The following is a 56,587-nucleotide window of genomic DNA, read 5'->3' as shown; positions in this document are numbered from 1 at the left end:
CCACGTAAAACAGTTAATGAAATGCGCAAGCTCCTTGACGTTGACGATGCTGAAATTGCGGTTTCTGTGAGCGAAACCAAAATTCGTTTTGCCACGCCCGAAATCACGTTGACATCAAAGGTCATCGACGGAACTTTCCCCGATTACACACGCGTCATTCCAACAGGAAACACCCGCAAACTCGAGGTGGACGCGGCTGAATTCGCGAAAGCTGTTGATCGTGTGGCGACCGTGAGTTCTGAGCGTAGTCGTGCTGTGAAACTCTCGCTCGATGAAGATCGTTTGATCCTTTCCGTTAACGCACCAGATAGTGGTGCTGCCGATGAAGAACTGGTTGTCGCTTATGGGGACGAGCGTTTGGAAATTGGTTTTAACGCGAAGTATTTGCTCGAAATTGCCAGCCAAGTGGATCGTGAAAACGCCGTGTTTATGTTCAACTCTTCGGCGGATCCGACCTTGATGCGCGAAGGTAATGACACGTCCGCGATTTACGTCGTTATGCCGATGCGGGTCTAAGGGCTTCGCAGCGGGCAGGTTCTCCCCGTGACAGGCTTGGCCCTCCGAGATATTAAACTCTCGCACTTCCGGTCCCACAAGGCGACCCATTTAGAATTATCTGGGCGCCCCGTGGCCATTCACGGCGCGAACGGCGCTGGAAAAACCAGTCTTCTGGAGGCGATTTCCCTTTTGTCTCCGGGACGGGGGCTTCGGCGCGCAACCACGCAAGAAATGACCCGCAAAACAGAAGCTATCGGGTGGAAAATTTCGGCCGTAATCGCGACGCCCAATGACGTCCACGAAGTGGAAACATGGTCGCAAGCAGGGGCTCCGCGCCAAGTTCGGATAGATGAAAAAGCCGCGCCCCAAATTGCCCTCGGAAAAATTGCACGCGTGCTTTGGCTCGTCCCCGCGATGGATCGTCTGTGGATTGAGGGGGCGGAAGGGCGTAGACGCTTTCTTGATCGCATGACGCTGAGTTTCCTGCCAAGTCACGCGGAGTCCGTTTTGGCTTACGAAAAATCCATGCGGGAGCGCAATCGACTTCTCAAGGATCAAATTCGAGATCCGGCTTGGTATGGCGCTCTGGAAAATCAGATGGCCATTTCTGGCGCACAGATATCGTCAAATCGCGCGACGGTTTTGGCGCATATTGAGGCCGCCCAACACGCCGCTCAAACCCATTTCCCCACAGCGGACTTGGAGCTAATTCAACCCGACGGATCCCCACTGGGGCCGCAATCTGAAGCCGCCCTGCGCGACGCATTTTCGCGGGCGCGGTCACGCGACATCACGGCGGGCCGAACGTTGGTTGGGCCGCATCGCGCTGACCTCGCGGCGCACTATCGTGACAAAAATATTTCCGCACGCGATTGTTCCACGGGGGAGCAAAAGGCGCTGCTCCTTTCCCTTGTTCTCGCAAATTGTCGCGCCCTCGCATCAGACTTTGGCGCTCCGCCGGTGCTCCTTCTCGATGAGGTCGCCGCGCATTTGGATGCGAACCGCCGCGCGGCCCTCTATGACGAAATCTGTACTGTCGGGGCGCAAGCCTTCATGACGGGCACCGGTCCCGAACTTTTCGCCGAAATTGAGTCCCGTTCAGATGTCTATGAAGTCCAAGATATTGACGGAACCTCCAAAGTAGTCGCTGCAACATGACATTGTCTCCTTCAGATCTCGCGCTTTATGCATTCGCTATTTTTATCCTGTTTATGACGCCCGGACCCGTTTGGGTTGCCATCATGGCGCGTGCGATGAGCGGTGGATTTCGTGCTGCGTGGCCACTCGCGCTGGGTGTTGCTGTAGGCGATGCATTTTGGCCTCTTCTTGCGGTGCTTGGCGTTAGTTGGTTGGCTGGGGAGGTTGGGGGGCTGATGATTTGGCTGCGCTACTTTGCGGCTGCGTTCTTTATCTTTTTGGGTATGGGCCTCATACGCAAGCCCATTGGTGTCTTAAAGGCTGATAGTCGTCTGACCAAGCCGGGTGTTTTGGCGGGGTTTTTGGCTGGCGTGGCGGTTATTCTTGGCAATCCAAAAGCAATTTTGTTTTACATGGGCATGCTACCCGGGTTTTTTGATCTCACCTCTGTAACTCGCCAAGACATTGCCGCAATTGTCCTGATTTCTATTATTGTTCCCTTTTTTGGCAACCTCGCTTTTGCAGCTTTGATTGCCCACGCGCGGACGTTTTTGAAGTCGCCAGAGGCGATCAGGCTCCTGAATGTTGTGGCCGGAGTGTTGCTCGTTTTTGTTGGGGCGTTTTTAGGGGCAACTGCGCTCGTTTAATTGCCTCAATCGCGTGACATCCCTTGCAAATAAACGTATAAATATCAAAAATACGAAGGATGCCTCAAATGGCCGATAACGCGCAGACTCCCGAAGAATATGGTGCCGATTCTATTAAAGTTCTCAGGGGCTTAGAAGCTGTTCGAAAACGGCCTGGAATGTACATTGGTGACACTGACGATGGTTCGGGTTTGCACCATATGGTGTACGAAGTCGTCGATAACGGCATCGACGAAGCGCTTGCGGGCCACGCGGACGCCGTGAACGTCACAATTCACGCGGATGACTCGGTTTCAGTCAGCGATAACGGTCGTGGAATTCCCGTTGGGATACACGACGAAGAAGGCGTTTCGGCCGCCGAAGTTATCATGACCCAGCTACACGCTGGCGGTAAATTTGACAGCAACTCATACAAGGTTTCTGGCGGCCTTCATGGCGTAGGCGTTTCCGTGGTGAACGCGCTGTCCAACTACCTGGAATTGCGGATTTGGCGCGACGGAAAAGAACATTATGCGCGCTTTGAGCATGGCGACACTGTTGAGCATCTACGTGTCGTTGGCGATGCGAATGGCCGTAAAGGGACGGAAGTGCGCTTCCTCGCTTCATTGGATACGTTCTCAAACCGCGATTTCATTTTTGAGACGCTTGAGAAGCGTTTGCGCGAACTAGCGTTTTTGAATTCGGGTGTTCGGATTATTCTGACAGATGAGAGACCAGTCGAACATCTACGCACCGAGCTTTATTACGATGGTGGCGTCCGCGAGTTTGTTAAATATTTGGATCGCAGCAAGTCGTCCATTATGCCGGAACCTATTTTTATGGTCGGCGAAAGAGACGATATCGGCGTTGAAGTGGCAATGTGGTGGAATGATAGCTACCACGAAAACGTTTTGCCCTTTACCAACAACATTCCCCAGCGCGACGGCGGAACCCATTTGGCGGGTTTTCGCGGCGCTCTGACTCGTACGATCAACAATTACGCTCAAACCAGCGGGATTGCGAAAAAGGAAAAAATCTCCTTCACGGGTGACGATGCCCGCGAAGGTTTGACCTGTGTGTTGTCGATCAAAGTGCCTGATCCTAAGTTCTCTAGTCAGACCAAAGATAAGCTTGTGTCTTCCGAAGTTCGCCCCGCAGTTGAAGGCCTCGTGAACGAGAAACTCGCGGAGTGGTTTGAAGAAAATCCGACTCAGGCCAAGATTGTCGTTGGGAAAATCGTTGAGGCCGCTGTGGCGCGCGAAGCCGCACGCAAGGCGCGTGATCTTACCCGCCGCAAAACGGCGCTGGATGTGAATTTCTTGGCTGGAAAGCTCAAAGATTGCTCCGAAAAGGACCCCTCAAAAACCGAAATCTTCATCGTGGAAGGGGACTCTGCGGGCGGGTCGGCGCAAACGGGCCGCGATCGGATGACACAAGCCATTTTGCCGCTAAAGGGTAAGATTTTGAATGTAGAGCGGGCGCGTTTTGACCGGATGCTCGCCAGTCAAGAAATCGGAAACCTTGTGATGGCTTTGGGCACGGGCATTGGCCGTGACGAATTCAATATTTCCAAACTGCGCTATCATAAAATCGTTATTATGACGGATGCGGACGTTGACGGCGCACATATTCGCACTTTGTTGCTGACGTTTTTCTATCGGCAAATGCCAGAGCTTATCGAGGGTGGCTATCTTTATATTGCTCAGCCTCCCCTCTATAAAGTGTCACGCGGCAAGTCCGAGGTTTACCTCAAGGACCAAGCCTCGTTGGATGATTATTTAATCGAAATGGGCGTTGAAGGTACCATCCTGCGCCTTGCCTCCGGAGAAGAGATTTCCGGTGCTGACCTTCGGCGTGTGATCGAAGAAGCTCGTCAGGTGCGTCGGATTTTACAAGCATTCCCAACGCATTACCCACAGCATATCTTGGAGCAAGCCGCGATTGCAGCTGCTTTTGTTCCGGGGGCAGTCGATCAAAATCTGCAGGGTGTTGCAGACGCTATTGCATCGCGTCTGGACAGTATCGCAGTAGAATATGAGCGTGGCTGGAAAGGCCGCCCGACCCAGGACAAAGGTATCCGTTTAGCGCGTCTTTTGCGCGGTGTTGAGGAAGTTCGCACGCTGGATGGTGGCGTGATGCGCTCTGGGGAGGCCCGTAAACTAGGGACCTTCACGGAGTCCCTTTTGGAGCTTTACGACAAGCCCTCCCGTTTGGTGCGCAAAGACAAAGAAGTGCTTATTCACGGGCCAAGTGAACTGCTAAAAGCTATCCTTTCAGAAGGCGAAAAAGGTCTATCACTTCAACGCTATAAAGGCCTTGGCGAGATGAACCCCGGTCAACTTTGGGAAACCACTTTGGACCCAGATGCACGTATATTGCTGCAAGTGAAGGTCGACGACATGGCAGAGGCGGATGACCTATTCACCAAGTTGATGGGCGACGTTGTTGAGCCACGACGTGAGTTCATTCAGCAAAATGCGTTGAATGTGGAGAACCTTGATTTTTAACCCGGTTGTAGGGGTGCGCGTAGTATGGCACGCACCCCATACTTTGGCATGAATTGCCCATAATTTGGCATACGTTTGCGAAATTTCTGTTTTTCGGCGGTGTTTTTCAACTTTATGCAGAACTTCGTGGGAGTGAAAACTTCTGCTCAATTAGCTGATGCTTTCGAACCAGGACCCGATGTTCAAGTGCAGCATTTGTCACAAAGGGCGGAAAGGAGCCGTTAGCTGCGCCTTGCTCCGAGGTCCGCTTGCTGGATTAAGTAGGGCTCGCCGGTAATGGATTTAACTGCCGCCAATGGCCCATAGAAGGTGCACATGCATTTATTTCGATGAATATATGGTTGTTCCTTCTTTGATCGTCTCAACGATACCAATGTCGCGGATGGCCATTGGATCGACCGCAGTCGGATCAGCGGTAAGAACAACAAGATCCGCTAATTTGCCAGACGCAAGCGATCCCTTATTGTCGTCTTCTCCATATTGCTCGGCATCCCAAATGGTCATCGCCTTTAAGCCTTCAATTGGCGTTACGCGTTGGTCTTCACCGATGACTTCCCCGGATCGAGACACACGATTAACCGCCGACCAGAGCATGAACATCTGGTCCAGCGGCGCGACGACAAAATCTGTGTGGTTGGTTGGTCGCAGACCTGCGTCAATCGCGTCACGCATTGGACTGATGTAGGCTGTCTGCGCAACTCCGCGGTTCGCAACGTGGGCATCCGCAAAATAGTAAGTGTGCAGCGTGTAGAATGACGGGCGTATCTTGTAGTCCACAAATTTTGCGATCTGGTCAGGGCGAGTGAACTTGCATGGATCATTGTAACATCACGATCCTTACCTAAATCGTCGGCAGCTGCTGTTTCATGCGCCTCAAAGAACGCATCTATAGCACCATCGCCGTCTGCATGCAGGTTGAGCGGTACACCCATTTCGTAAACTTTAGCGACCATGTCGTTTACCATCTCTTGTGGGAAGGTAAGCTCGCCGAACCAGTTCTCTTCGCCGCCCGGTCCACCGGTCAAGTAGGGCGTGCTGAACTTAGCAGTCCGTCCTTGTGGTGAGCCGTCAATCGTGACCTTCACGCCGCCGATCTTAAAGCCGTCGCGGTACTTACCCCATGTTTCAAGCGGAAACTCTTCGAGGATTGCGTCAACATCAGTAATAAACGGGTATGCAATCACATCTATTATGTCGGCACCTGCTTCGGTTGCGCGGTTTATTGTCTTCATCCGCTCTAGATGAGTTGCACCTTCATGTGCTGTTGTCACACCAGCTTCGGCATAAAGCAGTTGCCCAGCCGCGGTCGCAGCCAGCTCGGCTTGCGGAGACATTGTCGGCGTCGCCGCAACAATGGATAAGAAGGCGGTTTCCATGATCAGACCGTAGGGTTCGTTAGTGCCTTCCTTTCGGACGATGCACCTCCTGGCGGTGTCACAGTTGCCTCGTCGATATTTGGGCGTTCTAACACCGTTTTTTCGGCTATTTTTGGCCTTGCGCATCACCGGACTAACGTTTTGCAGATTAAGTCAATGATAGTAGCTTAATTTGGGGTTGAGTTAGTCGGCAATTCTAACAAAATAGGTAACATTGAGACGAGACGAAAAATCCGAACTTCCTCCTGCGACGGGCATGGATTCCATGGCGTCCGATTTCAACATGGAACGCATTGGAACAGGGTAATTCTCACCATTAGCTTCATTTACGGACTGGATGCCGATGATTTCAAGGCCAAGAGCTTCTGTATATAGGCGCGCTTGTGAAATGGCATCCCCAGCGGCCTCGGTGCGGAGTTTATCCATATCCACCGTTCCTTTTTGCGGCACCATTTGCACAGAGTCGATGCGGTTCACGCCCGCATTTGTCGCGGCAGTCATCACATCCCCCAAGATTTTGATGTCACTAACATAAATATGAACACTATTGTTCATTTCATATCCAGTCGGCGCGCCGGTCTCTTGGTTTGCTGTCTGACGTAGAGAAATGTTGTCGGTTTCGAAGTCCGAGATATCTATCCCAAGGCTTTGAACCCTGGCAAAGACGGTGGCCAAAAGCTCCGTGTTGGCCTGAACGACTTCTGAGGAGGTCACCCCATTGGTTTGTAGACCAAATGTAACCTGCGCCGCCGTGTTTTCGACAGCTTGGATCGCTTCTCCGGTGACGGTAAGCGTTCCGGCATCAATGTTGGGTTCCTCAGAAGCATGGGCTGCAAGGGGTATTGCGAGTGCAAAAATCGTTGCGCCAATCATAAATGGCTTCTTCATATTTTTTCCTTTGTTGATGTGCCTTTATAAAGAGATAGTGTTGAAGGATGCTGCTGAAAAGGTCGAGGACCATTTTGCATATCCGGCACCGCTTTTTGGCCAACAAAAGTTAACGCCCGATGTAAGATAGGAATAGCCCCGCGACGCACATGCGGCAATACATTATGCAGCGCGTTGTCTGTGACACACTGCCTGACGTCAGCGCCTATGGGTCAAAATAGGATAATTTGATAAGACAGGGTTTTTGTCTCATCGTAACCACCAAGGAGTGGAAGATGAGACAAACAACTGGTGCACGGAAAAGTCCTGGCGAGAAGATCGTCAAGGATATTAAGCGGGCCACCCGCAAACAGTAGTCTTCTGAGGAGAAGATCAGGATCGTTTTGGACGGGCTACGCGGCGCAGACACTATTTTCTGCCAGGCTATCTCGAGGCCCAAATCGAAGCCTTCGTCAATCATAACAACCATCAGCGCTATCACGACAGCCTAAACAACGTCGCGCCCGCCGACGCCTACTTCGGGCGCGACAAAGCCATTCTACGACAACGAGAAAGGATCAAACGCAAGACACTGGAAACGCGCCGCTTGCATCATAGACAACGCGCCGCGAACACCCCCCAGACTAAAACCCAATGACGCACAAATGTCAGAGATATTGAGCTATTCTCCAGGGCATTTGCGACACGCTTGAATATCCTATCGCATCTGGGCGAAGGCTTGGGACGTCAAGCTCTGAAGCTTGGTCATTTGGCTTTCCTTCCTTTATGCGAGCATACTCATATAATATATTATTTGTTGACAGATAGATTATCGAGCTGTACCTAAGGTCAATGGATCGGGAGGCAAAACATGAAATTCTTTGTTTACTTAGATAACGGCACCGACGGACTCGCGGTTGAAACAGATTTTGGCTTTAGCGGGTTGCTGAAAACGGATGCAGGATATCCAGGCGATTTACTGACGCTGATCCGCAAGGGACCTTCCGCGATGAAGAGTGCTGCAGAAGCTTTGAGCAAGGGTCAGATTGTCGATGTGGCCGCAGTAACTGCGCTGCCGCCGGTTGCACACCCCGAAAAGATTGTCTGCGTGGGGTTGAACTATGCAGATCACTCGGCTGAAAGCGGCTTCGAACAACCGAAGTATCCTACTCTATTTAGCCGGTTCAATTCCTCATTGATCGGCCACGGTGCCCCGATCGTCCGGCCGCAGTGTTCCGAACAGTTGGATTACGAGGGGGAGTTGGTGGCGATCATCGGCAAGAGAGCACGCCATGTGTCCGAGGCAGATGCGCTGAATTATGTCGCGGGATATTCAATCTTCAATGATGCGTCGATCCGCGACTATCAGTTCAAATCACCGCAGTGGACAGCAGGCAAGAATTTCGACGACAGCGGCGCATTCGGACCCTATTTCGTGACCGCCGATGCGTTACCAAAGGGCTGTCTTGGTCTGAAACTAAAAACGCTCCTGAACGGCGTAGTCGTTCAGGAGGCCATGATCGACGATATGGTGTTCTCGACCGCGCAAATCGTTTCAATTTGCAGCGAGTTTATGACGCTTGAGCCGGGCGATGTCATCGTCACAGGAACGCCCTCGGGCGTCGGTCTGGCGCGCAAACCACAGTTATTCATGAAGGATGGTGATGTCTGCGAAGTGATGATTGATCAACTTGGTACATTGTCCAACCCGATCAAGGATGCGCAAGCCGCATAGACGTCCGAATGGTGCTGAAAACTTGAAACCCAAATGAGGAGGACAAGAGAATGACAGCGATAACTGGCACAGCGGGCATTACTATGCGTCCTGGAGAGCTTGGGATCCATTTTATGGATAGGTTCAATATGGTCGCGCCGGACTTCTATTCCTCCTTCGGGCTCGATGTGCACGAGGAAAGTCAGGGGCTGGGTCTCTTCACATTTGGTTCGGACCATCGCTGGGCATCTCTGAGCGATGACAAGCGCAAGAAGTTGAACAACCTCAGCTTGGCGGTCTTCGAAGAGGATTTCGAGCCCATCAAGAATAGGATCGAAGACGCTGGGATCAAACTATTCGATGCTCCACACGGTTCGGACAGCAATGGTATATGGTTCTATGATCCGCTTGGCGTGTTGAACGAAGTCAAAGCTGCGCAAAAGACGTCGCCTGATGAGAAAACAGAGTTCACACTGAAATCCGTGCCTGGCAGCGAGATGGGATTCATACAGCGATCAAAAGCGTCCTCGGTAAGGCCGCACCGATTGGCCCACTTGTTCGTGTTCACACGTTCGGTTCCGGAGGCAATTTCATTCTATTCCCGGACCCAGGGCCTGCGTATCTCGGATCGTTCTGGTGATGGCATTTCTTTCATGCACGACATCCACGGGTCCGACCATCCTTTGATCGCTTTTGCCAAATCTTCTGCCCGGGTCTGCACCATTGCCGTTGGAACGTGGGCGGCATGTCTTGGGGGCGCACTATTTCCACCACGTCAAAAAACTGTGGGGCAGCTATTCCGAGTATTCCGCCGATTTCGACTGGGATGGAGGAGACTAACCGCCCGAAGATTCCATTTATCTTTGGGGGCCGGATATGCCGGAGGACATCGTCCGCAACTACGAGTTCGATCATGAGGGGGCTGTGACACCGGGCAAAGCTTCGGATGCCGCCTGAATATCATCGAAAGCTGCAATCAAAAAAATGTTGCAAAATAAAAACAATATATTTTCTGGGAGGAAATAATGAAAAATCTTCTACTGACATTGTCTACGCTGGCCCTGATAGCGCCAACTACACCCGCATTTGCCGAAGATGTAAGCGCCACTATCGTTGTCGGTCATGCACCCGTCATCCGGTGGGCTCGGATGTTCCCCGAAGCGTTTATTCCGGCGGTCAACAAGCGGCTTGAGGGGGGTGAAAACAATGTGACGTTCATTGAGCAGTATGGCGGCACAATCGCCGGACCGGGCGAGGAACTAGAGACCATCGAATCCGGGCTTGCCGAAATGGGTGTCTGCAACGCTGTTGTCGAACCTGACAAGCTCAGCCTGCAAAGCGTGTCCTATTATGCCCCTTTCGTCAGTGACAATGCTCGTCTTATCAACGAAACGCTGGACGAGATGAACAAGGCAGATCCGGAACTCACCAAATCCTTCACCGAACACGGCGTCGTCTATCTGGGCGGACCCATCGGCATCGAAGACTATATGCTTATGACGAAGACACCGGTGAATACTATTCAAGATCTTGCGGGGCTCAAGATCGCTGCGCCGGGTGCCGCTGTGAACTGGCTTTCCGGGACTGGTGCCGTGGGCGTTTCGGGCAACATGACCACCTACTACAACGAGTTGAAGACCGGCGTTTATGACGGCGTGATCGTGTTTGCTGGCGGCGCATGGGCCGGAAAGCTCTTTGAGGTCGCGCCAAACATCAATTTGGTCGGCCTTGGGGCGCAATATGCTGGCGGCATCTGCGCGAACAAGGACTGGTTCGAGGGATTGCCCGAAGATGTCCAGCAGGCGATGCGCGACGCGGCGGACGAAACAAAAACATGGTATCTCGCCGATCTGGAAAACGCCGTGAAGACAGCCTACGCGAAGATGGAAGAGGCAGGTGCCACGATCACGACCGCCTCCGACGAGATGCGTCAGGACTGGGCGGCCAAGATGGAAAATTCTGCTGTGGTCTGGGCGGCGCAACTTGACGGGCAGGGCAAGCCTGCATCTGCGACACTGTCTCGCTACATGGACGCCATGCGCGCTGCCGGTGCCACGCCGCTTCGTAACTGGGATCAGGAATAATGTTGCCTGCCGACGCAGTGGACCCCGGCGGGGAAGGGGGCAGCCCCCTTCCTCTGCGGCTGCTTGATGGTGCGACACAGGGGATGAACGTCGCCGGCACAGTTCTGATCCTGTGCTTGATGTTGCTGATCGGTGCTGATGTGACGGGCCGAAATCTTTTCAACAGTCCAATCAACGGTGTGCCCGAACTGGTAACATTGTCCATTGTGGCCATCGTTTTTCTACAGGCACCACAGGCCCTCAGATCGGGTCGATTTCCCCGTTCTGATGCGTTGCAGCCGATATTTGAACGTCTGGCCCCACGGTGTGCCAAATTGCTTTTGGATATTTTCGACCTTGCGGGTGCCATCGTGACAGGTGTGATCGTTTTCGCAACATGGCCAATTCTTAAGAAGGCGTTTGAGCGCGGCGAATTCATTGGTGCTCTTGGAGATTTCACCGCTCCCGTTTGGCCGGTCAAGCTGATCGTGCTGACCGGCAGCCTTGTTCTGGCTTTGCAGTTTATCGCGTCAATTGTGCGGCGTCACAGCGGGGAACTGATAACATGACGCCTTTCGATATTGGTATGATCTCCCTTGGGGTGATGATTTTTTTCGTGTTGCTGGGTCTGTACGTCCCGATCGCGCTGATCGGCTGTTCGTTTGTTGGCGTCTGGGCAATCAAGGGCTCTCCAGTCTTGGCCGCGAAACTGTTGGCTATGTCTGCGAACGATACAATCGCAAGCTACTTCTTTGGGGTGGTGCCGCTGTTCGTCCTGATGGGATTTGTCGTATCGCAATCCGGCATGGGCCGTGACGCGTTTGATGTTGCGAACCAGGCATTCCGGCGTCTGCGTGGAGGGTTGGGTGTCGGGACAGTAGGAGCAAATGCCATATTTGCCGCGATTACCGGCGTTTCGATTGCTTCAGCCGCGGTGTTCACAAAAATCGCCGTTCCACAGATGATCCGCCATGGATATGCGCCGCGCTTTGCCGTGGGCGTTGTGGCGGGGAGTTCGGTTCTTGGAATGTTGATACCGCCAAGTCTGCTGCTGATCCTCTATGGTATCCTGACGGAGCAATCCATCGGTGATCTCTTTATCGCCGGGATCGGTCCCGGTATCCTGCTCGCCGTTTTCTTCGGCGCCGTTATCATCGCGATGGCAACTTTCTTTCCTGGGTTCGTGGGTCAGCCCGACGATGCCCTTGAAGAGGGCCTGACCTCTCGGCAAATGCTGGAAAAGGGACTGCCGATCGTTCTTTTGATCCTTCTGGTTCTCGGTGGCATCTATGCAGGGTTTTTCACACCGGTCGAGGCAGGTGCGATGGGCGCTATCGGTGCATTTGCTCTGGCCTTGATCAAGCGACGACTTTCACTTCGTGATACCTGGACCGTGCTTGTCGATACTGGACTGGTGACGGCTTCGATCTGTTTTCTGATCGTCGCGGCCCAGATGTATTCACGGATGCTGGCATTTTCGGGTCTGCCTGCGGGCTTCGGGCAACTGATTACCACTGCTGAACTAGGGTTCTGGGCTTTGATCGGAATCTATGTGCTGGTCGTGATTGCGTTCGGCATGATCTTGGACAGTTCGTCGATCATGTTGATCCTCGTACCGCTGATGTTACCAGTGATTACCGCCATGAACATCGATCTGGTCTGGTTTGGCATCGTCACAGTATTGGCTGTTGAAATCGGATTGCTAACGCCCCCGTTCGGTATTTCCGTTTACGTGATCAAGGCGACGCTTGACGACAAATCCATCACGCTTGGCGACATCTTCATAGGCGCCGCTCCCTTCGCGCTGATGATGCTTCTGGTGCTGATCCTCGTCATCGTCTTTCCGTTTATTGCGACCGGGTTATTGCCCGGCGTCCACTGATCAAAAAGGAGACTCTAATAATGACCAATCCGACCAAACCCCAAATCAAGGCAGCGTCCACAGGCATGCTCCACAAGGATCTCTATGTGGTCATGACGACGCCCACGAACGGGATCGGGCCAGTGATGGAAAATCTCGGCCCGCACCTCGAGCATCAAGTCGAGATGGAGAAATCAGGACGTATGTTTGCGGCAGGCCCGCTCTGGGATGACGATGAGACGACATGGCACGGTGAAGGAATGTTTGTGATCCGTGCCAAGTCGCTGGCCCACGCACGAGAGATCGCCGAAAGTGATCCGATGCATAAAAGTGGTGCGCGCAGCTTCACGGTACGGCCGTGGATGCTCAACGAAGGCAGCGTATCTGTCAGGCTCGATTACTCGACGGGAAAATTTCGACTGGATTAAGCTATAATCCCAGAAAGATGCAGAGGAAGAGCCGGATCGCCCTTCCTCTGTAAAGGCATTCCTTACTGCAATTTCCAGCGAGGATGCGGTGTGTAACGTACCAGGTGAATACAATCGTTCTATACTCGGCGTTTTGAAGAACGCGATTGACGGGGGACCAAAACTACCCAAGGACAACATTTGACGTGACAAGGTCGTTGCAATGACCGCACCTCGCTGGGCGCTATCGGGATCGCAGTCGCACAACAGCATCTGCGACAGATACTTGCCATTCTGGGCGTGCATGTGTTTCCGAGAGAAGCCTATATTTCCTTTAAGGCGCCGGAAATGATCGACGAAGCAGGTAACATCGTAGATGAAAGCGTTAAAGAATTCATCGCGTATTACCAAACTTGTCGAAGAATGCAGGGCCAGCCTGAGCTCCATGGATAAACTATCGGAAGTTTAGTAGGGCAAAATATAAATGGTCGTGTCCCGATTGCGTTTCGGGCCTTTTCGAACAATTTGAGATATGGCCAAAAGTCGGTGATGGCCCTTGAGGGACGTCATACAATGGGATTTTCACACGCCGCAGTTCTCGGCTGAGCAAAAGAGGCGACGCATGATAGCTTTGTCTGGTTGTTATGTCGTGACCAAGCCCCCCGCGCCGTTCAGCCAGCCATTTTGGCCGCATAGTTGTTCTACAGGCTGAACGCGTCAGCCCGAGATTGGCGGTAGGATGCAGCGCTAAGGCGGGCACGCTTTGGGCAGAAGATGGTGGCGGTCTGATCGTGGACGGATAGAAATCTTTGCGCCTAGCGTGGGGATTTGAAACGCCCCATGATCTTTTCTCTTCGTTGCGTGTGTCGATGCGACGCCTCGGATAGGTTGTTCCACCCCTTGTGGGAACGATGATCGACGCTTGGGCAAAGGTCACGGGCGGCCACGCCATAGCTTCATCAACTTCATCAGGAAACGCTTGGCAGCATGAGCATTTCTACGGCTTTGCATCAGGATTTCCTGTACGTTGCCATGGGTGTCGACCGCTCACCAAAGCCAATGTTTTCGCCCTCGAATTGAAATCACGACCTCGTCGAGGTGCCATTTGTGGGCAGGAACCTGGCGATCCCGACAGATCTTGCCCGCTATCTGCGTTCCGAACCGCTGGCAGCAGGTGCGGAAGCTTTCATACGAGACGATTATGCCCAGTTTAGCCAACAAATCTTCAACATCGTGCTGGCTCAGGATAAGCCGATGGTTCGCCCAGATGGCATGGGAGATGATGGATCGAGGGAAACGGAAGCCCTTTAGGCGAGGTTGTGAAGCGTAGCTGATCATGAGGGATTGCTCTGGTTGCAGACGAGGCGCGTCAAAAACATGACAAAGCTTTTGATCTTTGTACTCTGGGTGCCGCACATTTGTCTGCAATGCGGTGAGGTTCAATTGGTCGCCGAATTACGATTCTTCCCGAGCGAGCCGCAATTTTATGCACAGACGCTGCCAAAAGCAAAACGCCTAAATATTTTTGATCCAAATTTCCGTTGCCGCAGCCCGCCCAAATAATCTTTAGGTAGATGCAGTCACTCACCGCTGGAGCATGATTTATCTGTATTAGTCCCCAGTTGCCGAGCGGCGGCGATATTACGAATCTTGGGGATGGTCAAATTCTGCGTGATACATAAACGTTCGCTTTGGGGGCGTTGTGATGCGGTGTCAGACTATCAGGTCAATGCGAGGTTTGCCCGGTGAATGCGGCAAGTGGCTACTTCTTGACCGCATTGAGCGGCCTAATCGCTGGTTAACCTCGGAAGGTGTGGGGATGAATGGGAAACAAATTTCCCCTGTGGGGTTAAAGATGGGGCTGCTGCGAACGAGACGCGCATAACTCAATGGAATTAATAGACACTGTCTGCAATAATGGTGCCCAGGAGAGGACTCGAACCTCCACGTCCATACAGACACCAGCACCTGAAGCTGGCGCGTCTACCATTCCGCCACCTGGGCAGGTGTCGTAGCCGTGGGGATTAACGGGGCGAGGGCAGGCTGTCAACGGAAATCGTGGGGATTTACGCTGCATTCATCCTGCGACGCGATACCCGCTTGTTCCGGTGCGTCTGGGAATGTATTGAGGCAATAGAACTGTTTTGTTGGAGGCCAACCATGTCTAAACTTGTCACTATTTACGGCGGATCCGGATTCGTTGGCCGCTACATTGCGCGCCGGATGGCCAAAGCTGGTTGGCGTGTGCGCGTTGCCGTACGACGTCCCAACGAGGCGTTGTTTGTAAAGTCTTTTGGGGCCGTTGGTCAGGTTGAGCCTGTTTTGTGTAACGTGCGCGACGATGCTTCTGTTGCAGCGGTTATGCTTGGTGCTGATGCTGTTGTGAATTGCGTTGGCATCCTTGCAGAAACGAGCCGCAATAAGTTTGGCACGATTCACGCACAATCCGCCGGTCGAGTGGCGCGTATAGCAACCGAGCAAGGGATTGCATCTCTTGTGCATCTTTCTAGCATCGGTGCCGATTTGGAAGCCGCCTCCGAATACTCGCAGACCAAAGGGCAGGGCGAGGTTGAGGTGCTGGAGCATTTCCCGACAGCCACTATTTTGCGCCCTTCGGTTATTTTCGGTGCCGAGGATGGTTTCCTCAATAAATTCGCCTTCATGTCGCGGCTTGGACCGATCTTGCCACTCGTTGGCGCGACGACAAAGTTTCAGCCTGTTTTCGTGGATGACGTCGCGACCGCTGCGGAAGTGGCTATTCTGCAAGGAAAATCAGGTGTCTACGAACTTGGTGGACCGGACATTATGACCTTGCGCCTGATCGTCGAGAAGGTTCTCGCGGTTGTGCATCGTCGCCGTTTGATCGTGAACAAACCCTTCTTTGCGGGCAGTATCATTGCTGGTCTTTTGGATTTCACCCAAGCGGTGTCCCTTGGGCTTGTGCGCAACGGTATCCTGACGCGCGATCAAGTCAAAAGCTTGCGATCAGATAACATCGTTGAAGAGGGTGCGAAGGGTTTTTCCGACCTGAACATCACCCCGACAAATATGGATGCGATTATGCCGAGCTACCTGTGGCGCTTTCGTCCTGATGGTCAGTTCGACGATATCCGCGATTCAGCGAAAAACCTCAAAGCTTAAGTGTAGGCAATCCAGAGGAGGCCAAGGCCCAGCCCTATGCGGTAAATCACGTAGGGTGTGAAGCTTGTGCTGCGCAAAAGGCGCATCATCAGGGTCAGTGCCAAAAGGGCTGTTACGAAGGAAAGCACCACGACAATCGCTCCGTCTAAGGCAACGGATGCGTCCGCGGTTTTTATAACTTCGAGGCCAGCGAGAGTGCCCGACGCAATGATCGTTGGGATTGACATGAGCATCGACAGTTTGGCGCCATCTTGGCGGTTATACCCAAGCGCACGCGCGCCTGTTATTGTCGCGCCTGAACGCGATGTTCCGGGGATCAGGGCAACCGCTTGCCAGAGGCCCATGATGATCGCATCGCGCAAATTCCAATCGCCATCTGCCTTAGTGGTCGCCCCGCGTTGATCGGCAACATAAAGGACGATGCCAAAAACGAGCATGGTCCATCCAATGACCGTAAGGCTACGCATCGCGTCATCGAGGCCTGTGAGCTTTAGGATCAGTCCAATGATCACGACAGGAACAGTGGCCACCGCGAGCAGGAAGCAGAGTTTCGCACCGGGTGCGTTGAGACGACCCATTAGCATGGGTATGAATCCGCGAAAGGCCAGCGCTACATCAGTTCGAAAATAGAGGATCACAGCAAAGAGCGTGCCGATATGTGCGGCCACATCTATGGCTTGGCCTTGGTCGGGAAGATTTAGAAGATTCGGTAAAAGAATCAGGTGACCCGAGGACGAAACCGGCAAAAACTCGGTGATACCTTGGATTATCGCCACAAGTACAAGATGATAGAAGCTCATGGTCTGTTTTCCCATTGAATCACGAGGGCAGTCTAAGCGCTGGAAAATAAAAGGAAAGTCGTATTTTAGGTAACTGATATTGACCTAAAATACGAATTGGTAGTGCTGAAAATGTTGCGCGACGACTAGAAAACGGAATAAAGGTCAGCACGGCTGCCTTTTCATTTGAATCCCTTTTGCTTAAAAAAGGCGCTCGTGTCATTTCTTGGAGGCCTCGCCATGGCAAAACAGCCAATGCTAAAATTCATATCGCTTGAGCGGTCCATGCCCACGAAACGGGATGCCGACCAGCGCAGTCAAGATTTTCACGAAATCTATGCGGAATTTGCCAAAACAAAAGCGGCAGAGCAAAGTAGCCGGTGTAGCCAATGTGGTGTGCCGTTTTGCCAAAACCACTGTCCGTTGCACAACAATATTCCCGACTGGCTAAAGTTGACCGCCGAGGGGCGTTTGCAAGAGGCCTACGAGTTGTCGCAAGCCACCAATACTTTCCCCGAAATCTGTGGTCGCATTTGCCCGCAGGACCGTCTGTGTGAAGGTAACTGTGTGATTGAACAGTCTGGACACGGTACTGTTACTATTGGGGCCGTTGAGAAATATCTAACAGACACCGCTTGGGAAAATGGTTGGGTTCTGCCGATCCAGCCCAAAGCCGAGCGCGAAGAAAGTGTTGGAATTATAGGAGCTGGTCCGGGCGGTTTGGCCGCAGCGGATGTGCTCCGCCGTCAAGGCATCCAAGTCACTATCTATGATCGTTATGACCGCGCCGGAGGCCTAATGACCTACGGCATCCCCGGATTCAAACTCGAAAAAGACGTTGTTGCAAAGCGCATTGCCCAGCTTGAAAACGCGGGCGTTCAATTTGTTTTGAACTGCAACGTGGGTGAAGACATCACGTTCCAAGCGATCCAAGGCCAACATGACTCAGTTTTGATTGCCACGGGCGTCTACAATTCCCGCGACTTCCAAGCCCCCGGTTCTGGAGCGGAAGGCGTTGTGCGCGCGATTGACTATTTGACCGCGTCTAACCGTAAAAGCTTCGGCGATATTGTGCCTGAATACGAAAGCGGCGAGTTGAATGCCTCGGGCAAACGCGTCGTTGTTGTTGGCGGTGGCGACACCGCGATGGACTGTGTGCGCACAGCCATTCGCCAAGGCGCAATGAGCGTGAAATGCCTGTATCGTCGTGACAAAGCCAACATGCCTGGAAGCCAACGCGAAGTTCAAAACGCCGAAGAAGAAGGTGTGGAATTTGTGTGGTTGTCGGCCCCCAAAGCCTTTGTTGGCGATTGCGTAGAAAGCGTTCTCGTTCAGAAAATGCGCCTTGGGAAACCCGATGCATCTGGACGTCAATCGCCTGAGTTGATCGAAGGTGCGGACTATGCCGAGCAAGCCGATCTTGTGGTCGCGGCGCTGGGCTTTACACCGGAAGACCTGCCAACCCTCTGGGGAGAAGAGGCGCTTGAAGTAACTCGGTGGGGCACCATCAAAGCCGATTTCCGCACCCATGAAACCAGCATCCCTGGGGTCTATGCCGTTGGGGATATTGTGCGGGGTGCGAGCCTTGTTGTTTGGGCGATTAAGGATGGTCGCGACGCGGCCGAAAACATCCTTGAAACCTTTAATAGCGCCGCCGTTCTGGCCGCGGAGTAAGGCACTGTTGGGGCTGGTAGACAGAAACTGCCCTGCGCAGCTTCGGCTTTCTGACCTAAGTAATTTATCAATGGAGGCATTGTTGTGACCCGTGGAAATTCGAATTTGACGACGACTAAATGTGCCAATCCTTGCCAAAAGAACGCGCCCAACGGGGCAAATTATGGAGAGAGAACATGACCAAGTTTGACCAAAACTGGAAAGCCGCCGAGGAGGCGAAACGCCAATGGATGGCTGAAAATGGCATGTACTCCGAGGAAGACGAACATTCCTCCTGCGGGGTTGGCCTTGTGGTGTCCATTGACGGCAAGCCCTCGCGGTCTGTCGTTGATAATGGCATCAAAGCGTTGCGTGCGATTTGGCACCGTGGCGCTGTGGATGCGGACGGGAAAACTGGCGATGGCGCGGGTATTCACGTGCAAATCCCCACTACATTCTTTGAGGATCAAATCCGCCGCACAGGACACGAACCCAAAGCTGGGCAACAGATCGCTGTGGGCATGGTGTTCTTGCCGCGCACCAACTTCGGGGCCCAAGAAACCTGCCGCACAATCGTTGAAAGCGAAGTTCTGCGGATGGGCTACTACATCTATGGTTGGCGCCATGTTCCCGTGAATATCTCGTGTTTGGGTGAAAAAGCCAACACAACCCGCCCTGAGATTGAGCAGATTTTGATCAGCAACTCTAAGGGCGTTGATGAGGAAACCTTTGAGCGCGAGCTTTATGTTATCCGTCGTCGGATCGAGAAAGCGGCCCTCGCGGCGCAGGTTCCATCGCTCTATATTTGCTCGCTGTCCTGTCGGTCTGTGATCTACAAAGGCATGATGTTGGCGGAGCAAGTCAGCGTGTTTTACCCCGATCTTGAAGACACCCGTTTTGAGAGTGCCTTCGCGATTTACCATCAACGGTATTCGACCAATACATTCCCCCAATGGTGGTTGGCACAGCCGTTCCGCATGCTTGCGCACAATGGCGAAATCAACACGCTTCGGGGCAACGTCAACTGGATGAAAAGCCACGAAATACGCATGGCTTCGAGTGCCTTTGGCGATATGGCCGAGGATATCAAGCCGATCATTCCCGCTGGATCGTCGGATTCCGCCGCCCTTGATTCCGTGTTTGAGGTTATGGTCCGTGCAGGGCGCAATGCGCCGATGGCCAAAACAATGTTGATTCCAGAAAGCTGGAGCCAGCAAGCGATTGAGCTGCCCGACGCGTGGCGCGATATGTATTCCTATTGCAACTCAGTTATGGAGCCATGGGACGGCCCCGCCGCGCTTGCAATGACCGATGGCCGCTGGGTTTGCGCTGGTTTGGATCGCAACGGTTTGCGGCCCATGCGCTATGTGGTGACAGGAGATGGCCTTTTGATTGCCGGCTCCGAGGCTGGTATGATTCCGATTGACGAGGCAAGTGTTGTCGAAAAAGGCGCTTTGGGTCCGGGTCAAATTATTGCCGTCGATATGCAAGACGGGCTTTTGTACCACGATACAGCCATCAAAGATCAGCTCGCCGCAAGCCAGCCTTTCGGCGAATGGGTGCAAAAAATTACCAACATGGAAGACGAACTTGCGCACAAAACCGAGGTGGCTGTTTTTGCGGGTGCAGACCTGCGCAAGCGTCAAATCGCGGCGGGCTATACCATTGAGGAGTTGGAGCAAATTCTTCAACCTATGGCCGAAGATGCCAAAGAAGCGATTGCCTCAATGGGCGATGACACCCCGAGTGCCGTTCTGTCCGAGAAATACCGTCCGTTAAGCCATTTCTTCCGTCAAAACTTCTCGCAAGTGACAAACCCGCCGATTGATTCCCTGCGCGAGTATCGCGTAATGAGCCTCAAAACGCGGTTTGGAAATCTCAAAAATGTGTTGGACGAAGACTCTAGCCAGACCGAGATTCTGGTGCTCGACAGCCCGTTCTTGGGCAATGCGCAATTCGATGGATTGATTGAACATCTGGGCAAAGACGTCGTGGTGATCGATTGTACTTTCCCTGTGAATGCTGGGGCAAACGCGTTGAGTGCAGGCCTGACTCGGATTCGCGCCGAAGCCGAAGACGCTGTGCGGTCAGGTGGCGCGCATATCGTTCTTTCGGATATGGCCCAAGGCGAAGCCCGCGTGGCAATGCCGATGATCCTCGCAACATCTGCGGTCCATTCTGGTTTGACCCGCAAAGGTCTTCGGACGTTCTGTTCGATCTCGGTGCGGTCGGCAGAGTGTATCGACCCACATTATTTTGCCGTACTTATCGGCTGCGGTGCCACGGTTGTGAACGCGTATTTGGCGGAAGATTCCCTTGCGGATCGTATTGAGCGCGGTCTGATTGATTGCACGCTTTCCGAGGCGGTTGCACGCTATCGCGGTGCAATTGATGCGGGTCTTCTCAAGATTATGGCCAAGATGGGGATCTCTGTGATTTCCTCCTATCGCGGCGGATTGAATTTTGAAGCTGTGGGCCTTTCACGCGCTATGGTTGCCGAGTTTTTCCCCGGTCTGACAAGCCGGATCTCTGGAATTGGTGTGTCGGGCATTCAGCATAAATCTGAAAAGGTCCATGCTTTAGGCTGGCTTGGTGGCAGCGACATCTTGCCAATTGGTGGTTTTTACAAAGCCCGTGCAAGCGGTGAAACCCACGCATGGGAAGCGCAAAGCATGCATATGCTTCAGGCCGCTTGTGCGCGGGCGTCCTATGAAATTTGGCAGCAATATTCGGCCAAAATGCGGTCTAACCCACCAATCCACTTGCGCGATCTACTGGCAATTCAGCCGATGGGCGCAGCGATTCCGATTGAGGAAGTTGAAAGCATTACGGCCATTCGCAAACGCTTTGTCACACCGGGCATGTCCCTTGGCGCACTAAGCCCTGAGGCCCACAAAACCCTCAATGTCGCGATGAACCGTATCGGAGCTAAATCGGATTCGGGCGAGGGTGGCGAAGATCCAGCGCACTTTGTACCTGAGGCAAATGGCGACAATCCGTCTGCGAAGATCAAACAGGTGGCTTCGGGTCGTTTTGGCGTAACCGCAGAATATTTGAACCAATGCGAAGAGCTTGAAATCAAAGTTGCGCAGGGTGCAAAACCGGGCGAGGGCGGCCAATTGCCGGGCATGAAAGTGACCGACCTTATTGCGCGCTTGCGTCACTCGACAAAAGGCGTGACCCTGATTTCGCCGCCGCCACACCACGATATCTATTCCATCGAGGATTTGGCACAACTGATCTACGACCTCAAGCAAATCAACCCACGCTGCAAAGTAACTGTGAAACTGGTTGCGGCATCGGGTGTTGGGACAATTGCGGCAGGTGTTGCTAAAGCCAAAGCCGATATCATCCTGATTTCGGGTCACAATGGCGGCACGGGCGCTTCACCTGCGACCTCGATCAAATATGCGGGTTTGCCGTGGGAAATGGGCCTTACTGAGGCGCACCAAGTTCTTGCGATGAACAACCTGCGCGAGCGGGTAACTTTGCGCACCGATGGCGGACTTCGCACCGGGCGTGACGTGGTTATGGCCGCGATGATGGGTGCCGAAGAATACGGTATCGGCACCGCGGCCTTGATTGCGATGGGCTGTATTATGGTGCGTCAATGCCAGTCGAATACCTGTCCTGTTGGTGTCTGTACCCAAGACGAAGACCTGCGTAAGAAATTCGATGGAACGGCGGATAAGGTCGTGAACCTCATCACATTCTACGCCCAAGAAGTGCGCGAAATCCTCGCGAGCATCGGGGCGCGCAGCATGGATGAAGTGATTGGTCGCGCGGATTTGCTCTCGCAGGTTTCTCGTGGGTCCGCGCATCTTGATGATCTCGATCTTAACCCCCTGTTGATCACGGTCGATGGGGCGTCGCAGATTGTCTATGATCGCAACAAACCGCGCAACTTCGTACCTGATACGTTGGACGCTGAAATCGTAAAAGATGCCGCGCGCTTCTTGAACGATGGCGAAAAAATGCAGCTTCAATATGCGGTTCAAAACACTGACCGTACCATTGGGACACGCACGTCGAGCCACATTGTCCAAAACTTTGGTATGCGGAATTCGCTGCAAGAGGATCACCTGACGATCAAACTCAACGGCTCCGCTGGGCAATCCCTAGGCGCCTTTGCGGCACCTGGCCTCAAAATCGAGGTGTCCGGCGATGCAAACGATTATGTTGGAAAGGGCCTGTCGGGCGGGATCATCATCGTACGTCCGCCAATGAACAGCCCGCTTGAAGCGTCGCAAAATACCATCATCGGCAACACCGTCCTTTACGGTGCCACCGCCGGATATCTCTTTGCTGCGGGTCGTGCGGGTGAGCGTTTTGCGGTGCGTAACTCAGGCGCCAAGGTCGTTGTCGAAGGCTGTGGGGCGTCCGGTTGCGAATATATGACCGGTGGCGTTGCCGTCATTCTGGGCAAGATCGGCGCGAACTTTGGCGCGGGGATGTCTGGCGGAATGGCCTATGTTTACGATCCCAACGGCATTGCGGATTCGCTGATGAATATGGAGACGCTCGTGACTTGTCCTGTGACCGTTGAGTATTGGCAGGATCAACTCAAGGCGCTGATCGAACGCCATGTTAAGGAAACGGGCAGCCAAAAAGGTGCGGATATTTTGCAGCATTGGGAGCTTGAGAAAACGAGATTCCTGCAGATTTGTCCCAAAGAAATGTTGGTCCATATACCGCATCCTTTGAGTGATGAATCGAGCGCGGCAATCGCCTAAACGCGACACTAGAATAAAAAAAGCCGGGCCATCATGCTCGGCTTTTTTGTGCGTATGACTTGACCATTTTGATTGTGCATGCTCAGTGTCTTTTGTGGTCAGAAAAGCAAAAAAGAAACCAGTCAAACGGGCAGCAAACAAGCCCGAGACCCGTGAGAAGCAGGTGGAAAAAGCCATGCGCGAATCGGGGCCACGGTTTCAACCAGTTCAATTTGTCCGTCGGTGGATACGTCGCGCTGTATTTGCGGCTCTTGGCTTCTTGGCCTTTGGGGTGATTGTCTATTCCGTCATTAGCCCGCCGACGACACCGTATATTTTGTCCGAAGCGCGACGGCTTGGTGGCATTGATCGGGCATGGATTGCTATCGAAAATGTCTCCCCGCATATGGCGCGCAGTGTCGTCGCGGCCGAAGACGCAAACTTCTGTAACCACTGGGGTTTTGATATGACAGCCATCCGCGCGGCACTAGATTCAGGCAGCACGCGGGGCGCGTCGACGATTTCACAACAAGTGGTGAAAAATGTTTATCTTTGGCACGGGAGAAGCTGGGTTCGCAAAGTTCTCGAAGCGGGCTTGACCCCCGCAGTTGAGGCCGTGTGGACTAAGAAACGCATCGTCGAAGTTTACTTGAATATAGCCGAGTTTGACGAAGGTGTTTTTGGCGTGGACGCCGCCGCCCATCACTACTTCGGGAAAACGCCTTCGGAGTTGACGGCAACTCAGGCGAGCCTCCTTGCGGCTGTCCTTCCCAACCCTAAAGGGCGTTCGGCAAGCAAGCCGACAACTTGGCTGAGCAAACATGCGCGCAGTATCGCCGACGGAGCCGCGACAATCAAAGCAGACGGTCGCTCTGCGTGTTTCGAAGGTTGAATTTTGGACAGATTCACGGCAGTTAAGGGGGAAACTATCTTGAGTGACCTATTATGATCCGACTATTCCATTCCCCGCTCTCGCCTTTTTGCCGCAAGGTACGCCTAAGCTTGGCCGAAAAAAAACTTGAAGTAGAGTTGGTCGAGGAACGGTACTGGGAAAAGGACGGCGAGTTCTTGCGTCGCAACCCCGCAGCCAAGGTGCCGGTTCTAAAAATGGACGGGATGATGATGGCCGAGAGTTCGGCGATTTGCGAGTATATTGAAGAGACCCACCCAACGCCGAGCCTTTTACCAAAAGGTGCCGTGGAGCGGTTTGAAGTGCGCCGGATGGTGAGTTGGTTTGATGATAAATTCCATCATGAAGTCACCTCAAAGTTGCTGTACGAGCGGGTCAATAAAAAGGTCATGGCGCAAGGATATCCGGACAGTGCAAACGTAAAGGCAGGCGCGCGCAATATTAAGTATCACCTCGACTACATGGGGTGGATATTGGACCAAAGGCGCTGGCTTGCAGGGGATGCCATGTCCCTCGCAGACTTCGCGGCGGCGGCACATTTGTCTGCATTAGACTATATTTCGGACGTCGACTGGAATCGGAATGACAACGTAAAAACGTGGTATGCAAAAATTAAGTCGCGCCCCGCATTTCGCAGTATTCTCGCCGACCAAGTGCCAGGTTTCCCGCCACCCGCACATTACACGGACCTTGATTTTTGAGCGCCCTGCTCAAAGAAAAACTCACCGCGCAAACCAAGATCGAAGGGTTCGCCCAAATGGGCGTTTGCCGCCCGGATTCGATCCCTGAAATCGCCGCGCGATTGGAAGCATTCGTCAGCAAGGAACGCCATGGGCAAATGAGCTGGATGGCGGAGCGCATGCATTGGCGGGGCGCCCCCGATGCCCTCTGGCCTGAGGCGAAAAGCGTCATTATGTTGGCGGAACCCTATACCCAAACGCATGATCCGCGCGACGTTTTGAGCAAGCGTGATTGCGGTGCGATTAGTGTCTATGCGCAAAATCGCGACTACCATGATATTGTTAAAAAGCGGCTCAAACGTGTGGGAAGATGGCTTATGGAGCAGGATCCCGACGCCCAAATCAAGGTGTTTGTCGATACGGCCCCTGTTATGGAAAAGCCGCTCGCTGCCTCTGCGGGGCTGGGTTGGCAAGGGAAACACACCAATCTTCTGTCCCGTGATCTTGGGAGTTGGTTTTTTCTAGGCGCTATCTTTACAACGATTGAGCTACCTGTGGATTCCCCCGTGCGTGAAAACTGTGGCTCTTGCACGTCTTGTCTTGATGCTTGCCCGACCAAGGCCTTTCCTGCGCCTTTCCAACTGGATGCGCGGCGCTGCATTTCCTATCTGACCATTGAACATCACGGACCCGTGGACGAAGAACTTCGCGCCCTCATGGGTAACCATATCTATGGTTGTGATGATTGCCTTGCGGCTTGCCCCTGGAATAAATTTGCAGTCGAGGCGCAGGAACTACGTTACGCCGCCAAGGACGACCTGATTGCCCCTCCATTGGACGTACTCGTGACGCTCACCGACACGCAATTTCGGGAAAAATTTTCCGGCTCACCTATTAAGCGGATAGGGCGTAATAGGTTCATTCGCAATGTTCTCTATGCCATCGGGAATAGCGGAGAAACACGCTTTAGGCCCGCAATAGAGCCACTTTTATCGGACGATGACGCGGTAGTTCGGGATGCTGCAATCTGGGCCAAAGCGCGGCTTTCCATGGTCAGCTAATTCCCGTATCTATAAATCATGGAGCACTTCTCAGGAATATTTTTTAAGATAGCGTCGGTCACAATGTTCGTGGCTATGGCTTCGTGTTTAAAGGCGACCAATGGGACGGTCCCCTCAGGGGAACTCGTGTTCTTTCGCTCCTTTTTCGCTCTACCCGTTATTCTTGTATGGTTAATCTGGCAAAAGAAATTATCGACCGGTCTGACCGTCAAAAGCCCGATGGGGCATGTTTGGCGCGGTCTTGTTGGTACGACAGCGATGGGGTTGAGTTTCGCGGGGCTTACCCTGCTTCCCCTCCCTGAATTTACTGCGATCGGGTATACGGCCCCCCTTTTGGTGGTCATTTTTGCGGCAATGTTTTTGGGCGAACAGGTCGGCGTCTTTCGTTTGTCGGCGGTGTTCGTCGGGATGGTCGGCGTTATGATCGTCCTGTCGCCACGTTTTTCCACCTTGGGGAATGGCCTTGCAGAGAAGGAGGCGCTCGGTGCGCTTCTGGTTCTCATGGGGGCGTGTTTTGCGGCTCTAGCACAGGTGTTTATTCGGAAATTGGTTCGGACCGAGCGCACGAGTGCAGTGGTCTTTTGGTTCTCGATTACCGCCACAATTCTGTCGCTTTTTACGATTCCGTTTGGGTGGGTTTGGCCCAGTGCATGGAGCCTCGTCTTCCTTGTTCTCGCGGGTATTCTTGGCGGGTTCGGTCAGATATTCCTCACCTCCAGTTACCGCTTGTCTGATGCATCTCTTGTGGCTCCCTTTGAGTATTCATCGATGATAATGGCGCTGCTTGTCGGGTATTTTTTGTTTGACGAAGTGCCAACGACCATCATGCTCTCTGGTGCTGGCTTGGTTATGGCGGCGGGGGTCGCGATTATCCTTCGAGAGCGGCATCTTGGTTTGAAACGTGCCCAGCAGCGCAAAGTTACGGGCCCGCTTTAATCCTCAGGACAATTGACAGAGTATCCGGCATGACTTACTCGGCACCCAAGGGTGAGGCCCCTGCCGCTCGCTGATTCGTCATTGGTGAAGTCCTCTTTAATCCCGCCGTTTCTTTCATCAGATGGGAATGTGGCAATGCGAGCGCCCCGATTTTCCCGTGATCTGAATGAAAAGGACCGCGAAATGTCCCCCGAACTTCCCTATCTAGCTGACTTGAAAAAGCAGGCCAAAGCAATGCGTACGACGCGGGAAATATCTCATAGCCGTGCTCTCGAAGAAATTGCCAAACGATGTGGATATCGCGATTGGAATACACTGGTCGCGTTCGCCGGCCCCCAGCCCCCCGTTCAGGTTGGGCAGCGCGTATCAGGGCTTTATCTTCAGGTGCCTTTTTCGGGGAAAGTACTGTCGCTAAAATCAGAAAATGCGGGTCTATTCCGCGTGAATATTGAGTTTGATGCCCTGATTGACGTGGTTACTTTTGACAGTTTCTCCAATTGGAAGAACCGCGCGAATAAAATTATTAACACGAATGGTGTTTCTGTCGATAGAACTACGAATGGCCATCCGCACATGGTCGTGTCCCTGTAACTGGGTCGAAACAGGAGTATTTATGACGTCCACCATTCATGTAAAGAACCCGTTTTTGACTGACCCATTGGGAGTTGTTTTTGCCCGAACTGCATTTCCAATTATCCTCGTGATGGTCATCAACGGATCCTTTGCCACGATTGATGCGTATTTTCTCGGGCGATATGTTGGGGCCGAAGCTCTAACGGCTGTCACGTTGATGTTTCCGATTTTCATGTTTGTTGTTGCTCTTTCAACTCTTGTGGCAGCAGGTTTTTCCAGCGTTCTAGCGCGCCAATTGGGCGCCGGTGACACGTTCGAAGCTGGTCGCAGTTACGTGCAGGCCTCGCTCCTCACAACGTTGTTTTGCGCTTTATTAGTGACTGTTTTTCAAGTGTTCGGTCTGAATTTGGTCGCTTGGGCTGCGAATGGTTCTGCGGAGCTAGCACGCCATGGGTACACGTATATTTCCCTCTCGATCTATTGGTCACCCTTGGTGTTTTTCCTGTCTATTAATACGGATTCCTTACGGGCGGAGGGGCGTATGGCGGCGATGGCGTTAATTTCTGTCCTGTCCGCATTGCTCAATATTCTGTTCGATTACATCTTTGTTGCAGAGCTTGAGATGGGCGTCGCGGGGTCTGCATGGGGATCAATTGTGGCTCAAATGCTGGCGATTGCCGCGATTTTCGCCTATCGAGCGAAGGTCGGCTGGAGTTTTGAAGTTTCGCGCCAAAGCTTTACTCCCTCCCCCCAATTATGGCGCACGTTTCTGGCTTTGGGTGCGCCAGCAAGCCTCGGTTATATCGGCTTTGCGCTTAGTGCCGGAATCACGATTCTCCTGCTGCAAATTTGGTCCGTCGATTACCAAGCCATCGCGGGTGCGTATGGTATTTCGACACGGGTCATGACGTTTGTGTTTATGCCAATCTTGGGATTGTCGTTTGCGACCCAGACAATTGTAGGAAATAATTTCGGGGCCGGAAAGCCGGAACGCGCGCGGGCCGCTCTGCGTGTGGCGATGATCTGTGCGGGAGTCTATTGCGCAGGGTTTCAGGCGTGTTTGTATCTGTTTCGCTCAGAAATCGGTGGAATATTCGTGACTGATTCTGCAACAGTTCACGAGTTTGCACGCATTCTGCCTTTCGCAACGCTCACGCTTTTTCTTTTCGGGCCACAGATGATGGTGGGAATGTATTTTCAAGCCATCGGGGACGCGCGGCGTGCCGCACTGCTCAACCTTTCGCGCACGTATATTTTCGGAATTCCGCTATTGGTTCTCATGCCGAGCTTGGTTGGGGAAATTGGGATTTGGATATCTGGCGCTGTTGCCGAGGTTTTTGTCCTTCTGTTGACGCTTGTGGTTTTAAAGCGAACAGGGGTGTTAAAAGGCTCTAATACGGCGAAATTCGCATAAAAAAATGGCGCCCGATCAGTCGGACGCCAAATTCTTATTGTCACACAGTTTAGCTTAAACGCGGACGAGTTTTTCGTAGCTTTCCGAAATATCACGTGCAAGTGCACCGACTTCGAAATTGTAGGCGCCAATTTGCCCCACGGGCGTTACTTCCGCCGCAGTACCTGTGAGCCAGCATTGCTCAAAGCCTTCGAGCTCTTCCACAGTGATGTGACGCTCATGAACCTTGATGCCTTTTTCGCCCAGCATTGTGATGACTGTTTGGCGGGTCAATCCGTTGAGGAAGCAATCAGGCAAGGGTGTGTGAACTTCGCCGTCTTTGACAAAGAAAAGATTGGCGCCGGTCGCTTCGGCAACATAGCCGCGGTAATCGAACATCATCGCATCGGAGCAGCCTTTGGCTTCGGCGGCGTGTTTTGACATTGTGCAGATCATATAAAGGCCGGCTGCTTTTGCGAAGCAAGGGATTGTTTCCGGGCTTGGACGCTTCCATTTGGAGATGTCCAGTTTCGCACCTTTATATTTTGCGTCACCGTAGTAGTTGCCCCATTCCCACGCCGCGATTGCTAGGCGCACAGGATTGCGCGCGGAGGCGACACCCATATCCGGACCTGCGCCGCGCCAAGCGATCGCGCGCACATATGCGTCAGTGAGGCCGTTGGCTTTCATCGTTTCGTATTTTGCGGTTTCGATTTCTTCAACGGTGAAGGGAATTTCGAAATCGATATATTCAGCGGATTTGCGCAGGCGAACCGAGTGATCCATGCTGCGGAAAATCTTGCCGTTATAGGCACGCTCGCCCTCGAATACGGAGGACGCATAATGCAAACCATGGGTCAAAAGGTGGACTTTTGCGTCGCGCCATTCGACAAGTTTTCCGTCCATCCAGATTTTTCCGTCGCGGTCATCATATCCAGTGGTCATTTGGTCTCTCCTCGAATTTTGCCGTGCTGCGCGGCTGATTTTTCATAAGTTGCGCAAGTAATGACCGTTTCGGACATATTATTGCGTAAAAACTGATCTTTGCTACTATTTGATTCTTGGAAAGTCAACAAGGCTGACATAAAATCGAACTGAATAGCATTCGCAAGGAGATCGATATGGCCGATGGTTCGACAGCTCAAGGCGGAGAAAGCCTTTTGTTTCTGACAGATGAGCATTTGCGCAAAGGGATTGAAGCGATGTTCTTTGCCTATCGTGGATTTACGGCCGATCCAGATCGGATTTTGGCGAACTACGCGTACGGTCGCGCGCACCATCGTGCGGTTCATTTCATTCATCGAAGTCCGGGAACCACAGTAAATAATCTATTATTGGTTCTTGGGGTCACGAAACAGTCTCTAAATCGTGTCTTGCGGACTTTGATCGAAGACGGTTTGGTTGAAAGCCGTATAGGAAAGAAAGATAAGCGGGAACGGCATTTGTTTCTGACCGAAAGCGGTGAGGTCCTCGAGGCCGATCTTTCTGATGCACAGCGTGCCCGTATGCGGACGGCGTTTCGCGCAGCGGGGCCCGAGGCCGTATCGGGGTTTAGGCAAGTTTTGGAAGCAATGATGGACCCGGACCAACGGCGCCAGTATAAGAATTTCAAGGAGAGCGGTTCATGAGCGATGCAAACGAAGCCCACCTATTAATTGTCGATGACGATGAGCGCATCCGTGGTCTGCTTCAAAAGTTTCTCATTCGGAACGGTTTTTGGGTGACGGCTGCGCGGGACGCCGTGCATGCGCGTCGCATCTTATCCGGGCTTGAGTTTGATTTAATCGTGTTGGATGTCATGATGCCGGGCGAGGACGGGATCAGCCTGACGCGTAGTTTGCGCGAAACGATTACCACACCGATCTTACTCCTGACCGCTAAAGGCGAGACAGAAGACCGGATTGCAGGGCTTGAGGCCGGAGCGGATGATTATCTTGCCAAACCGTTTGAGCCCAAAGAGTTACTCTTGCGGATTAACGCGATTTTGCGGCGGATTCCTGCGGCGATTGATGCGCAAAATGGGCCGAAGATAATCACCTTGGGTGCGCTGCGATACGACGTGAGTCGTGCGGAATTGGCGCGAGGCGATGCCCCAATCCGGCTAACGGCAACTGAGAGTGCATTGATGAAAATTTTCACCGCCAACATGGGCGAGGCGCTTACGCGGGGGCAGCTTGTCGAGGATCTTGGGCGCGACAAAGGACAGGCACAGGAACGTGCCGTGGATGTGCAAATCACCCGCCTGCGTCGCAAAATTGAGGCCGATCCCAAGCAGCCGCGCTATCTTCAAACCGTTCGGGGCGCAGGCTATATGCTGGGAAGCGATTGACCCTCTAAAACAGGAGTTCGTTTTGACGACTGCTCTTCTCACCCATGCCGATTGCCTTCTGCACGAAACGCCCCAGGGCCACCCCGAACAAATCGCACGTTTGGAGCGGGTCCTTGAGGCGCTTTCGGATGCAAAATTCGACCCTATTCTGCGCAAAAAGGCCCCTTTGGTGGCGGATGATGATTTGCTCAGGGTGCATCCGAAGTCCCATATCATGGATATTCGGGACTCTGCCCCCGATGCTGGGATCGCTCAAATTGAGGGCGATACATATATGTCGGCGGGTTCAGTTGCCGCCGCGTATCGCGCGGCGGGGGCCTGTGTGCGGGCCGTTGATTTGGTGCTGTCGGGCGAGGTTCAAAATGCTTTCGCCGCCGTGCGTCCGCCCGGTCATCACGCGGAACGCGAAACGCCAATGGGTTTTTGCCTGTTTGGTTCAGTTGCCGTTGCAGCCAAATATGCGGTGGAAGTTCATGGGCTCAAGCGTGTCGCGATCATCGATTTCGATGTGCACCACGGCAATGGAACCCAAGACCTCATAGAGGGGGATTCGCGCATTGCCTTTGCCTCGTCCCATCAGATGCCATTATTCCCCGGAACAGGGTCGGCCGATGAAACGGGTTCCGCGAACAATGTGATGAATGTCCCCCTTGCGGAAGGGTCTGGCGGGGTCGAAATGCGCAGAGTTTATTCCGAGCAGATACTCCCCCATGTGGCTCTATTTTGGCCAGAATTGATCCTTATCTCCGCAGGGTTCGACGCGCATCGCGCCGATCCATTGGCAGGGCTCAATTGGGAAACCGACGATTTTAGATGGCTCACGGAAAAGATTTGTGATTTGGCGGACCAAACCTGTGCGGGACGGGTGGTCTCGTCTCTCGAAGGCGGGTATGATTTGGAGGCGTTGGCCGAAGCGACGGCCGCGCATGTGGAAATTTTGATGGAGCGCGGCGCATGAGCGACACCCCAGTGAGCGAAATGAGTTTTGAACAGGCGATGGCCGAGCTTGAAGCAGTGGTTGGACAATTGGACAACGGCCAAGTGGCGTTGGACGAGTCGATCAAGCTGTATGAACGCGGTGCCAAACTCAAAGAACACTGTGACGCTAAGCTTAAAGAAGCTGAAGAAAAAGTCGCCGCCATTAAGTTGGGCGAGGGCGGTGTCCCGATTGGTACGACGCCGGTTGAAGGTCTCTAACACATGTTTGAAAACGCTTTGGCGCAGGCCGCAGACGAGGTTTCGGCCTGTCTTACCCAAACGCTTGCGCGATACCCCAACGTCCCGTTGACCGACGCAATGCGTTACGCGGTGACGGGTGGAAAGCGGCTTCGGGCGTTTTTGGTGATCGAAGGTGCACGGTTATACGGTGTCTATCCACGGCAATCTATTTGGGCCGCCGCGGCAGTGGAGTCACTGCACGCATACTCGCTGGTGCACGATGATTTGCCTTGCATGGACAACGATGATTTGCGCCGTGGCCTGCCCACCGTCCACGTGAAATGGGACGAGGCGACCGCCGTTTTGGTCGGCGATGCCTTACAGACCCTCGCGTTTGACCTGCTTGCCCGCAAGGAATGCGCGCCCAAGGCTTCGACACGTATTGAGCTTATCCAAACAATGGCGTGGGCCTCTGGTGGGCAAGGGATGGTGCTGGGGCAAATGCAAGACATAGCATCAGAAACGGCTCTAACGCCGCTGAACTTGGACCAAATTACCGAGCTTCAGGCAAATAAAACCGGCGCGCTTATTCAGTGGTCCGCTATGGCGGGGCCGATCCTCGCGGGGCAGGATGTCGGGCCTCTGCGTCACTATGCCAATGCGCTCGGCCTTGCGTTTCAAATCGCAGATGACATCATGGATGTTGAAGGCGACGCGCAAAAAGCTGGGAAACGCCTGAACAAAGACACCGAGGCCGGAAAGGCAACGTTTGTCTCGCTTTTGGGGATGGATGAGGCGAAAAAACGCGCATCTGACCTGATTGATGAGGCCGAATCCGCCCTTGCACCCTTCGGCGACAATGCACAGAACTTGCGCGAAGCCGCGCGTTTCGTTATTGCACGCGAAAGTTAAGCCCGTAGGAGGGCCGCATGAGCCAAAGACCAGTCACGCCTATTCTTGATCGCATTTCGGCCCCCGCCGACATGAAAGCCCTCAGTGACCCTGAGCTGACTCAACTTGCGAACGAGTTGCGCGCAGAGACGATCTCAGCTGTCTCCGTCACAGGAGGCCATCTTGGGGCGGGTCTAGGCGTTGTTGAACTAACAACCGCGATCCATGCCGTTTTCGATACGCCCAAGGACCGTTTGATCTGGGACGTGGGCCACCAGTGTTACCCCCATAAGATTCTCACGGGTCGCCGTGATCGCATTCGGACTTTGCGCCAAAAAGGCGGTCTGTCGGGCTTCACTAAGCGCAGCGAAAGCCCGTACGATCCCTTCGGTGCGGCGCATTCAAGCACGTCGATTTCGGCAGCGTTGGGATTTGCTGTGGCGCGCGATTTGGGCGGCGCCCCTGAGCACGGCATCGGCGACGCAATCGCGGTGATTGGCGATGGGTCCATGAGCGCGGGCATGGCCTATGAGGCCATGAACAATGCGGGTCACTTGAAAAAACGCATGTTCGTCATTTTGAACGATAATGAAATGTCGATTGCGCCCCCCGTTGGTGCGATGTCGAGCTACTTAAGCTCCCTTTACGCGGGCGCACCGTTTCAAGAATTGAAAGCGGCTGCGCGTGGGGCGGTGAGCCTGTTGCCGCATCCCTTCCAAGAAGGGGCCAAACGCGCCAAGGAAATGGTCAAACACATGACCGTAGGCGGCACGCTTTTTGAGGAACTGGGCTTTTCCTATGTCGGTCCGATTGATGGCCATGACATGGACGCGCTATTGGCGGTTTTACGGACAGTGAAATCCCGTGCGACGGGGCCGATGCTCATTCACGTTCTGACGAAAAAAGGCAAGGGATACGCCCCTGCTGAAAGTGCCCGCGACAAGGGCCATGCGACTGCGAAATTCGACGTTTTGACGGGCGAGCAGAAAAAAGCGCCGTCGAATGCCCCAAGTTATACCAACGTTTTTGCGAAGGCATTGCTCGCCGAGGCGGCAAAAGACGACAAGATCGCAGCAGTGACGGCCGCGATGCCGGACGGTACGGGCCTAAACCTGTTCGCCGAACGCTATCCTAGCCGTTGTTTTGACGTCGGAATTGCCGAGCAACATGGCGTTACATTTGCCGCTGCCCTTGCTGCCGGTGGGATAAAGCCCTTCTGTGCGATTTATTCCACCTTCCTGCAGCGCGGCTATGATCAAGTGGTTCATGACGTGGCCATCCAGCGCCTTCCGGTCCGGTTCGCGATTGATCGCGCGGGCCTAGTTGGGGCCGATGGCGCGACCCATGCGGGTAGCTTTGACATTGCCTTTTTGGCCAACCTTCCCGGTTTTGTCGTGATGGCCGCCGCCGATGAGGCCGAGCTTGTGCATATGGTTGCAACCGCCGCTAGCATCAATGACCGCCCCAGTGCCTTCCGCTTCCCACGCGGCGAAGGCGTGGGCGTTGACCTTCCCGAACGGGGTATTCCGCTTGAAATCGGTAAGGGGCGCATGATCCAAGAAGGCGCACGGGTTGCGATCCTTTCGTTTGGGACACGTCTTTCAGAGGTTGAAAAGGCCGCTGAGAAACTTGCCGCACGGGGCATCAATCCCACGATTGCCGACGCACGTTTTGCGAAACCATTGGATCGTGAATTGATCCTTCGCCTCGCACGCGACCACGAAGCGCTAATCACAATCGAAGAGGGCGCGATTGGTGGATTCGGTAGTCATGTGGCTCAATTGTTGGCCGAAGAGGGCGTGTTTGACACGGGTCTCAAGTTCCGCTCCATGGTGCTGCCGGACACGTTTATCGACCATGCAAATCCAGTTGATATGTATGCGGATGCGGCGATGAATAGCGAGCATATTGAAGCAAAAGTTCTGGATGTGCTGGGCGTGGCACAGATTTCAAGTCAACGTGCTTAATCTTCCTCTAATAAGGCGCGTAGGCCCGATTGATAGTCGGGAAACAACAGATTTACGCCTAATTCGTCTCTGATTTTGTCGTTTCGAACCCGTTTTGACTCTGCATAAAAGCTTCGCGCCATCGGTGACATTTCTGCGTTATCAAAATCAATTGCGGGTGGGATTGGCGCGCCAAGAAGTTCGGCGGCAAAGCCGATCACGTCCTCGGGCGGAGCAGGGAAGTTATCACAGACGTTATAAATCGCCCCCGGGTTGGGGTGCGCCACGCTGGCCGCCAAAACTTGCGCAATGTCCGCGACATGGGTCCGCGAAAAGACCTGATTTTTCTTGATAATCCTGCGTGCCGTGCCATTGCGCACCTTTGCAAAGGGGCCACGCCCTGGGCCGTAAATCCCCGCAAGGCGAAATATATGAAGAGGTAGCCCCGCGGATTTAGCCAGTTCTTGCCATTGAGATTCCGCCAAGACGCGCATTTCGCCGCGCTTTGTTGAAGGCGTGAGCGGCGTAGCCTCGTCAACCCAACCGCCGTCATGGTTGCCATAAACGCCCGTTGTCGAAAGATACCCAACCCATTCAAGGTGCGGTGCAGCGCGGGCGATTTCATCGCCAAGTGCATTGAGGACAACGTCACCATTCTCTTCCGGCGCAATCGACACTAACACATGCGTAGCTGTCTCTAATGCGGAGGAAATTGACGTTCCCGGCCATGCTATGGTCTGGTTGCCACCCGCACGACTTGTGCCTGTGATTTGCCATAGATCAGGGCCTAATAGGGCACCAAATGCCTGTGCGCTGTAGCCGTGGCCGAAGGATAAGAGGTGTTTTTTCATCGGGATAGGATGCGAAATCTCGCTTCGGGCCGCAAGCGAGAAACGCCATTGTCGCATTTTCTTCACTTGCACATACCCGAAATCTAGGAACAAATGACCTATGGAAAATAGCCCCCTTAAAACTTGGCCCGAAAGTGCAGCCCGACTGGTTGCTGTCGCGGCCGGAAGAGAAGCCGCAGACCTCGTCATTCGCAATGGCAAATGGGTCAATGTTCACACGCGCGAAGTGCTTGAAGGTTATGATTTAGCCATCGCGGACGGGCGCTTTGCCTATTGTGGGCCTGACGCGCAACATTGCATTGGTCCAGACACGGAGATCATTGACGCCGAAGGCGCGTTTATGATCCCCGGTCTGTGCGACGCGCATATGCACATCGAGAGCGGCATGTTGACGCCCGCTGAATTTACCCGTGCCGTTGTGCCCCATGGTACGACGTCGATGTTCACGGATCCCCATGAAATCGCCAATGTCCTTGGGCTTGAGGGCGTGCGTTTGATGCATGATGAGGCTCTATTGCAGCCCATTAACGTGTTTACCCAGATGCCAAGCTGTGCGCCTTCGGCACCGGGGTTGGAGACGACGGGTTTTGAAATTACGCCAGAGGATGTGGTTGAGGCGATGAACTGGCCCGGAATTATCGGCCTTGGCGAGATGATGAACTTCCCTGGTGTGGTCAATGGCGATCCAAAAATGCTGGCCGAAATCGCCGCCACCCAGAATGCGAATAAAACGGTTGGTGGCCACTATGCCAGCCCCGATTTAGGCCCTGCCTTTCATGCCTATGCGGCGGGTGGTCCAGCGGATGATCACGAGGGAACCTGTGAGGCCGATGCGATTGCGCGCGTGCGTCAAGGGATGCGCCACATGATGCGGCTTGGCTCCGCATGGTATGACGTCGAAAGCCAAATTACTGCCGTGACCGAAAAAGGCCTCGATCCGCGCAGCTTTATTCTGTGCACCGATGACTGCCATTCAGGGACGTTGGTAAATGAGGGCCACATGAACCGTGTGGTGCGCCATGCGATTGCCTGCGGATGTGATCCCGTAATCGCGCTTCAAATGGCGACGATTAACACGGCCACGCATTTCGGTTTGGAGCGAGAATTAGGCTCTATTGCACCCGGACGGCGGGCCGATGTGATCCTCACGAGCGATTTGACAACTCTGCCGATTGACCGCGTGATTGCGCGTGGCGTGACCGTGGCACAGGATGGAGAGATCAAGGTCGATTGCCCCCATCTTGAGTGGCCCGCCCATTCGCGACAAACTGTGAACCTTGGTCGTGACCGTGTGGCCGAAGATTTTGAAATCAAAGCGCCCGAAGGCGCGAATGCAGTGACTGTCAAAGTCATCGGCGTGGTTGAAAATCAAGCACCGACAAAGGCTCTAACACGGGATCTTTTGGTGGTTGATGGTTTGATCGAAGGGGATCAAGCACAAGACGTTTGCCAGATTGCTTTGGTCGAACGTCATTTGGGCACCGGCGGCGTGACCAATGCCTTTGTTTCGGGTTTCCAATATCAAGGCCGCATGGCTATTGCTTCGACTGTTGCGCATGATAGCCACCATATGATTGTCGTTGGAACGGACCGCGCAAATATGGCCGCAGCTGCAAACCGATTGGGCGAAGTTGGCGGCGGCGTGACTGTTTTTCAGGACGGTAAGGAGCTGGCTTTGGTCGAACTTCCGATTGCTGGGCTTATGTCGGATTTACCTGCCAAAGTCGTGGCGGCGAAGGCTGACAAATTGGTCGAAGCGATGTTGGACTGTGGTTGCACCCTGAACAATGCGTATATGCAGCATTCCTTGCTGGCGTTGGTTGTGATCCCCGAGTTACGGATCAGCGATCTTGGCCTTGTGGATGTAACAAAATTCGAACTGACCGATTTGATTGAGGATAAAGAATGAGAACCGAAGACTTGAATTTACCAGTCCACACACCACCGACAGCTCGGCCCGAAAACTTTGACTCGGCGGAGGCAGCGGTCGCACGTCTTACGGAACTCTACCAAGAGGCCTCCAGCTTTTTGTGCGAAAAATTTAGCTCTAAAGTTTTGGGCCCGCGCCCCGATGCAAAATACCGCGCCTTTTACCCGGAAATTAGAATCACAACGACCAGTTTTGCGCTTTCCGACAGCCGTTTGTCCTTTGGCTATGTCGCCGAACCTGGAACCTATGCCGCGACAATCACACGACCGGATTTGTTCAAAGGCTATTTGACTGAGCAAATCGGACTGCTCCTCCGCAACCACAACGTGCCTGTATCTGTGGGTATCTCGACGACTCCGATGCCGGTGCATTTTGCCGTCGCCAATGATGAGGATGTGACAGTACCCCAAGATGGTGCGATGAGATTCCCCCTGCGCGATGTGTTTGACGTTCCCAATTTGGCTACAACAAACGACGATATTGTCAACGGATTCAACACGGTTTCGAGTGATGGCACGGGCCCCTTGGCCCCTTTTACCGCGCAACGTGTCGATTATTCATTGGCGCGCCTTCAACACTATACCGCAACTCGGGCCGAGCATTTCCAGAACTTCGTCTTGTTTACCAACTATCAGTTCTATGTTGAGGAATTTGAGGCCTATGCCCGCAAGGTCTTGGCCGACAAGTCCTCTGGGTACACTTCCTTTGTGTCCACGGGCAATGTTGTGATTACTGATCCGCACACGCCGATCATCCCGCCCGAAAAGTCCCCACAGATGCCGACCTACCACCTGAAACGCAAAGATGGTTCGGGCATTACTTTGGTCAATATCGGCGTCGGGCCGAGTAATGCTAAAACTGCCACCGATCATATCGCGGTGCTGCGTCCTCATGCGTGGCTCATGGTGGGACATTGCGCGGGGCTTCGGAATTCGCAGAGCCTTGGCGACTTCGTTCTCGCGCACGGATATCTACGCGAAGATCACGTTTTGGACGATGATCTTCCACCTTGGGTGCCGATTCCCGCCCTCGCCGAAATTCAAATCGCCCTTGAGGATGCGGTCGAATCTGTGACCCAACTAAAGGGGTATGATTTGAAGCGCATTATGCGGACCGGCACTGTCGCCACCATCGACAACCGGAATTGGGAATTGCGCGATCAATCCGGCCCTGTTCAACGGCTCTCACAGTCTCGCGCGGTTGCGCTAGATATGGAAAGCGCGACCATCGCGGCCAACGGTTTTCGCTTCCGTGTCCCCTATGGAACGCTGCTCTGTGTCTCGGATAAACCCCTCCACGGTGAACTCAAACTCCCCGGTATGGCGAGCGATTTTTACAAGACTCAGGTGGCCAGACATCTCCAAATCGGGATACAAGCCATGGAGAGTCTGCGCTCGCAACCTTTGGAGAAAATCCATTCTCGTAAGCTCCGAAGCTTCGATGAAACGGCATTTCTGTAAATTTGCGTCGCTTTTTTGAAAAAAACTTAGAAAAAAGTGTCTTTTTTCGACACTAATCGTTGTGTAGTTCAACAATATTCAGTTAAATGCCGACGATGAGGCCCAATATCAAGGGCAGAACAAGGAGACCATAAAATGGCAAAACCAATGACCAAGACCCAACTTGTAGCTGCACTCGCAGAGGAAATGGGCTCAGACAAAAAATCCGCAGGCGGCGCACTTGATGCCGTAATCGCGATTATTACACGCGAAGTTTCTGCTGGTGGTTCCGTGACACTTCCAGGCGTTGGCAAAATCTATTGCCGCGAGCGTCCTGAGCGTACAGTTCGCAACCCAGCAACTGGCGAGCAAATTCAAAAAGAAGCCGATAAAGTTGTCAAAATGACAATTGCAAAAGCGCTTAAAGATAGCGTGAACGGCTAAGCTGTTTTAAACGGATGTGCTGCCCTTGTGGCGGCGCAGAAATTGTTTAGGGTCGCCTTTTTGGCGGCCCTTTTCTATTGGCGTCATGAAATTTCCAAAAGGGGACGCAGATGGACTTTCGGTCTTTGTTGATGGGGCTTGTTTTTGCCTTCGCATGGAGTTCCGCCTTTACATCGGCGCGGATCATTGTTGCCGACGCGCCGCCCTTGGCCTCCCTCTCGTTTCGGTTTTTCATCTCGGGAATCTTGGGTGTTTTGATCGCCAGCGCGATGGGGCAAACGTGGCACCTCACCCGCACGCAATGGAAATCGACATTCGTGTTCGGCCTTTGCCAAAACGCGCTTTACCTCGGGCTGTTCTTTATGGCGATGCAACGCATTGAAGCCTCGTTTGCGTCGATCATTGCCTCGACAATGCCGCTTCTTGTGGCCTTCGCAGGTTGGGTATTTCTGTCTGAACGCCTCCCCAAACAGGCGGTGGTGGGTCTCGCCGCGGGCTTTGTCGGCACATTCCTGATTCTCGGAACGCGTTTAAGTGGTGGCGTTGATCTGATCGGAGTCGCCTATTGTATCGTTGGTGTGCTCGGCCTTACGATCGCCACGCTCTCGATGCGCGGCGCGTCATCGGGCGGCAATGTGATGATGATCGTGGGCTTGCAAATGTTTGTCGGAGCGATTGTTTTGGCGATTGCCTCCGTTGTGATTGGCGAAGACATGTCGGTGAATTTCTCGCCTAAACTGATTGCCGCGTTTTCCTATACTGTTCTTGTGCCGGGCCTGATGGCCACGGTCATTTGGTTCAAACTGGTGGATCGCATTGGCATGACCCGCGCGGCTACATTCCACTTTCTCAATCCGTTCCTAGGGGCGGCGGTGGCGGCCGTTATGCTGGGCGAAACTTTGGGCATGTGGGACATCATCGGCGTGGTGATAATTTCTCTTGGCATTCTTGCGGTTCAACTCGCGCGCCAAAAACCAATCTAACGAAGCTTCACAAACGCGCGACCCTTACCGCGCGCGCCTGACAGGGCGTTTGAAACCTGCTAGCTCCGAAATATGGAATTAGTTTTTGGATATCTGGCGGGACTTCTAACGTTGATCAACCCCTGCGTTTTGCCGGTATTGCCGATTGTTCTGGCGACGGCCCTTCAGGCCAGCCCGCGCGGCCCACTGGCCCTTGCTGCGGGCATGTCGCTGACCTTTGTTGTGCTTGGCGTGGCGCTTTCCACCATCGGCCTTGCGGTGGGGATATTGCCAGAGGATGTCGCCCGTATCGGCGCGGTGTTGATGGTGGTCTTTGGCATAGTTCTACTGGTGCCCAAGCTCGGCGATAAATTCAGCCGCGCGACATCCGGCCTTTCACAGAAAGCAGATCAAAACATTGACGGCTTAAATCGCGAGTCGCTTTGGGGACAGTTCTGGGGCGGGGCACTGTTGGGCGCAGTCTGGAGTCCCTGTGTTGGACCCACCTTGGGCGGCGCGATTGCGCTTGCCACCCAAGGAGAGAGCCTCGTTTGGGCCACGCTGATTATGGTGAGTTTTGCCCTCGGAGTCTCGACAGTGATCCTGTTATTGGCCTATGGCGCGCGCGCGACTTTGCTCAAGCGGCAGGCTCTAATGCGCCGAATTGCGGCAAAGTCGCGCGTCATTATGGGGATCACCTTTATCCTCGTGGGCACTGCAATCTACTTTCAACTTCACATCATTCTCGAACGCTGGGCGTTGCAAAACCTTCCTGCGTGGCTCGTTGATTTTTCCGTTTCAATCTAGGAGGTCCCAATGGACAGACGACATTTTCTTGCCTTCACTGCCGCCTTGGCAACGCTTCCCCTAAGCGCCCAAGCGAATTCTGGTTCGGTGGCTTATACGCCCGGATTGGTCGACAAAGCCCTCGCCGAAGGGAAAACTGTTTTCATCGATTTCGCCACGGATTGGTGCACCACCTGCGCGGCGCAGAACCGCGTAATTCAAAAGTTACGAGCGGAAAATCCGGCCTATGATGCGGGTCTATTGTTCGTGTATTTTGATTGGGATCAATATTCAAAAGACGAATTAGCTCGTCGCCTGAAAATTCCACGCCGGTCTGTTTTGGTTGTGCTAAAAGGCGACGCAGAAATTGGCCGCGTCACCCTTGGCACCAGCGAGGAAGAAATCAAAGCTCTGTTGGATGCGGGAATCGCAGCCTAGCCGATCTTCCCTTGGTTCGTGCCGACTTGCCCACGGTGAAGCAAAAAATGGTCCAAAATCACGCAGGCCATCATTGCTTCGCCCACGGGAACGGCGCGAATGCCGACACAGGGGTCGTGGCGGCCTTTGGTGATAATTTCGGTATCTTCGCCTGCTTTAGACACTGTTTTGCGGGTCGTGAGGATCGAGGATGTTGGTTTGACCGCAAAGCGCACCACGATGTCTTGGCCTGTGCTAATCCCGCCCAGAATGCCGCCCGCGTGGTTTGAAGTATATTCCGGTCCGTTCGAACCCATACGAATTTCGTCGGCGTTTTCTTCGCCCGTCAGTACTGCAGCATGCATGCCCTCGCCAATTTCAACGCCTTTTACCGCGTTAATACTCATCATCGCTGCGGCCAAATCAGTGTCTAACTTGGCATAAACCGGCGCGCCGAGGCCTGCGGGCGCGCCCTGCGCCACAACCTCAACAATCGCTCCGACGGAACTTCCAGATTTGCGTAACCCGTCCAAGTAGGCGGCCCAGTCCTTGGCCGATATCGCGTCGGGTGTCCAAAAGGGGTTTTGATCGATTTGATCCCAGTCAAAATTTTCGCGGTCAATGGAATGCGGTCCCATTTGCACCATGAAACCCTTGATCTTGAGGTCGGGTAAAAGCGTAGCAAGAACCGCGCGCGCAATCCCGCCTGCGGATACACGTGCCGCCGTTTCGCGAGCCGAGCTGCGCCCGCCGCCACGATGATCGCGAATGCCGTATTTTTGATAATAGGTAATGTCCGCATGACCGGGGCGGAATTTCTCGACAATATCGCCGTAATCTTTGCTGCGTTGATCGGTGTTTTCGATCATCAATTGAATGGGCGTGCCAGTGGTTTTCCCCTCAAAAACACCCGAGAGAATCCGAACTTCATCTGCTTCGCGCCGCTGGGTCGTGTATTTATTCTGACCGGGTTTGCGCAGGTCGAGCCATTTTTGCAGCATCGCCTCGTTGATTTCTACATTGGGCGGGCAGCCGTCAACCGTCGCCCCAAGGGCGGGTCCGTGGCTTTCACCCCAAGTTGTGACGCGAAAGAGGTGTCCAAAACTGTTCATCGACATATGCGGCTCCTTTGCTCTGATCTGTACATGTCCCCTGCGTTTGGCTCAAGTGGATATGCCTTGCACCCCTGCAATCAGATCAATAGATGTGGTCCTACCTCGGGGGGCCTTAGCGGCTGAGATACGAAAGTGGACCCGTTGAACCTGAACCGATTAAGATCGGCGGAGGGAAGGTCTGGGATTCTCCCCCTTCATCCGCCCGTCGCATGATGGAGAATACGAATGAAATATTCCATGATTGCAGCGGGTATCGTTTTGGCCAGCGCGGCCACGGCGGATACCCAAGAGCTGACAGTTTATACCTACGATAGTTTTGTGTCTGATTGGGGGCCGGGTCCGGCGATCGAGACGGCGTTTGAAGCGCAATGTGAGTGCGATTTGAAGCTCGTGGGCGCGGGCGATGGCGCGGCCCTTTTGGCACGCGTTCGTCTTGAAGGCGTGCGCACAAAAGCTGACATTGTCCTTGGATTAGACACGAATTTGACGGCGGCTGCGGCGGAAACGGGTCTCTTTGCGTTGCACGGGCAAGAGGGCGTCGCGTTTGACTTACCAATCGAGTGGGAAGACACAATGTTCATCCCCTATGATTGGGGCTATTTCGCGTTTATCTATGACAATACAAAGATCTCCACCCCTCCTGCAAACTTTAAAGAGCTGGCAGCAAGCGATCTGAAAATCGTTATCCAAGACCCGCGCAGTTCCACACCGGGCCTTGGTCTTTTGATGTGGGTGAAGGCGGCCTATGGCGATGAAGCCCCCGCCATTTGGGAAGCGCTTTCGGACAATATCATCACCGTGACCAAAGGCTGGTCCGAGGCCTATGGCATGTTCCTTGAGGGCGAAGCCGATATGGTTTTGTCCTATACAACCAGCCCCGCCTATCATTTGATCGCGGAAGAGGACGCCAGCAAAAGTGCCGCGCCTTTTGGAGAGGGGCACTATTTGCAAGTGGAGGTCGCGGCCAAGGTTGCGCATACCGATCACTCCGATTTGGCCGATGAATTTTTGGCGTTTATGGTGAGCGATGCGTTTCAGTCAATCATTCCGACAACCAATTGGATGTACCCCGCGGTGACGCCGGATGACGGTTTGCCTGAGGGGTTTGAAACTTTGACCATCCCAACAGAGGCGCTGCTTTTTGCAGCGGGGGATGCGCAGGCTGAACGGGACGGAGCGCTTGAGGAATGGCGTCTCTCTCTGTCAAAATAAAGCGCCAACGCGGCATAGGGTTCTGGGTGGGGGCGGCGGTGGCTGCTCTCATTCTATTCTTGTGCTTTGGCACCGTTGGCATTGTCGCGTGGCGCGCAGAAGCCGGCAGCACGATTAACGAGGCAGACATTTCCGCTCTGACATTTACGGTCAAACAGGCGCTTCTCTCCGCGTTTTTTAGCGTGATTTTGGCAATCCCCGTAGCGCGGGCGTTGGCGCGGCGGTCGTTCTTTGGGCGGCGGGTGTTGATCACCTTACTTGGCGCGCCTTTCGTGCTTCCAGTTATTGTTGCTGTTCTTGGGTTGTTGGCAGTTTTTGGGCGCTCGGGAATTGTGAGTTGGTTTCTGGGGCAATTCGGAATCGCACCGATACATATTTACGGTTTGCACGGCGTTGTGCTTGCGCATGTGTTCTTTAATCTGCCGCTTGCTGTGCGTCTGATCCTGCAAGGGTGGTTGGCGATCCCGTCGGAACAATTTCGCCTCGCGGCGTCCCTTGGATGTAATGCGCGAGATAGTAGACGACTCCTTGAATATCCAATGCTCGCAGAGGTTGTTCCTGGGGCCTTCGCGATTATCTTCCTCATCTGCACAACGAGTTTCGCGGTCGCGCTTGCTATCGGGGGTGGGCCAAAATCAACGACGCTTGAGCTCGCGATTTATCATGCCTTCCGCTTTGATTTCGACCTGAGCAAAGCCGCGCTTCTGGCGATTTTACAAGTTGTTCTGTCGGGCTGCGCGGCTCTCTTGGCTTGGCGTTTGGCGCGGGCTGCATCTGTGGGCGGGGGATTTGATCGCGTGGTGAATCACTATGCGACAGGGGGGGCGCATGTGGGGGATAGTGTCTGGCTTTTGTTGACATCTCTCTTTTTGGGGCTGCCGCTGGCGATGATTGTGATTGACGGGGTGCCACGGATTTTTTCGCTGCCGCTTTCGGTGTGGCAGGCTGCTGGGCGTTCTCTTTTGGTGTCGATGGCGACCACGGGTCTGACCGTTTTGTTTGGGCTTTCTTTGGCGTTTTGGGTGACGCGTTTGCGGGGGAGGGCGCGTGGCTTGGGGGAGGCTATTGGCTATCTGACGGTCGCGGTTTCGCCACTGGTTATGGGGGCGGGATTGTTCATTGTGATCTTTGAATTTGCGAGTCCGCAGGAGTGGGCGTTGCCGATTACGGCACTGGTGAATTCGATCGTTGCGTTGCCGTTTGCGATGCGGGTTTTCTTGCCTGCGGTCGAGGCCTGTGACGCGCGATTTGGGGCTTTGGCACAGAGTCTTGACCTCAAGGGATTTGCACGTTTTCGTTTGCTGGAAGCGCCGCGTTTGGCGCGTCCGATTGGCTTTGTCGCAGGGCTGGCCGCAGCGCTTTCGATGGGGGATTTGGGCGTTGTCGCGCTGTTTGCGGACCCTGCGCGCGCCACATTGCCGTTGGCACTTTATGATTTGATGGGGGCCTACCGAATGGCCGATGCGGCGGGGGCTGCGCTGTTGTTGATGCTACTTTCACTGGGTGTTTTTTATCTGTTTGACCGAGGAGGGCGCACCGATGCTCCGCTTTGACAATGTGACCCTAATGCAGGGAAATTTCGTCCTAAAGGCCGATTTTGAGATCGAAAATGGCGATCATGTTGCGGTGATCGGGCCTTCTGGTGCGGGGAAGTCGACGCTAATTTCTGCGGTCGCTGGTTTCCTTGCGCCAACGACGGGAAAGATCTTTTGGCAGGGGCAGGATTTGGCCTCATTAGGGCCGGGTGCGCGGCCCATGAGTATCTTGTTTCAGGACAACAACCTGTTTCCGCATCTCTCCGTTGCCCAGAACGTGGGGCTTGGGCTTCGGCCCGATTTGCGGCTGTCCAAGGAAGAGGGTGCGCGAGTTGTAGAGGCGTTGGAACAAGTAGGGTTGGAGGCGAAAGCCGAGAGCAAACCGGCGGAACTTTCGGGGGGGCAAATGGCGCGTGTGGCGATCGCGCGGATGGTGCTGCGGGCCCGTCCCTTGATGCTTTTGGATGAGCCGTTTTCGGCGCTTGGACCCGCGCTTAAACGCGAGATGTTGCAGCTTGTGAGTGACGTTGCCAACGACACGGGCGCGACGCTTTTGATGATCACCCACGACCCCGAAGATGCCCGCCGGATCGCGCAGAAAACGGTGCTGGTGGCGGGGGGCAATGCGTTGCCACCGATGGACACGCAGGACGCATTGGATAATCCGCCCGCGGAGCTTGCTGCCTATCTTGGGGTCTAGATTTTAAAAAAAGCGCCCTTCGAAAAGGACGCTTTTTAAACTTTTTAAACTTTGAAACAGCCTAGTGCTTGCGTTTGTGCGGCGCCCAAATCTTTTTGTTAACCAGATATAGCAGCACGGACAGAAGCAAAAGCATCAGCACGGCGACGAAGCCAGCCTGCTTGCGGGCCATCATTTTTGGCTCTGCTGTCCACATCAAGAAGGCCGCAACATCTTCGGCTTCGTGGTGGATTTCGTTGCTGTGACCGTCGTCGAAATCAACATCTTCTCCGGCAAGGGGCGGCGCCATAGCGATCCAGCCACCAGGGAAGGCGGTGTTTTCGTAGAACGTCGATCCGGCTTCTTCTTTTTCTTCACCTGTGTAGCTGGTGAGGAGAGCGGCGATGTATTCTGGTCCGCCGATGCCTTGAATAAGCTGGTTGATCCCTGTGCCATATGGACCGTGGAACGCGGCGCGTTTTTTGGCCATGAGCGAGAGATCAGGGGCGTTTTCAAGACCCGAAGCGGGGAAGTGATCGGAGGGTTTGGCTTCGCGGAAGTCATCCAACTCAGGGTCGAACACTTCGAACTGAGAGGAATAGGCGCGAACTTGGTCTTCGGGAAGTTCAGGTCCGCCTGCGTCCCCTAGGGTGCGCAAAGGGACATATTGCAAGCCGTGGCAGGCCGAACAAACTTCAGTGTAAACCTTGAGGCCCCGTTGAAGTTGGTTTTGGTCATATTTGCCAAAGGGCCCTTCGAAGGAGAAATCCGCATCATGGATGCTGGCTTCGTCGCCCGACGCGAAAGCCGAGCCTGCTGTCAAAATGACAGCAGTCAGGGCGGAAAGGGTGAGTTTCTTGATCATTGTTCTCTGATCCTTTCTCACTTCGCCGCGGATGCGTCGGACGCATCTTTGGGATAGTGGGCGTTGAAATCGTCTTCGATGGTATCCGGTGTTGGCAACGGTTTCTCGATCACGCCAAGGAGCGGCAAGATGATCAGGAAGTATGCGAACCAGTAGGTAGCACCGATGAGCGAGATCCAGTCGTGTGGGAACTCAGTATCGCGGGCACCAACCCACATCAGGACCATGAAGTCGAGCGCGAGGAGGGCGAACCACCACTTGAACATCGGGCGATATTTGCCGGAGCGCACGCTGGATGTATCGAGCCAAGGGGCCAGAGCCATCACAAAAATCGCGCCGAACATTGCGATAACACCAAAGAACTTCGCGTCAACAATGCCGCCTGTGAGGGCAGAGGTCAGTTGAACAGCCCAAACATCCGCCGTGAAGGCCCGCAGGATCGCGTAGAAGGGCAGGTAGTACCATTCAGGAACGATGTGCGCAGGTGTCACAAGGGGGTTTGCAGGGATGTAGTTGTCAGGGTGGCCGAGGTAGTTTGGCATGAACCCAACAACCGCAAAGAACACAGTAAGGACAACGGCGAGAGCAAAGAAGTCTTTGATCACGAAGTAGGGCCAGAAGGGAAGCGTATCTGCTTCAGCTTCTTTTTTGGAACCGCGACGAACTTCAACACCGGTCGGGTTGTTGTTGCCAGTCGTGTGGAACGCCCAAATGTGAACGATGACAAGGCCAGCAATCACGAAGGGGAGCAAGAAGTGTAGCGAGAAGAAGCGGTTCAGCGTTGCATTGTCAACCGCAGGCCCGCCAAGGAGCCATGTTTGCAAGGCTTCGCCCACGAAGGGGATCGCACCAAACAGGCCGGTGATAACCGTCGCACCCCAGAAGGACATTTGGCCCCAAGGAAGAACGTAGCCAAGGAAACCCGTCGCCATCATCATCAGATAGATGAGCATGCCGATGATCCATGTGATCTCGCGTGGGGATTTGTATGAACCGTAGTAAAGGCCACGGAAGATATGCAAATACACAGCGATAAAGAAGAGCGACGCGCCGTTTGCGTGGATGTAACGCAGCATATGGCCGCCGTTCACGTTGCGCATGATGTGCTCAACGCTTGAGAAAGCGAGGTCAACGTGGGGCGTGTAGTGCATTGCCAAAATGATGCCGGTGATGATTTGCAGCACCAGACAGAAGGCCAAAACGATGCCCCAGATCCACATCCAGTTTAGATTTTTGGGTGTAGGGATCATGATGGTGCCGTAAAGCAAGCCAACGATTGGTAGACGTTCGTCTAGCCATTTTTCAAAGCCCGTCTTGGGCTCGTAATGATCGTGCGGAATTCCTGACATTACGTTTTCCCTATCCGAGTTGAATTGTTGTTTCGTCTATAAAACCAGCGACTGGAACCGGAAGGTTCTCGGGGGCTGGACCTTTGCGGATGCGACCGGCTGTATCGTAGTGGCTGCCGTGACATGGGCAGAACCAGCCGTCAAAATCGCCTGCGCCGTCGCCCAAAGGCACACAGCCAAGGTGCGTACAAACGCCCATCATCACGAGCCATGCGCCGGCTTCGTCCAAGGTGCGGTTCGCGTCATCTGCGTTATTCAGATCCGAGAGGGGGCCGACATCAAGGATGTTGGCGTTGCGTGCGTGGTGATCCACAAGATCGGCCGTATCGCCTGCACGCCCTTCTTCGATTTCAGTCTCGGTACGGTGACGGATGAAAACGGGCTTACCGCGCCATTTTACTGTCAGCTGCGTACCAACTTCGACCTCTGAAATATCAACACGAATTGAGGCTAGGGCTTGGACATCTGCGCTGGGATTCATCTGATTGACTAGCGGCCAGACGGCGGCACCAGTCGCAACTGCTGCTGTACCTGCTGTCGCATAGTACAGGAAATCCCGGCGTGTGCCTTCGTGATCTTCTGCGTGGGACACGAGTATCTCTCCATTTTTTAGCTTAGGTAGCTAGAAACGTTCGTCGCCCGCATATGCGCGGGAGGCTTAAAACGGTGTTTAGCGGCCCAATTCGTTCCCGTCTAGCGGTCAATCTGGCGCAGATTGAGAGATAAATGTGGATTGTGGGGTTTTCGCCGCGAAAATCGTACCTATTTAGGGGGAATCGTTGCCGTCATTGAGTCGCGTGCAGCGAATCCGGCGTACCAATCGTCCAGAAGGGGGGCCGATTGACGCCATCCTCGGTCGTCGTGGCGAAAATCGACATAGCCAAGCGCACAGGCGACAGCGATCTGCCCCATTGAGATTGGACCTTCGAGGTTTGCAATCCACCGCGCCTCAAGGGCGGCAATGGCGTTTGCGATTTTGTGCCACTGGGCCTCGATATAGTCGTGGAATTGTTTGTCGACGGGGCGGAGGCGCGTTTCATAGACCATCAAAATGGCTGCGTCCAAAATTCCGTCTGCGGTGGCCTCAAGGGTCAAAATATCCCAACGCGAATTGTCGTTGCCATAAAGGCCGCTCTTGGCGCGGGCATCCAGATACTGACAAATCACACGGCTATCGTACAGGGTTGCGCCGTCTGGCCGTGCAAGGGCGGGGACTTTGCTGAGCGGATTTTGCGCGGCGTATCCTTTGGCCGGGGCGAGGGGCGTTCCATGCGTCGGGACCAGCTGCACGTCATTAAGTCGCCCAGTTTCATGCAGCAGGACCATAACTTTGCGAACGTAGGGCGAGGTCGGACTATAAAAAAGTTCCATGTAAAATTCCTTTGAATATTAGTCGTTGGAGCCGAGCATCAGCGCCGCAAGGGTATTGGTTTCATGCCCCAAGTTATGGGCCTTGGTCATTTTTGCCGCCGCGTGTCGCGCATCAGTGGGTTTATTTTGCCCGAGTTTCCATGTCCCGTCGATGTTTTCGATGGTCATTCGGCAGGGGACAATCATTCGCATCATCTTTTCAAGGGGTTCGGGCGACATTTTATCTGCCTTCCACGGCGTTTTGGGGAGCAGGCGGGCTTCGTTTGCAGCGGAGAGGCGATCAAGGTGGGCGCGTAGCTCTGTCGCTTCTAACTTTTCGAGTGTGCCACGCAGGTGGACGGATATATAGTTCCACGTGGGAACTTGTTCGTCGATCTCGTACCAATCGGGGGAGATGTAACTGTCTGGTCCCGCGACGGAAACCACAGCCTGTGCGGGATTAGAAAGCGCGCGGGCGATGGGATTGGAGCGCACCAGATGCATCTCGACGGTTTTACCATCGTCGGAAACTAAAAACGGGATATGCGCCAATAAGGGGCCGTCTTCGCCATTGATCGCAAGGGTGCCAAACCCGCGCTCACGGGCGAACCCGAGGTTTTGCTCAAGGCTGGCGTCGTGGAAAATGGGATTCGGGTGCATTCTGCGTCCTTTGTCGATTTTGGGCCAGTGTCACCTCAAAATACAGTCGGTCGCAAGTTGGATTTACGCAGAGCCGGTTTATGGGAAGTCGATACCCGCCGTATCTGGCATCCAAACGGGGTGTTTCACCATAATATGGGCAAAGCGGGGCGAGGCCAGAAATGTTTCTAGCCAGCGGATCAAATCGGGCCAAGGCTGTGCGTCAAACCACGCGCGATCCACATTGGCGAATTGGCGCACGAAGGTGACAATGCCCATGTCGGCGAGTGTCGGGTGGTCGCCCAGAAGATATGGGGACTGGGTCAATCGCGTGTTTAGGTCCTGCAGGAACAGCGCGGCTTTTGTGCGCTCTTCGGTGGAATCAACGCCCTCATAGCGGGTCGCGTATTTGTAGCGATCCAGCGCGGTTTTGAAGGGGCCGTCGGAGCGCTCAATCAGGGCGAGGGCCTCCGCTTTGCCGTCGAGCCAGCCCTCGGGATCGTCTTGCGACAAGGCCCAGATCATAATGTCGAGGCTCTCGTCGACCACGCCGTTTGGCAGAATCAAAACCGGCACCGTCCCTTTGGGGGAGGCCTCAAGCATCGCCTCGGGCTTGTCGCGCAACAGGATTTCGCGGAGCTCGCAAGGGATTTGTGCCGAGGCAAGGGCGAGACGGGCGCGCATGGCATAGGGGCAGCGGCGAAAGGAATAGAGGAGGGGTTTCATGCGGTGAGTTGATTTCCCGCCACGCCAAAGATTGTCGCCTGAACGATTTGACCCTCGATTTGCGGGGTGTCAAAATGCACTTCGGTGAATTGCTCGGTGCGACCCATATGGGGGTTTTCAAGCAAAATGGAATGCGTTTTCCCGATTTGCGCCGCGAGATGCAGGGCAACCCGTTCGTCGCCAGCCTTGCGAAGACGCGCGGCGCGGGATTTGATTGCATTGCCATTCACGGCGGGCATTCGCGCGGCGGGGGTGCCTTCGCGGGCAGAATAGGGGAAGACGTGGAGCCACGTTAGATCGCAGTCCGTCACCATTTTAAGGGAGTTAGCAAACATCTCCTCGGTCTCGGTGGGGAAGCCCGCGATGATATCGGCGCCGAAGGTCATTTCCGGCCGCAGACGTTTGGCTTCTTCGCAAAAGGCAATCGCATCGTCGCGCAGATGGCGGCGCTTCATGCGTTTGAGAATCATGTCGTCGCCCGCCTGCAAGCTGAGGTGCAGATGCGGCATCAGGCGCGGTTCTGTCGCTATGGCCTGCATGAGGTTGTCATCCACTTCGATGGAATCAATCGAGCTGATCCGAAGGCGCGGCAGGTCGGGGATCAATTTCAGAATCCGCATCACCAAATCACCAAGTTTCAGCGTGGCGGGAAGATCGGCGCCCCAACTGGTAAGGTCAACGCCCGTAAGCACCACCTCGTTGTAGCCCTTTTGCACGAGGCGTTTGATTTGGTCGATCACAACACCTGCAGGCACCGAGCGCGAATTTCCGCGACCATAGGGGATGATGCAGAAGGTGCAGCGATGATCACAGCCGTTTTGGACCTGAACATAGGCGCGGCTGCGGGTGCCGAATCCGTCGATCAAATGGCCCGCGGTTTCGGTGACGGCCATGATGTCGTTGACCTGTACGGATTCGGTTTGGCCGATAAAATCGGGGGCCATCGACGCCCATGTCTCGGCCTGCATTTTTTCGGTATTGCCGATCACGATGTCGACTTCGGGCATGGCGGTAAAGGTGGCGGGTTCGGTTTGCGCCGCACAACCCGTCACGATCAATTTCGCATCAGGGTTTTCGCGGCGTAGCTTGCGGATTTCTTGGCGTGCCTTGCGCACTGCTTCCGCCGTAACTGCACAGGTGTTAATGATGACCGCGTTTTGCACGCCTGCGGCCTCAGAGAGTTCCTTCATCGCCTCGGTTTCATAGGCGTTGAGGCGACAGCCAAGGGTGGTGAATTTTGGCGTGATGAAATTTGGGATACTCATTTGACAGTTTCCAAAAACGAGCGGTTTAGGCTGGCGTCAAAGACATGCATGGTCGCGCCCGTCATCCAGACACCATCGTCGCGCCAGTCAATTTGGAGTTCGCCACCGTCGAGCACAACATCTACGCGTCGCCCCGTAAGTCCACGCCGGGCGGCGGCGACCGCACTCGCGCAGCTGCTTGAGCCAGACGCCATCGTGATGCCCACGCCACGTTCCCAGACCCGCATACGAATGCGATCAGGTGCAAGAAGCGAGATGAACTGCACGTTGGTACGCTCGGGGAAAAGGGGGTGGTGCTCAAACTTCGCGCCGAGAGTTTCCAGATCAATGGCGTCCGCGTCCTCAACGATAAAGGTGCAATGTGGATTGCCCATGCCCGTGGCGGTGGGATTGCCGTCAATGGGGAGGCTTAATGTGTCGATATTTTCCGCGATCGGCACGTCGTTCCAGTTTAGGAGTGGCGCGCCCATGTTGATCCGCGTGAGGCCATTGCCCGCGTCTTCGCCGATAAGCACACCGCGCTCGGTGCGCAGAGTCACGTTTGAGGCACCAGATTCGGCCATCAAATGTCGGGCAATACACCGCGTGGCATTCCCGCAGGCCCCTGCAGTGGACCCATCAGCGTTATAAAACACCAACTCAACGTCCGAATCCTTGCTGTCGAGGATTTCAGCCAATTGATCGAATCCCACACCAAGGTGCCGATGCCCCAGTGCACGCGCCAAAGCAGGCGTCACAACAGGTGCGCGCCCACGAGAATCGATCACCACGAAATCATTGCCCAGCCCGTGCATTTTCATGAAAGGAAGGGAATCCATTGGAAAAGCCTGTGTCATAAGGGCGATATAGACCCCCTGAAAAAGATTTACCAGCAATCCGACGGAAAAGTGTGAAAAGAGGCTTGACCCCAGCGCTCCACAAACTTAGAGAAGCCCGACAAGTGTGGGCCGGTAGCTCAGTTGGTAGAGCAACTGACTTTTAATCAGTAGGTCTCGGGTTCGGATCCCGACCGGCTCACCAAATATTTCAATGGGTTAGCAGTTTTCTGCTAATCCATTTTTTGTTTGTGACAACCACCTAGCAATCGCCCTGCATAGAAAAGCGTAGATTATAGTGGTACTCTGAGTGCGAGTCGTGTGGACTAATTTCTAATTTAAACAGGCACTTGCAGTGAGATGATTGTAGAGCCCCAAGAGTATTTTCGGTGCGGGGCAAGATTATTTGCAGCAAGTGATTTTCTGCCCAAACCTGACCTTGGTGTATTGCGCAACTAACGGCAGGTCTGGGCCCATTGCGGAAGTGCCAAAATCTTGCTGCGAGCGCTTGCGGAACGACAAATGCCGCAGGAGCATAAATTTCAGCGGACGTTGCCTCGACGGCTAATGTGTTCGTGCACATGCTCTTCAACTGACACGAATTGGCAGTTGAGGTATACTAGGTCGGTGTGGTCAACCAAATCTAGGAGATAAGAGATGACCCAACACACAATTGAAACAGTCACCTTCAAGCTGAATGATGGCGTAACCCGTGAAGCATTTGCCAAAGCGGCAAAAGCCATAACCGACTTTGCCCGCAAACAAGAGGGCTTTGTTTCGCGCCGATTGTCCTGCAGCGATGATGGGCTTTGGATCGAACATGTGGAATGGGAAACGCTTGAAGCGGCCCAAGCCGCAGGGGCTCAAATTGGGAACGAGCCAAGCCTAGAGGCCTGTATGAAAGCGATCGACGGGCCAAGCGTTGTCTTGCATCATACCACCTTGGAAATCAGCGTGAATTAGGGGCGAATATGCGTCGGAGCGACCGTCTTTCGGAGATCATCGAGATTGTTCAAGATGGTCGCTTGCACTTGGCCCGCGATATTGCCGAGCGTTTGGAAGTCTCGGTGCGCACCATCTATCGGGATTTTGATACGCTTGTTGCGTCAGGCATCCCGATAGATGGTGAGCGCGGCGTTGGATATATGTTGCGCGAACCTGTGTTTCTTCCGCCGATGAACCTTTCGTTGGCAGAATTGGAAGCTCTACACTTGGGTATGGCCATTGTAGCAGAAGCTGCTGACACAGAATTGCAATCGGCAGCGGCATCTCTAACCAAGAAAATTGACAAAGTAGCTACGGCTAACGGCACAGTCCCTAAACGTTGGGGATTTGGCGTCTATCCGTTTGTGCAAGCCAAGATTGGCTTTGAACATATGCCACGAATTCGCGCGGCTATCCGCAACAAAGAAAAGCTGAAAATAGCCTATCTGTCCTTAGAAAACCATGCCTCTACCCGCGTGGTTTGGCCGTTGCAAAACGCCTATTGGGGACGGGTTTGGACCATGACTTGCTGGTGCGAAAAGCGAGGTGATTTTAGATCGTTTAGGATTGACTGCTTAACCAGTTGTAACCTGACCGGTGCCAATTTTGACGACGAACGGGAGCAGCTATTGGAAGAATACCTTGAAAAAATAAACGCTGAAATGGAGCAGAATGTCGAAAGACATTAACGGGAGGCCAGAAAATTGGGGACCCGTTGCTGCACTGCGGAGACGCCGCGACTGGTCGTACTCGGCACTTCAAAGGCTTGTCGCCCCTCAAGTGTTCCTATATTGTTCCTAGTGAAGAATTACGTTTTTGAACTTGGAGAATTTTACGATGATCGAAGGAAGTTGTTGCTGTGGAGCAGTTAGATTTGAACTGTTGAATGCCCCGTCAATGGTTGGCACCTGTCACTGCTCAAGATGTCGCAAGGTCGGCGCAAGCACTATAGCATTCGTTAAAAAAGGGGACCTAAAATGGGTCGAAGGTCGGGAACACGTTCAACTTTTTGAACCGGCGGCCCCTTATATTTACGGCCGCTGTTTCTGTAGAATCTGCGGAAGCTCACTTGGCGAGATTTTGTCCGAAGAAGATAGCTTCCCCATCGCGGCCAATGCTCTTGATGGAGACCTCAGACTGAAGAACCAATTCCATGAATTTGTTGGCGAAAAGCCATCATGGTATGAAATCTGCGATGATGCGGCACAGAATGATGGACATCCGGAAACCTCATGATTTTCATGTGAAGGTCAAAGTTCCCTGAGGCCGAGTCTGAGACAAAAGATCATTGCGATTTGCGGTGAAAAAATCGCCAAGAAGGGCGAGATGGTGGGCCTGTCATTCTATGCATTCTTCGCCAATAAGAATGATACCACTGCGCAGTCCTCCATTGCGGACATTGATCCTTTGGCGCGGCATTTATGAGGTACTAATGTTTGCTATACGGGACGAAGGAGACATTGAAATTTTGAGCCAAGGGCTGAGACTATACGAATGAAGGTTGAGGCCCCAAATACAACCAAATTGAGGGGCAAGAATGAACCACACTATCATTCAAATTGGACTGAGTTTGGGTTTTATTTCGACTTGGGTTGGTTTTGTCTGCCTATTTCTATCTGTGATCCTGCCCAATTTGACTTTGCTAAAAATCATTCTGTACACTACTCGCAAAGGATGACCCGCATGAACGATGATATCCTTCGGGCAGTCAAGTCACGCATCTGGCGCGCAGGGCAACTAATGATAGCGATTGGCTCAACGGTGCTCATTTTTGCAAGCATCTTTTGGCTTGCCTTGCGTATTATTGAAACTCAAGGAATGTCTGTCTAGCGCATTTTTTTTCTTAGTCGTAGTGAACACTTTGGGCGGCGATCTCAACCGGTCGACGCAACACACTCTGCGAACTTCTCTGCTGGCGTTTGATATTGCAAGGTCTTGCGAGGGCGTTCGTTGAGTTGCCTTGCGATTGCACTGAGCTTTGCTTGGGAATGGACCGATAAGTCGGT

Annotated in this window: 52 protein-coding genes, 2 tRNA genes, 5 pseudogenes and 1 riboswitch (1 of these 60 cut by a window edge); of the genes and pseudogenes, 42 read left to right on the top strand and 17 right to left on the bottom strand. The window is 53.7% G+C overall.

Annotated features, from left to right (window positions below; genetic code table 11):
* The 4 genes from dnaN to gyrB all read left to right on the top strand — a co-directional run.
* Positions 1-516: the 3' end of a DNA polymerase III subunit beta gene (gene dnaN / locus AB9F29_RS11585; RefSeq protein WP_335586950.1), read on the top strand. Its footprint begins 603 nt before the window's first position; 516 of the gene's 1,119 nt are visible here — the last part of the coding sequence; its start codon lies off the left edge, out of view; it ends in the stop codon at positions 514-516.
* A gap of 27 nt (positions 517-543) precedes the next feature.
* Positions 544-1,656: a DNA replication/repair protein RecF gene (recF, locus tag AB9F29_RS11580; protein ID WP_369755797.1), complete on the top strand. Its 1,113-nt coding sequence runs from the start codon at positions 544-546 to the stop codon at positions 1,654-1,656.
* Complete coding sequence (locus tag AB9F29_RS11575) at positions 1,653-2,282, top strand: LysE family translocator (protein WP_369755796.1); 630 nt, start codon at positions 1,653-1,655, stop codon at positions 2,280-2,282. The genes recF and AB9F29_RS11575 overlap by 4 nt, the downstream gene beginning before the upstream one ends.
* A gap of 68 nt (positions 2,283-2,350) precedes the next feature.
* Complete coding sequence (gyrB, locus tag AB9F29_RS11570; RefSeq protein ID WP_335586953.1) at positions 2,351-4,768, top strand: DNA topoisomerase (ATP-hydrolyzing) subunit B; 2,418 nt, start codon at positions 2,351-2,353, stop codon at positions 4,766-4,768.
* A gap of 321 nt (positions 4,769-5,089) precedes the next feature.
* Here the strand turns inward: gyrB and AB9F29_RS11565 are convergent.
* Together AB9F29_RS11565 and AB9F29_RS11560 are read right to left on the bottom strand one after the other, a co-directional pair.
* Positions 5,090-6,144 (bottom strand): annotated as a pseudogene (locus tag AB9F29_RS11565) (amidohydrolase).
* A gap of 183 nt (positions 6,145-6,327) precedes the next feature.
* Positions 6,328-7,032, bottom strand: a complete 705-nt coding sequence (locus tag AB9F29_RS11560) for an SIMPL domain-containing protein (RefSeq protein WP_369755795.1) — start codon at positions 7,030-7,032, stop codon at positions 6,328-6,330.
* A 275-nt stretch (positions 7,033-7,307) separates the two neighbouring features.
* On the opposite strand from AB9F29_RS11560, the pseudogene AB9F29_RS11555 reads away from it, so the two are divergent.
* From AB9F29_RS11555 to AB9F29_RS11520, 8 genes and pseudogenes are all read left to right on the top strand, one after another.
* Positions 7,308-7,445, top strand: a pseudogene (locus AB9F29_RS11555) (IS3 family transposase); the annotation flags it as partial.
* Positions 7,439-7,669, top strand: a pseudogene (locus AB9F29_RS11550) (hypothetical protein); the annotation flags it as partial. The pseudogenes AB9F29_RS11555 and AB9F29_RS11550, both read left to right, overlap by 7 nt.
* A 213-nt stretch (positions 7,670-7,882) precedes the next feature.
* The gene (locus AB9F29_RS11545; RefSeq protein ID WP_369755794.1) at positions 7,883-8,746 is read left to right on the top strand and encodes a fumarylacetoacetate hydrolase family protein; all 864 of its coding nucleotides are present in this window, start codon (positions 7,883-7,885) and stop codon (positions 8,744-8,746) included.
* Between the two features lie 50 nt (positions 8,747-8,796).
* The gene (locus tag AB9F29_RS11540) at positions 8,797-9,642 is read left to right on the top strand and encodes a hypothetical protein (protein WP_369755793.1); all 846 of its coding nucleotides are present in this window, start codon (positions 8,797-8,799) and stop codon (positions 9,640-9,642) included.
* Between the two features lie 108 nt (positions 9,643-9,750).
* Positions 9,751-10,809 (top strand): C4-dicarboxylate TRAP transporter substrate-binding protein, encoded by a 1,059-nt coding sequence (locus tag AB9F29_RS11535; protein WP_369755792.1) that lies wholly within the window; start codon positions 9,751-9,753, stop codon positions 10,807-10,809.
* Positions 10,809-11,357 (top strand): TRAP transporter small permease subunit, encoded by a 549-nt coding sequence (locus tag AB9F29_RS11530; protein WP_369755791.1) that lies wholly within the window; start codon positions 10,809-10,811, stop codon positions 11,355-11,357. The genes AB9F29_RS11535 and AB9F29_RS11530 overlap by 1 nt, the downstream gene beginning before the upstream one ends.
* A 17-nt stretch (positions 11,358-11,374) precedes the next feature.
* Positions 11,375-12,670 (top strand): TRAP transporter large permease, encoded by a 1,296-nt coding sequence (locus tag AB9F29_RS11525; protein ID WP_369755790.1) that lies wholly within the window; start codon positions 11,375-11,377, stop codon positions 12,668-12,670.
* A 20-nt stretch (positions 12,671-12,690) separates the two neighbouring features.
* The gene (locus AB9F29_RS11520; RefSeq protein ID WP_369755789.1) at positions 12,691-13,077 is read left to right on the top strand and encodes a YciI family protein; all 387 of its coding nucleotides are present in this window, start codon (positions 12,691-12,693) and stop codon (positions 13,075-13,077) included.
* A gap of 680 nt (positions 13,078-13,757) precedes the next feature.
* On the opposite strand, the pseudogene AB9F29_RS11515 reads toward AB9F29_RS11520, so the two are convergent.
* Both AB9F29_RS11515 and AB9F29_RS11510 read right to left on the bottom strand, forming a co-directional pair.
* Positions 13,758-14,394, bottom strand: a pseudogene (locus AB9F29_RS11515) (IS6 family transposase).
* A 580-nt stretch (positions 14,395-14,974) separates the two neighbouring features.
* Positions 14,975-15,060: transfer RNA gene (locus AB9F29_RS11510), tRNA-Leu, on the bottom strand.
* A 156-nt stretch (positions 15,061-15,216) separates the two neighbouring features.
* On the opposite strand from AB9F29_RS11510, the gene AB9F29_RS11505 reads away from it, so the two are divergent.
* A complete protein-coding gene (locus AB9F29_RS11505) occupies positions 15,217-16,197 on the top strand; it encodes a complex I NDUFA9 subunit family protein (protein ID WP_369755788.1) in 981 nt (326 codons plus the stop codon).
* Here AB9F29_RS11505 and AB9F29_RS11500 read toward each other — a convergent pair.
* Complete coding sequence (locus AB9F29_RS11500) at positions 16,194-16,997, bottom strand: undecaprenyl-diphosphate phosphatase (protein WP_335586124.1); 804 nt, start codon at positions 16,995-16,997, stop codon at positions 16,194-16,196. The two genes, AB9F29_RS11505 and AB9F29_RS11500, sit on opposite strands and share 4 nt — an antisense overlap.
* Positions 16,998-17,216: 219 nt before the next feature.
* Between AB9F29_RS11500 and AB9F29_RS11495 the strand changes: the two genes are divergently transcribed.
* The 8 genes from AB9F29_RS11495 to AB9F29_RS11460 all read left to right on the top strand — a co-directional run bounded on the left by AB9F29_RS11495 (position 17,217) and on the right by AB9F29_RS11460 (position 28,915).
* Positions 17,217-18,650, top strand: coding sequence for an NAD(P)-dependent oxidoreductase (locus tag AB9F29_RS11495; RefSeq protein ID WP_335586125.1), 1,434 nt, complete (start codon positions 17,217-17,219; stop codon positions 18,648-18,650).
* A gap of 176 nt (positions 18,651-18,826) precedes the next feature.
* On the top strand, positions 18,827-23,362 hold the full coding sequence (gltB, locus tag AB9F29_RS11490) for a glutamate synthase large subunit (protein ID WP_369755787.1): 4,536 nt from the start codon (positions 18,827-18,829) through the stop codon (positions 23,360-23,362).
* Between the two features lie 175 nt (positions 23,363-23,537).
* A complete protein-coding gene (mtgA, locus tag AB9F29_RS11485; protein ID WP_369755786.1) occupies positions 23,538-24,233 on the top strand; it encodes a monofunctional biosynthetic peptidoglycan transglycosylase in 696 nt (231 codons plus the stop codon).
* A gap of 53 nt (positions 24,234-24,286) precedes the next feature.
* Positions 24,287-24,952, top strand: coding sequence for a glutathione S-transferase family protein (locus AB9F29_RS11480; protein ID WP_039003248.1), 666 nt, complete (start codon positions 24,287-24,289; stop codon positions 24,950-24,952).
* Positions 24,949-25,992, top strand: a complete 1,044-nt coding sequence (queG, locus tag AB9F29_RS11475) for a tRNA epoxyqueuosine(34) reductase QueG (protein ID WP_369755785.1) — start codon at positions 24,949-24,951, stop codon at positions 25,990-25,992. The genes AB9F29_RS11480 and queG overlap by 4 nt, the downstream gene beginning before the upstream one ends.
* Positions 25,993-26,010: 18 nt before the next feature.
* Complete coding sequence (locus AB9F29_RS11470; protein ID WP_369755784.1) at positions 26,011-26,928, top strand: DMT family transporter; 918 nt, start codon at positions 26,011-26,013, stop codon at positions 26,926-26,928.
* A 183-nt stretch (positions 26,929-27,111) separates the two neighbouring features.
* Positions 27,112-27,519, top strand: a complete 408-nt coding sequence (locus AB9F29_RS11465; RefSeq protein WP_369755783.1) for a glyoxalase superfamily protein — start codon at positions 27,112-27,114, stop codon at positions 27,517-27,519.
* Between the two features lie 22 nt (positions 27,520-27,541).
* Entirely contained in the window at positions 27,542-28,915 is a 1,374-nt protein-coding gene (locus AB9F29_RS11460; RefSeq protein WP_369755782.1) for an MATE family efflux transporter, read from the top strand.
* Between the two features lie 54 nt (positions 28,916-28,969).
* Here AB9F29_RS11460 and AB9F29_RS11455 read toward each other — a convergent pair whose 3' ends face one another.
* Positions 28,970-29,839 (bottom strand): branched-chain amino acid aminotransferase, encoded by an 870-nt coding sequence (locus AB9F29_RS11455; RefSeq protein WP_369755781.1) that lies wholly within the window; start codon positions 29,837-29,839, stop codon positions 28,970-28,972.
* A gap of 176 nt (positions 29,840-30,015) precedes the next feature.
* On the opposite strand from AB9F29_RS11455, the gene AB9F29_RS11450 reads away from it, so the two are divergent.
* Genes AB9F29_RS11450 through dxs form a run of 6 tightly spaced genes read left to right on the top strand, consistent with a single transcriptional unit; the run spans position 30,016 to position 35,239 of the window.
* Entirely contained in the window at positions 30,016-30,522 is a 507-nt protein-coding gene (locus tag AB9F29_RS11450; RefSeq protein ID WP_039003244.1) for a MarR family winged helix-turn-helix transcriptional regulator, read from the top strand.
* The gene (locus AB9F29_RS11445; RefSeq protein WP_369755780.1) at positions 30,519-31,223 is read left to right on the top strand and encodes a response regulator; all 705 of its coding nucleotides are present in this window, start codon (positions 30,519-30,521) and stop codon (positions 31,221-31,223) included. Before AB9F29_RS11450 ends, AB9F29_RS11445 begins: the two co-directional genes overlap by 4 nt.
* Before the next feature lie 22 nt (positions 31,224-31,245).
* Entirely contained in the window at positions 31,246-32,181 is a 936-nt protein-coding gene (locus AB9F29_RS11440; protein WP_369755779.1) for a histone deacetylase family protein, read from the top strand.
* Positions 32,178-32,420: an exodeoxyribonuclease VII small subunit gene (locus AB9F29_RS11435; RefSeq protein ID WP_335586135.1), complete on the top strand. Its 243-nt coding sequence runs from the start codon at positions 32,178-32,180 to the stop codon at positions 32,418-32,420. Before AB9F29_RS11440 ends, AB9F29_RS11435 begins: the two co-directional genes overlap by 4 nt.
* 3 nt (positions 32,421-32,423) lie before the next feature.
* Positions 32,424-33,293, top strand: coding sequence for a polyprenyl synthetase family protein (locus AB9F29_RS11430; protein ID WP_369755778.1), 870 nt, complete (start codon positions 32,424-32,426; stop codon positions 33,291-33,293).
* 17 nt (positions 33,294-33,310) lie between these two features.
* The gene (gene dxs, locus AB9F29_RS11425) at positions 33,311-35,239 is read left to right on the top strand and encodes a 1-deoxy-D-xylulose-5-phosphate synthase (RefSeq protein ID WP_369755777.1); all 1,929 of its coding nucleotides are present in this window, start codon (positions 33,311-33,313) and stop codon (positions 35,237-35,239) included.
* On the opposite strand, the gene AB9F29_RS11420 is transcribed toward dxs, so the two are convergent.
* On the bottom strand, positions 35,236-36,069 hold the full coding sequence (locus tag AB9F29_RS11420; RefSeq protein WP_369755870.1) for an SDR family oxidoreductase: 834 nt from the start codon (positions 36,067-36,069) through the stop codon (positions 35,236-35,238). The genes dxs and AB9F29_RS11420 overlap by 4 nt on opposite strands.
* 100 nt (positions 36,070-36,169) lie before the next feature.
* Here AB9F29_RS11420 and ade point away from each other — a divergent pair, with 100 nt between their 5' ends.
* The 6 genes from ade to AB9F29_RS11390 all read left to right on the top strand — a co-directional run bounded on the left by ade (position 36,170) and on the right by AB9F29_RS11390 (position 42,068).
* The gene (gene ade, locus AB9F29_RS11415) at positions 36,170-37,978 is read left to right on the top strand and encodes an adenine deaminase (RefSeq protein WP_369755776.1); all 1,809 of its coding nucleotides are present in this window, start codon (positions 36,170-36,172) and stop codon (positions 37,976-37,978) included.
* On the top strand, positions 37,975-39,459 hold the full coding sequence (locus tag AB9F29_RS11410; RefSeq protein ID WP_039003237.1) for an AMP nucleosidase: 1,485 nt from the start codon (positions 37,975-37,977) through the stop codon (positions 39,457-39,459). Before ade ends, AB9F29_RS11410 begins: the two co-directional genes overlap by 4 nt.
* A 135-nt stretch (positions 39,460-39,594) precedes the next feature.
* Positions 39,595-39,882 carry an HU family DNA-binding protein gene (locus tag AB9F29_RS11405; RefSeq protein WP_039003236.1) on the top strand — a complete coding sequence of 96 codons (288 nt, stop codon included), beginning with the start codon at positions 39,595-39,597 and terminating at the stop codon, positions 39,880-39,882.
* A 110-nt stretch (positions 39,883-39,992) separates the two neighbouring features.
* Positions 39,993-40,865, top strand: a complete 873-nt coding sequence (locus tag AB9F29_RS11400) for a DMT family transporter (protein ID WP_369755775.1) — start codon at positions 39,993-39,995, stop codon at positions 40,863-40,865.
* A 72-nt stretch (positions 40,866-40,937) separates the two neighbouring features.
* Positions 40,938-41,651, top strand: a complete 714-nt coding sequence (locus AB9F29_RS11395; RefSeq protein WP_369755774.1) for a cytochrome c biogenesis CcdA family protein — start codon at positions 40,938-40,940, stop codon at positions 41,649-41,651.
* Between the two features lie 9 nt (positions 41,652-41,660).
* The gene (locus AB9F29_RS11390; protein ID WP_369755773.1) at positions 41,661-42,068 is read left to right on the top strand and encodes a thioredoxin family protein; all 408 of its coding nucleotides are present in this window, start codon (positions 41,661-41,663) and stop codon (positions 42,066-42,068) included.
* Here the strand turns inward: AB9F29_RS11390 and aroC are convergent.
* A complete protein-coding gene (gene aroC, locus AB9F29_RS11385; protein ID WP_369755772.1) occupies positions 42,065-43,165 on the bottom strand; it encodes a chorismate synthase in 1,101 nt (366 codons plus the stop codon). The two genes, AB9F29_RS11390 and aroC, sit on opposite strands and share 4 nt — an antisense overlap.
* Before the next feature lie 90 nt (positions 43,166-43,255).
* Positions 43,256-43,353, top strand: a riboswitch (TPP riboswitch).
* Positions 43,354-43,387: 34 nt separating this feature from the next.
* Here aroC and thiB point away from each other — a divergent pair.
* Genes thiB through AB9F29_RS11370 form a run of 3 tightly spaced genes read left to right on the top strand, consistent with a single transcriptional unit; the run spans position 43,388 to position 46,609 of the window.
* A complete protein-coding gene (gene thiB / locus AB9F29_RS11380; protein WP_369755771.1) occupies positions 43,388-44,374 on the top strand; it encodes a thiamine ABC transporter substrate binding subunit in 987 nt (328 codons plus the stop codon).
* A complete protein-coding gene (locus tag AB9F29_RS11375; protein ID WP_369755770.1) occupies positions 44,350-45,927 on the top strand; it encodes a thiamine/thiamine pyrophosphate ABC transporter permease ThiP in 1,578 nt (525 codons plus the stop codon). Before thiB ends, AB9F29_RS11375 begins: the two co-directional genes overlap by 25 nt.
* Entirely contained in the window at positions 45,914-46,609 is a 696-nt protein-coding gene (locus AB9F29_RS11370) for an ATP-binding cassette domain-containing protein (RefSeq protein ID WP_369755769.1), read from the top strand. The genes AB9F29_RS11375 and AB9F29_RS11370 overlap by 14 nt, the downstream gene beginning before the upstream one ends.
* 61 nt (positions 46,610-46,670) lie before the next feature.
* Here the strand turns inward: AB9F29_RS11370 and AB9F29_RS11365 are convergent, their stop codons facing one another.
* The 8 genes from AB9F29_RS11365 to dapF form a co-directional block, all read right to left on the bottom strand.
* The gene (locus AB9F29_RS11365; RefSeq protein WP_369755768.1) at positions 46,671-47,453 is read right to left on the bottom strand and encodes a cytochrome c1; all 783 of its coding nucleotides are present in this window, start codon (positions 47,451-47,453) and stop codon (positions 46,671-46,673) included.
* A gap of 17 nt (positions 47,454-47,470) precedes the next feature.
* Positions 47,471-48,802 (bottom strand): cytochrome b, encoded by a 1,332-nt coding sequence (petB, locus tag AB9F29_RS11360; RefSeq protein WP_369755767.1) that lies wholly within the window; start codon positions 48,800-48,802, stop codon positions 47,471-47,473.
* Between the two features lie 10 nt (positions 48,803-48,812).
* Entirely contained in the window at positions 48,813-49,394 is a 582-nt protein-coding gene (gene petA, locus AB9F29_RS11355) for a ubiquinol-cytochrome c reductase iron-sulfur subunit (RefSeq protein ID WP_369755766.1), read from the bottom strand.
* Between the two features lie 170 nt (positions 49,395-49,564).
* Positions 49,565-50,173 (bottom strand): glutathione S-transferase, encoded by a 609-nt coding sequence (locus tag AB9F29_RS11350; protein ID WP_369755765.1) that lies wholly within the window; start codon positions 50,171-50,173, stop codon positions 49,565-49,567.
* An 18-nt stretch (positions 50,174-50,191) separates the two neighbouring features.
* On the bottom strand, positions 50,192-50,812 hold the full coding sequence (locus AB9F29_RS11345; RefSeq protein WP_369755764.1) for an FMN-binding negative transcriptional regulator: 621 nt from the start codon (positions 50,810-50,812) through the stop codon (positions 50,192-50,194).
* 78 nt (positions 50,813-50,890) lie between these two features.
* Positions 50,891-51,517 (bottom strand): glutathione S-transferase, encoded by a 627-nt coding sequence (locus AB9F29_RS11340; protein ID WP_369755763.1) that lies wholly within the window; start codon positions 51,515-51,517, stop codon positions 50,891-50,893.
* A complete protein-coding gene (mtaB, locus tag AB9F29_RS11335) occupies positions 51,514-52,782 on the bottom strand; it encodes a tRNA (N(6)-L-threonylcarbamoyladenosine(37)-C(2))-methylthiotransferase MtaB (protein WP_369755762.1) in 1,269 nt (422 codons plus the stop codon). Before mtaB ends, AB9F29_RS11340 begins: the two co-directional genes overlap by 4 nt.
* Positions 52,779-53,618, bottom strand: a complete 840-nt coding sequence (gene dapF / locus AB9F29_RS11330; protein ID WP_369755761.1) for a diaminopimelate epimerase — start codon at positions 53,616-53,618, stop codon at positions 52,779-52,781. The genes mtaB and dapF overlap by 4 nt, the downstream gene beginning before the upstream one ends.
* Before the next feature lie 108 nt (positions 53,619-53,726).
* On the opposite strand from dapF, the gene AB9F29_RS11325 reads away from it, so the two are divergent.
* From AB9F29_RS11325 to AB9F29_RS11300, 6 genes are all read left to right on the top strand, one after another.
* Positions 53,727-53,802: transfer RNA gene (locus tag AB9F29_RS11325), tRNA-Lys, on the top strand.
* Between the two features lie 452 nt (positions 53,803-54,254).
* Entirely contained in the window at positions 54,255-54,560 is a 306-nt protein-coding gene (locus AB9F29_RS11320; RefSeq protein WP_335586154.1) for a hypothetical protein, read from the top strand.
* Between the two features lie 8 nt (positions 54,561-54,568).
* The gene (locus AB9F29_RS11315; protein ID WP_369755760.1) at positions 54,569-55,270 is read left to right on the top strand and encodes a helix-turn-helix transcriptional regulator; all 702 of its coding nucleotides are present in this window, start codon (positions 54,569-54,571) and stop codon (positions 55,268-55,270) included.
* A 148-nt stretch (positions 55,271-55,418) separates the two neighbouring features.
* On the top strand, positions 55,419-55,817 hold the full coding sequence (locus AB9F29_RS11310) for a GFA family protein (protein WP_369755759.1): 399 nt from the start codon (positions 55,419-55,421) through the stop codon (positions 55,815-55,817).
* A gap of 24 nt (positions 55,818-55,841) precedes the next feature.
* Complete coding sequence (locus tag AB9F29_RS11305; protein ID WP_369755869.1) at positions 55,842-56,006, top strand: DUF6500 family protein; 165 nt, start codon at positions 55,842-55,844, stop codon at positions 56,004-56,006.
* Between the two features lie 258 nt (positions 56,007-56,264).
* The gene (locus tag AB9F29_RS11300; protein ID WP_369755758.1) at positions 56,265-56,411 is read left to right on the top strand and encodes a hypothetical protein; all 147 of its coding nucleotides are present in this window, start codon (positions 56,265-56,267) and stop codon (positions 56,409-56,411) included.
* A gap of 44 nt (positions 56,412-56,455) precedes the next feature.
* Here the strand turns inward: AB9F29_RS11300 and AB9F29_RS11295 are convergent.
* Positions 56,456-56,587 (bottom strand): annotated as a pseudogene (locus tag AB9F29_RS11295) (IS30 family transposase); the annotation flags it as partial.

This window comes from Falsihalocynthiibacter sp. S25ZX9, assembly GCF_041205405.1.
Classification (GTDB): Bacteria; Pseudomonadota; Alphaproteobacteria; order Rhodobacterales; family Rhodobacteraceae; genus Falsihalocynthiibacter; species Falsihalocynthiibacter arcticus.
The sequence above is the reverse complement of the archived record's forward strand: the minus strand, read 5'-3'. Positions and strand labels throughout refer to the sequence as shown.

What these genes read in the sequence shown, in the direction of transcription:
- AB9F29_RS11300 (WP_369755758.1), top strand. Translation starts at nt 56,265, where the DNA reads ATGAACGATGATATCCTTCGGGCAGTCAAGTCACGCATCTGGCGCGCA.
- AB9F29_RS11575 (WP_369755796.1), top strand. Translation starts at nt 1,653, where the DNA reads ATGACATTGTCTCCTTCAGATCTCGCGCTTTATGCATTCGCTATTTTT.
- AB9F29_RS11390 (WP_369755773.1), top strand. Translation starts at nt 41,661, where the DNA reads ATGGACAGACGACATTTTCTTGCCTTCACTGCCGCCTTGGCAACGCTT.
- AB9F29_RS11410 (WP_039003237.1), top strand. Translation starts at nt 37,975, where the DNA reads ATGAGAACCGAAGACTTGAATTTACCAGTCCACACACCACCGACAGCT.
- AB9F29_RS11505 (WP_369755788.1), top strand. Translation starts at nt 15,217, where the DNA reads ATGTCTAAACTTGTCACTATTTACGGCGGATCCGGATTCGTTGGCCGC.
- AB9F29_RS11480 (WP_039003248.1), top strand. Translation starts at nt 24,287, where the DNA reads ATGATCCGACTATTCCATTCCCCGCTCTCGCCTTTTTGCCGCAAGGTA.
- AB9F29_RS11370 (WP_369755769.1), top strand. Translation starts at nt 45,914, where the DNA reads ATGCTCCGCTTTGACAATGTGACCCTAATGCAGGGAAATTTCGTCCTA.
- AB9F29_RS11470 (WP_369755784.1), top strand. Translation starts at nt 26,011, where the DNA reads ATGGAGCACTTCTCAGGAATATTTTTTAAGATAGCGTCGGTCACAATG.
- AB9F29_RS11455 (WP_369755781.1), bottom strand. Translation starts at nt 29,839, where the DNA reads ATGACCACTGGATATGATGACCGCGACGGAAAAATCTGGATGGACGGA.
- ade (WP_369755776.1), top strand. Translation starts at nt 36,170, where the DNA reads ATGGAAAATAGCCCCCTTAAAACTTGGCCCGAAAGTGCAGCCCGACTG.
- AB9F29_RS11450 (WP_039003244.1), top strand. Translation starts at nt 30,016, where the DNA reads ATGGCCGATGGTTCGACAGCTCAAGGCGGAGAAAGCCTTTTGTTTCTG.
- AB9F29_RS11495 (WP_335586125.1), top strand. Translation starts at nt 17,217, where the DNA reads ATGGCAAAACAGCCAATGCTAAAATTCATATCGCTTGAGCGGTCCATG.
- AB9F29_RS11445 (WP_369755780.1), top strand. Translation starts at nt 30,519, where the DNA reads ATGAGCGATGCAAACGAAGCCCACCTATTAATTGTCGATGACGATGAG.
- mtgA (WP_369755786.1), top strand. Translation starts at nt 23,538, where the DNA reads ATGCGCGAATCGGGGCCACGGTTTCAACCAGTTCAATTTGTCCGTCGG.
- AB9F29_RS11395 (WP_369755774.1), top strand. Translation starts at nt 40,938, where the DNA reads ATGGAATTAGTTTTTGGATATCTGGCGGGACTTCTAACGTTGATCAAC.
- AB9F29_RS11545 (WP_369755794.1), top strand. Translation starts at nt 7,883, where the DNA reads ATGAAATTCTTTGTTTACTTAGATAACGGCACCGACGGACTCGCGGTT.
- AB9F29_RS11535 (WP_369755792.1), top strand. Translation starts at nt 9,751, where the DNA reads ATGAAAAATCTTCTACTGACATTGTCTACGCTGGCCCTGATAGCGCCA.
- AB9F29_RS11520 (WP_369755789.1), top strand. Translation starts at nt 12,691, where the DNA reads ATGACCAATCCGACCAAACCCCAAATCAAGGCAGCGTCCACAGGCATG.
- AB9F29_RS11530 (WP_369755791.1), top strand. Translation starts at nt 10,809, where the DNA reads ATGTTGCCTGCCGACGCAGTGGACCCCGGCGGGGAAGGGGGCAGCCCC.
- AB9F29_RS11465 (WP_369755783.1), top strand. Translation starts at nt 27,112, where the DNA reads ATGTCCCCCGAACTTCCCTATCTAGCTGACTTGAAAAAGCAGGCCAAA.
- AB9F29_RS11375 (WP_369755770.1), top strand. Translation starts at nt 44,350, where the DNA reads ATGGCGTCTCTCTCTGTCAAAATAAAGCGCCAACGCGGCATAGGGTTC.
- AB9F29_RS11340 (WP_369755763.1), bottom strand. Translation starts at nt 51,517, where the DNA reads ATGAAACCCCTCCTCTATTCCTTTCGCCGCTGCCCCTATGCCATGCGC.
- mtaB (WP_369755762.1), bottom strand. Translation starts at nt 52,782, where the DNA reads ATGAGTATCCCAAATTTCATCACGCCAAAATTCACCACCCTTGGCTGT.
- AB9F29_RS11460 (WP_369755782.1), top strand. Translation starts at nt 27,542, where the DNA reads ATGACGTCCACCATTCATGTAAAGAACCCGTTTTTGACTGACCCATTG.
- AB9F29_RS11500 (WP_335586124.1), bottom strand. Translation starts at nt 16,997, where the DNA reads ATGAGCTTCTATCATCTTGTACTTGTGGCGATAATCCAAGGTATCACC.
- AB9F29_RS11435 (WP_335586135.1), top strand. Translation starts at nt 32,178, where the DNA reads ATGAGCGACACCCCAGTGAGCGAAATGAGTTTTGAACAGGCGATGGCC.
- dxs (WP_369755777.1), top strand. Translation starts at nt 33,311, where the DNA reads ATGAGCCAAAGACCAGTCACGCCTATTCTTGATCGCATTTCGGCCCCC.
- AB9F29_RS11310 (WP_369755759.1), top strand. Translation starts at nt 55,419, where the DNA reads ATGATCGAAGGAAGTTGTTGCTGTGGAGCAGTTAGATTTGAACTGTTG.
- gltB (WP_369755787.1), top strand. Translation starts at nt 18,827, where the DNA reads ATGACCAAGTTTGACCAAAACTGGAAAGCCGCCGAGGAGGCGAAACGC.
- AB9F29_RS11365 (WP_369755768.1), bottom strand. Translation starts at nt 47,453, where the DNA reads ATGATCAAGAAACTCACCCTTTCCGCCCTGACTGCTGTCATTTTGACA.
- dapF (WP_369755761.1), bottom strand. Translation starts at nt 53,618, where the DNA reads ATGACACAGGCTTTTCCAATGGATTCCCTTCCTTTCATGAAAATGCAC.
- AB9F29_RS11560 (WP_369755795.1), bottom strand. Translation starts at nt 7,032, where the DNA reads ATGAAGAAGCCATTTATGATTGGCGCAACGATTTTTGCACTCGCAATA.
- thiB (WP_369755771.1), top strand. Translation starts at nt 43,388, where the DNA reads ATGAAATATTCCATGATTGCAGCGGGTATCGTTTTGGCCAGCGCGGCC.
- petB (WP_369755767.1), bottom strand. Translation starts at nt 48,802, where the DNA reads ATGTCAGGAATTCCGCACGATCATTACGAGCCCAAGACGGGCTTTGAA.
- AB9F29_RS11320 (WP_335586154.1), top strand. Translation starts at nt 54,255, where the DNA reads ATGACCCAACACACAATTGAAACAGTCACCTTCAAGCTGAATGATGGC.
- AB9F29_RS11345 (WP_369755764.1), bottom strand. Translation starts at nt 50,812, where the DNA reads ATGCACCCGAATCCCATTTTCCACGACGCCAGCCTTGAGCAAAACCTC.
- AB9F29_RS11540 (WP_369755793.1), top strand. Translation starts at nt 8,797, where the DNA reads ATGACAGCGATAACTGGCACAGCGGGCATTACTATGCGTCCTGGAGAG.
- gyrB (WP_335586953.1), top strand. Translation starts at nt 2,351, where the DNA reads ATGGCCGATAACGCGCAGACTCCCGAAGAATATGGTGCCGATTCTATT.
- AB9F29_RS11315 (WP_369755760.1), top strand. Translation starts at nt 54,569, where the DNA reads ATGCGTCGGAGCGACCGTCTTTCGGAGATCATCGAGATTGTTCAAGAT.
- AB9F29_RS11525 (WP_369755790.1), top strand. Translation starts at nt 11,375, where the DNA reads ATGATCTCCCTTGGGGTGATGATTTTTTTCGTGTTGCTGGGTCTGTAC.
- AB9F29_RS11350 (WP_369755765.1), bottom strand. Translation starts at nt 50,173, where the DNA reads ATGGAACTTTTTTATAGTCCGACCTCGCCCTACGTTCGCAAAGTTATG.
- AB9F29_RS11400 (WP_369755775.1), top strand. Translation starts at nt 39,993, where the DNA reads ATGGACTTTCGGTCTTTGTTGATGGGGCTTGTTTTTGCCTTCGCATGG.
- AB9F29_RS11420 (WP_369755870.1), bottom strand. Translation starts at nt 36,069, where the DNA reads ATGAAAAAACACCTCTTATCCTTCGGCCACGGCTACAGCGCACAGGCA.
- aroC (WP_369755772.1), bottom strand. Translation starts at nt 43,165, where the DNA reads ATGTCGATGAACAGTTTTGGACACCTCTTTCGCGTCACAACTTGGGGT.
- AB9F29_RS11430 (WP_369755778.1), top strand. Translation starts at nt 32,424, where the DNA reads ATGTTTGAAAACGCTTTGGCGCAGGCCGCAGACGAGGTTTCGGCCTGT.
- AB9F29_RS11405 (WP_039003236.1), top strand. Translation starts at nt 39,595, where the DNA reads ATGGCAAAACCAATGACCAAGACCCAACTTGTAGCTGCACTCGCAGAG.